General features: G+C 61.4%; 56 protein-coding genes (2 of these 56 only partly in view). 24 read left to right on the top strand and 32 right to left on the bottom strand.

From position 1 onward, the window contains the following. Positions 1-697: the 5' portion of a nickel pincer cofactor biosynthesis protein LarC gene (gene larC / locus ACMGFM_RS06470; RefSeq protein WP_436901624.1), read on the bottom strand. 608 nt of this gene lie to the left of the window's left edge; only the first 697 of its 1,305 coding nucleotides appear in the window; the start codon lies at positions 695-697; its stop codon lies off the left edge, out of view. 42 nt (positions 698-739) lie between these two features. Next, a complete protein-coding gene (locus tag ACMGFM_RS06465) occupies positions 740-1,162 on the bottom strand; it encodes a universal stress protein (protein ID WP_436901623.1) in 423 nt (140 codons plus the stop codon). 141 nt (positions 1,163-1,303) lie between these two features. Between ACMGFM_RS06465 and ACMGFM_RS06460 the strand changes: the two genes are divergently transcribed. Next, positions 1,304-3,526 carry a CDC48 family AAA ATPase gene (locus ACMGFM_RS06460; RefSeq protein ID WP_436901622.1) on the top strand — a complete coding sequence of 741 codons (2,223 nt, stop codon included), beginning with the start codon at positions 1,304-1,306 and terminating at the stop codon, positions 3,524-3,526. Between the two features lie 181 nt (positions 3,527-3,707). On the opposite strand, the gene ACMGFM_RS06455 is transcribed toward ACMGFM_RS06460, so the two are convergent. Continuing rightward, positions 3,708-4,466: a TrmB family transcriptional regulator gene (locus ACMGFM_RS06455; protein WP_436901621.1), complete on the bottom strand. Its 759-nt coding sequence runs from the start codon at positions 4,464-4,466 to the stop codon at positions 3,708-3,710. 201 nt (positions 4,467-4,667) lie between these two features. Here ACMGFM_RS06455 and ACMGFM_RS06450 point away from each other — a divergent pair, with 201 nt between their 5' ends. From ACMGFM_RS06450 to ACMGFM_RS06440, 3 genes are all read left to right on the top strand, one after another. Continuing rightward, positions 4,668-7,280 carry an efflux RND transporter permease subunit gene (locus ACMGFM_RS06450; protein WP_436901620.1) on the top strand — a complete coding sequence of 871 codons (2,613 nt, stop codon included), beginning with the start codon at positions 4,668-4,670 and terminating at the stop codon, positions 7,278-7,280. A gap of 358 nt (positions 7,281-7,638) precedes the next feature. Next, positions 7,639-9,252: a bifunctional phosphoribosylaminoimidazolecarboxamide formyltransferase/IMP cyclohydrolase gene (gene purH, locus ACMGFM_RS06445; RefSeq protein ID WP_436901619.1), complete on the top strand. Its 1,614-nt coding sequence runs from the start codon at positions 7,639-7,641 to the stop codon at positions 9,250-9,252. A gap of 41 nt (positions 9,253-9,293) precedes the next feature. Beyond that, the gene (locus ACMGFM_RS06440) at positions 9,294-10,142 is read left to right on the top strand and encodes a phosphatase PAP2 family protein (protein ID WP_436901618.1); all 849 of its coding nucleotides are present in this window, start codon (positions 9,294-9,296) and stop codon (positions 10,140-10,142) included. Here ACMGFM_RS06440 and ACMGFM_RS06435 read toward each other — a convergent pair. The 3 genes from ACMGFM_RS06435 to thiC form a co-directional block, all read right to left on the bottom strand. After that, positions 10,139-11,068, bottom strand: coding sequence for a ferritin family protein (locus ACMGFM_RS06435; RefSeq protein ID WP_436901617.1), 930 nt, complete (start codon positions 11,066-11,068; stop codon positions 10,139-10,141). The two genes, ACMGFM_RS06440 and ACMGFM_RS06435, sit on opposite strands and share 4 nt — an antisense overlap. A gap of 58 nt (positions 11,069-11,126) precedes the next feature. Continuing rightward, on the bottom strand, positions 11,127-12,167 hold the full coding sequence (locus tag ACMGFM_RS06430) for an NAD(P)/FAD-dependent oxidoreductase (protein WP_436901616.1): 1,041 nt from the start codon (positions 12,165-12,167) through the stop codon (positions 11,127-11,129). Positions 12,168-12,249: 82 nt separating this feature from the next. Then, on the bottom strand, positions 12,250-13,689 hold the full coding sequence (gene thiC / locus ACMGFM_RS06425) for a phosphomethylpyrimidine synthase ThiC (RefSeq protein WP_436901615.1): 1,440 nt from the start codon (positions 13,687-13,689) through the stop codon (positions 12,250-12,252). Positions 13,690-13,784: 95 nt separating this feature from the next. Between thiC and lipP1 the strand changes: the two genes are divergently transcribed. Beyond that, a complete protein-coding gene (lipP1, locus tag ACMGFM_RS06420; protein ID WP_436901614.1) occupies positions 13,785-14,720 on the top strand; it encodes a LipP1 family hormone-sensitive lipase in 936 nt (311 codons plus the stop codon). Between the two features lies 1 nt (position 14,721). On the opposite strand, the gene ACMGFM_RS06415 is transcribed toward lipP1, so the two are convergent. The 7 genes from ACMGFM_RS06415 to ACMGFM_RS06385 are packed head-to-tail and all read right to left on the bottom strand — an operon-like array spanning position 14,722 to position 20,257. After that, a complete protein-coding gene (locus ACMGFM_RS06415; RefSeq protein ID WP_436901613.1) occupies positions 14,722-15,450 on the bottom strand; it encodes an SDR family NAD(P)-dependent oxidoreductase in 729 nt (242 codons plus the stop codon). A gap of 45 nt (positions 15,451-15,495) precedes the next feature. Continuing rightward, complete coding sequence (thiM, locus tag ACMGFM_RS06410; RefSeq protein ID WP_436901612.1) at positions 15,496-16,320, bottom strand: hydroxyethylthiazole kinase; 825 nt, start codon at positions 16,318-16,320, stop codon at positions 15,496-15,498. Then, on the bottom strand, positions 16,317-16,982 hold the full coding sequence (thiE, locus tag ACMGFM_RS06405; RefSeq protein WP_436901611.1) for a thiamine phosphate synthase: 666 nt from the start codon (positions 16,980-16,982) through the stop codon (positions 16,317-16,319). The genes thiM and thiE overlap by 4 nt, the downstream gene beginning before the upstream one ends. Before the next feature lie 59 nt (positions 16,983-17,041). Continuing rightward, complete coding sequence (locus tag ACMGFM_RS06400; RefSeq protein WP_436901610.1) at positions 17,042-17,632, bottom strand: riboflavin synthase; 591 nt, start codon at positions 17,630-17,632, stop codon at positions 17,042-17,044. Positions 17,633-17,669: 37 nt separating this feature from the next. Continuing rightward, entirely contained in the window at positions 17,670-19,514 is a 1,845-nt protein-coding gene (locus tag ACMGFM_RS06395; protein WP_436901609.1) for a UvrD-helicase domain-containing protein, read from the bottom strand. Between the two features lie 50 nt (positions 19,515-19,564). Further along, positions 19,565-19,861: a DUF7521 family protein gene (locus tag ACMGFM_RS06390; RefSeq protein WP_436901608.1), complete on the bottom strand. Its 297-nt coding sequence runs from the start codon at positions 19,859-19,861 to the stop codon at positions 19,565-19,567. A gap of 48 nt (positions 19,862-19,909) precedes the next feature. Next, on the bottom strand, positions 19,910-20,257 hold the full coding sequence (locus ACMGFM_RS06385; RefSeq protein WP_436901607.1) for an ArsR/SmtB family transcription factor: 348 nt from the start codon (positions 20,255-20,257) through the stop codon (positions 19,910-19,912). Positions 20,258-20,351: 94 nt separating this feature from the next. Between ACMGFM_RS06385 and ACMGFM_RS06380 the strand changes: the two genes are divergently transcribed. Next, positions 20,352-20,795 carry a hypothetical protein gene (locus ACMGFM_RS06380; RefSeq protein ID WP_436901606.1) on the top strand — a complete coding sequence of 148 codons (444 nt, stop codon included), beginning with the start codon at positions 20,352-20,354 and terminating at the stop codon, positions 20,793-20,795. A gap of 39 nt (positions 20,796-20,834) precedes the next feature. On the opposite strand, the gene ACMGFM_RS06375 is transcribed toward ACMGFM_RS06380, so the two are convergent. The 3 genes from ACMGFM_RS06375 to ACMGFM_RS06365 form a co-directional block, all read right to left on the bottom strand. Then, positions 20,835-21,011 (bottom strand): HVO_0416 family zinc finger protein, encoded by a 177-nt coding sequence (locus tag ACMGFM_RS06375; RefSeq protein ID WP_436901605.1) that lies wholly within the window; start codon positions 21,009-21,011, stop codon positions 20,835-20,837. 116 nt (positions 21,012-21,127) lie between these two features. Then, positions 21,128-22,111: an archaellin/type IV pilin N-terminal domain-containing protein gene (locus tag ACMGFM_RS06370; protein WP_436901604.1), complete on the bottom strand. Its 984-nt coding sequence runs from the start codon at positions 22,109-22,111 to the stop codon at positions 21,128-21,130. A 91-nt stretch (positions 22,112-22,202) separates the two neighbouring features. Next, positions 22,203-22,724, bottom strand: coding sequence for a hypothetical protein (locus tag ACMGFM_RS06365; RefSeq protein ID WP_436901603.1), 522 nt, complete (start codon positions 22,722-22,724; stop codon positions 22,203-22,205). Positions 22,725-22,813: 89 nt separating this feature from the next. Here ACMGFM_RS06365 and ACMGFM_RS06360 point away from each other — a divergent pair, with 89 nt between their 5' ends. The 4 genes from ACMGFM_RS06360 to ACMGFM_RS06345 are packed head-to-tail and all read left to right on the top strand — an operon-like array spanning position 22,814 to position 26,073. Next, positions 22,814-23,557: a hypothetical protein gene (locus tag ACMGFM_RS06360; RefSeq protein WP_436901602.1), complete on the top strand. Its 744-nt coding sequence runs from the start codon at positions 22,814-22,816 to the stop codon at positions 23,555-23,557. Continuing rightward, positions 23,554-24,081 carry a gluconate 2-dehydrogenase subunit 3 family protein gene (locus tag ACMGFM_RS06355; protein WP_436901601.1) on the top strand — a complete coding sequence of 176 codons (528 nt, stop codon included), beginning with the start codon at positions 23,554-23,556 and terminating at the stop codon, positions 24,079-24,081. Before ACMGFM_RS06360 ends, ACMGFM_RS06355 begins: the two co-directional genes overlap by 4 nt. Next, a complete protein-coding gene (locus ACMGFM_RS06350; RefSeq protein WP_436901600.1) occupies positions 24,078-25,709 on the top strand; it encodes a GMC family oxidoreductase in 1,632 nt (543 codons plus the stop codon). Before ACMGFM_RS06355 ends, ACMGFM_RS06350 begins: the two co-directional genes overlap by 4 nt. Before the next feature lie 46 nt (positions 25,710-25,755). Beyond that, positions 25,756-26,073, top strand: coding sequence for a transcription factor S (locus ACMGFM_RS06345; RefSeq protein WP_436901599.1), 318 nt, complete (start codon positions 25,756-25,758; stop codon positions 26,071-26,073). Positions 26,074-26,118: 45 nt separating this feature from the next. Here ACMGFM_RS06345 and ACMGFM_RS06340 read toward each other — a convergent pair whose 3' ends face one another. From ACMGFM_RS06340 to ACMGFM_RS06330, 3 genes are all read right to left on the bottom strand, one after another. Beyond that, positions 26,119-26,763, bottom strand: a complete 645-nt coding sequence (locus ACMGFM_RS06340) for a DUF8135 domain-containing protein (RefSeq protein WP_436901598.1) — start codon at positions 26,761-26,763, stop codon at positions 26,119-26,121. Next, on the bottom strand, positions 26,760-27,641 hold the full coding sequence (locus ACMGFM_RS06335; protein ID WP_436901597.1) for a hypothetical protein: 882 nt from the start codon (positions 27,639-27,641) through the stop codon (positions 26,760-26,762). The genes ACMGFM_RS06340 and ACMGFM_RS06335 overlap by 4 nt, the downstream gene beginning before the upstream one ends. A gap of 62 nt (positions 27,642-27,703) precedes the next feature. Beyond that, positions 27,704-28,549, bottom strand: a complete 846-nt coding sequence (locus tag ACMGFM_RS06330) for an RAD55 family ATPase (protein WP_436901596.1) — start codon at positions 28,547-28,549, stop codon at positions 27,704-27,706. Between the two features lie 91 nt (positions 28,550-28,640). Between ACMGFM_RS06330 and ACMGFM_RS06325 the strand changes: the two genes are divergently transcribed. Then, positions 28,641-30,251: a uracil-xanthine permease family protein gene (locus ACMGFM_RS06325; protein ID WP_436901595.1), complete on the top strand. Its 1,611-nt coding sequence runs from the start codon at positions 28,641-28,643 to the stop codon at positions 30,249-30,251. A gap of 1 nt (position 30,252) precedes the next feature. Here the strand turns inward: ACMGFM_RS06325 and ACMGFM_RS06320 are convergent, their stop codons facing one another. Next, on the bottom strand, positions 30,253-31,224 hold the full coding sequence (locus ACMGFM_RS06320) for a beta-ribofuranosylaminobenzene 5'-phosphate synthase family protein (protein WP_436901594.1): 972 nt from the start codon (positions 31,222-31,224) through the stop codon (positions 30,253-30,255). Positions 31,225-31,334: 110 nt separating this feature from the next. On the opposite strand from ACMGFM_RS06320, the gene ACMGFM_RS06315 reads away from it, so the two are divergent. The 4 genes from ACMGFM_RS06315 to ACMGFM_RS06300 are packed head-to-tail and all read left to right on the top strand — an operon-like array spanning position 31,335 to position 35,224. Continuing rightward, a complete protein-coding gene (locus tag ACMGFM_RS06315) occupies positions 31,335-32,582 on the top strand; it encodes an aminotransferase class V-fold PLP-dependent enzyme (RefSeq protein ID WP_436901593.1) in 1,248 nt (415 codons plus the stop codon). Between the two features lie 38 nt (positions 32,583-32,620). Beyond that, the gene (locus tag ACMGFM_RS06310) at positions 32,621-33,148 is read left to right on the top strand and encodes a hypothetical protein (protein WP_436901592.1); all 528 of its coding nucleotides are present in this window, start codon (positions 32,621-32,623) and stop codon (positions 33,146-33,148) included. A 40-nt stretch (positions 33,149-33,188) separates the two neighbouring features. Next, positions 33,189-34,190 carry an aldo/keto reductase gene (locus tag ACMGFM_RS06305; protein ID WP_436901591.1) on the top strand — a complete coding sequence of 334 codons (1,002 nt, stop codon included), beginning with the start codon at positions 33,189-33,191 and terminating at the stop codon, positions 34,188-34,190. Further along, positions 34,187-35,224, top strand: a complete 1,038-nt coding sequence (locus tag ACMGFM_RS06300) for a dipeptide epimerase (protein WP_436901590.1) — start codon at positions 34,187-34,189, stop codon at positions 35,222-35,224. The genes ACMGFM_RS06305 and ACMGFM_RS06300 overlap by 4 nt, the downstream gene beginning before the upstream one ends. Position 35,225: 1 nt before the next feature. On the opposite strand, the gene ACMGFM_RS06295 is transcribed toward ACMGFM_RS06300, so the two are convergent. Next, a complete protein-coding gene (locus ACMGFM_RS06295) occupies positions 35,226-36,335 on the bottom strand; it encodes a glutamate-cysteine ligase family protein (RefSeq protein WP_436901589.1) in 1,110 nt (369 codons plus the stop codon). Positions 36,336-36,643: 308 nt separating this feature from the next. Between ACMGFM_RS06295 and ACMGFM_RS06290 the strand changes: the two genes are divergently transcribed. Then, positions 36,644-37,351 (top strand): type 1 glutamine amidotransferase, encoded by a 708-nt coding sequence (locus ACMGFM_RS06290; protein WP_436901588.1) that lies wholly within the window; start codon positions 36,644-36,646, stop codon positions 37,349-37,351. Here the strand turns inward: ACMGFM_RS06290 and ACMGFM_RS06285 are convergent. Then, positions 37,343-38,029, bottom strand: a complete 687-nt coding sequence (locus ACMGFM_RS06285) for a DUF7504 family protein (protein ID WP_436901587.1) — start codon at positions 38,027-38,029, stop codon at positions 37,343-37,345. The two genes, ACMGFM_RS06290 and ACMGFM_RS06285, sit on opposite strands and share 9 nt — an antisense overlap. Then, positions 38,026-38,934 carry a GAF domain-containing protein gene (locus ACMGFM_RS06280; protein WP_436901586.1) on the bottom strand — a complete coding sequence of 303 codons (909 nt, stop codon included), beginning with the start codon at positions 38,932-38,934 and terminating at the stop codon, positions 38,026-38,028. The genes ACMGFM_RS06285 and ACMGFM_RS06280 overlap by 4 nt, the downstream gene beginning before the upstream one ends. A 123-nt stretch (positions 38,935-39,057) precedes the next feature. Between ACMGFM_RS06280 and ACMGFM_RS06275 the strand changes: the two genes are divergently transcribed. Beyond that, positions 39,058-39,513 (top strand): DUF7992 family protein, encoded by a 456-nt coding sequence (locus ACMGFM_RS06275; RefSeq protein ID WP_436901585.1) that lies wholly within the window; start codon positions 39,058-39,060, stop codon positions 39,511-39,513. An 18-nt stretch (positions 39,514-39,531) separates the two neighbouring features. Here the strand turns inward: ACMGFM_RS06275 and ACMGFM_RS06270 are convergent, their stop codons facing one another. Together ACMGFM_RS06270 and ACMGFM_RS06265 are read right to left on the bottom strand one after the other, a co-directional pair. Further along, positions 39,532-40,722 carry an acyl-CoA dehydrogenase family protein gene (locus ACMGFM_RS06270; protein WP_436901584.1) on the bottom strand — a complete coding sequence of 397 codons (1,191 nt, stop codon included), beginning with the start codon at positions 40,720-40,722 and terminating at the stop codon, positions 39,532-39,534. Continuing rightward, positions 40,722-42,230, bottom strand: a complete 1,509-nt coding sequence (locus tag ACMGFM_RS06265; RefSeq protein ID WP_436901583.1) for a class I adenylate-forming enzyme family protein — start codon at positions 42,228-42,230, stop codon at positions 40,722-40,724. Before ACMGFM_RS06265 ends, ACMGFM_RS06270 begins: the two co-directional genes overlap by 1 nt. Positions 42,231-42,378: 148 nt before the next feature. On the opposite strand from ACMGFM_RS06265, the gene infB reads away from it, so the two are divergent. Further along, positions 42,379-44,187 (top strand): translation initiation factor IF-2, encoded by a 1,809-nt coding sequence (infB, locus tag ACMGFM_RS06260; protein ID WP_436901582.1) that lies wholly within the window; start codon positions 42,379-42,381, stop codon positions 44,185-44,187. A gap of 116 nt (positions 44,188-44,303) precedes the next feature. Here the strand turns inward: infB and ACMGFM_RS06255 are convergent, their stop codons facing one another. Then, entirely contained in the window at positions 44,304-44,510 is a 207-nt protein-coding gene (locus tag ACMGFM_RS06255; RefSeq protein ID WP_011323528.1) for a cold-shock protein, read from the bottom strand. Between the two features lie 179 nt (positions 44,511-44,689). Between ACMGFM_RS06255 and ACMGFM_RS06250 the strand changes: the two genes are divergently transcribed. Beyond that, positions 44,690-44,959 (top strand): DUF7571 family protein, encoded by a 270-nt coding sequence (locus ACMGFM_RS06250; protein ID WP_436901581.1) that lies wholly within the window; start codon positions 44,690-44,692, stop codon positions 44,957-44,959. A 129-nt stretch (positions 44,960-45,088) separates the two neighbouring features. On the opposite strand, the gene ACMGFM_RS06245 is transcribed toward ACMGFM_RS06250, so the two are convergent. Then, complete coding sequence (locus ACMGFM_RS06245) at positions 45,089-45,646, bottom strand: diadenylate cyclase (protein ID WP_436901580.1); 558 nt, start codon at positions 45,644-45,646, stop codon at positions 45,089-45,091. A gap of 135 nt (positions 45,647-45,781) precedes the next feature. Then, positions 45,782-46,651, bottom strand: coding sequence for a ZIP family metal transporter (locus ACMGFM_RS06240; protein WP_436901579.1), 870 nt, complete (start codon positions 46,649-46,651; stop codon positions 45,782-45,784). Positions 46,652-46,802: 151 nt separating this feature from the next. On the opposite strand from ACMGFM_RS06240, the gene ACMGFM_RS06235 reads away from it, so the two are divergent. Beyond that, entirely contained in the window at positions 46,803-47,507 is a 705-nt protein-coding gene (locus tag ACMGFM_RS06235; protein WP_436901578.1) for an HAD family hydrolase, read from the top strand. Between the two features lie 63 nt (positions 47,508-47,570). Here ACMGFM_RS06235 and ACMGFM_RS06230 read toward each other — a convergent pair whose 3' ends face one another. Next, positions 47,571-47,807: an HVO_2901 family zinc finger protein gene (locus ACMGFM_RS06230; RefSeq protein WP_436901577.1), complete on the bottom strand. Its 237-nt coding sequence runs from the start codon at positions 47,805-47,807 to the stop codon at positions 47,571-47,573. A 558-nt stretch (positions 47,808-48,365) separates the two neighbouring features. On the opposite strand from ACMGFM_RS06230, the gene ACMGFM_RS06225 reads away from it, so the two are divergent. The 3 genes from ACMGFM_RS06225 to ACMGFM_RS06215 are packed head-to-tail and all read left to right on the top strand — an operon-like array spanning position 48,366 to position 52,227. Next, positions 48,366-50,072: a nitrite/sulfite reductase gene (locus ACMGFM_RS06225; protein WP_436901576.1), complete on the top strand. Its 1,707-nt coding sequence runs from the start codon at positions 48,366-48,368 to the stop codon at positions 50,070-50,072. Next, positions 50,062-51,756, top strand: a complete 1,695-nt coding sequence (locus ACMGFM_RS06220) for a Coenzyme F420 hydrogenase/dehydrogenase, beta subunit C-terminal domain (RefSeq protein ID WP_436901575.1) — start codon at positions 50,062-50,064, stop codon at positions 51,754-51,756. Before ACMGFM_RS06225 ends, ACMGFM_RS06220 begins: the two co-directional genes overlap by 11 nt. A 42-nt stretch (positions 51,757-51,798) precedes the next feature. Then, entirely contained in the window at positions 51,799-52,227 is a 429-nt protein-coding gene (locus ACMGFM_RS06215; protein WP_436901574.1) for a JAB/MPN domain protein-containing protein, read from the top strand. Here ACMGFM_RS06215 and ACMGFM_RS06210 read toward each other — a convergent pair. After that, positions 52,215-52,424, bottom strand: a complete 210-nt coding sequence (locus ACMGFM_RS06210; RefSeq protein WP_436901573.1) for a ribbon-helix-helix domain-containing protein — start codon at positions 52,422-52,424, stop codon at positions 52,215-52,217. The genes ACMGFM_RS06215 and ACMGFM_RS06210 overlap by 13 nt on opposite strands. Positions 52,425-52,510: 86 nt before the next feature. Here ACMGFM_RS06210 and ACMGFM_RS06205 point away from each other — a divergent pair, with 86 nt between their 5' ends. Further along, positions 52,511-53,689, top strand: a complete 1,179-nt coding sequence (locus ACMGFM_RS06205; RefSeq protein WP_436901572.1) for an inorganic phosphate transporter — start codon at positions 52,511-52,513, stop codon at positions 53,687-53,689. Here ACMGFM_RS06205 and cheB read toward each other — a convergent pair. Together cheB and ACMGFM_RS06195 are read right to left on the bottom strand one after the other, a co-directional pair. Continuing rightward, positions 53,684-54,769: a chemotaxis-specific protein-glutamate methyltransferase CheB gene (cheB, locus tag ACMGFM_RS06200; RefSeq protein WP_436901571.1), complete on the bottom strand. Its 1,086-nt coding sequence runs from the start codon at positions 54,767-54,769 to the stop codon at positions 53,684-53,686. The genes ACMGFM_RS06205 and cheB overlap by 6 nt on opposite strands. 38 nt (positions 54,770-54,807) lie before the next feature. Then, positions 54,808-54,909, bottom strand: the end of a protein-coding gene (locus ACMGFM_RS06195; protein ID WP_436901570.1) for a sensor histidine kinase. 1,017 nt of this gene lie beyond the right edge of the window; only the last 102 of its 1,119 coding nucleotides appear in the window; the start codon falls outside the window, past its right edge; it ends in the stop codon at positions 54,808-54,810.

Raw genomic sequence — 54,909 nt, 5'->3', positions numbered from 1 at the left:
GCGTGAGCAGTTCGGCCTCGACTGGGCCGCTCCGCAGCGACCAGTCGGCCCGTTCGGCGAGTTCGAGCACCGCCGGGACGGGAACCGGATATGTGCCGTGGCTCATCGACACCTCGCCGCCGCCGGTCCCAACGGGCGTCGTCACAACCGCCTCTGGCGCGAGGTCATCGAACAATAGCGCCGCGCCGACGATGTCGGCAATAGCGTCGTCAGCGCCGACTTCGTGGAAATGCGTGTCCGCCAAGTCGGTGCCGTGGACGCTCGCCTCAGCCTCGCCGAGCAACCGGACAATCTCCAGCGCCTTCGACTCCACAGCAGAGGGGAGGTCCATCGCTTCGACAAAATTGACAACTTCGGTGTACGAGCGTGTCGGTCCGGCACCTTCGGCGTGCTCGTGGCTATGGGAGTTCTCGGTGTCGTGGTCGTGGCTATGGGAGTTCTCGGTGTCGTGGTCGTGGGTGTGTGACTCGCCGTGGTCGTGACTATGTGAGTGGTTGTCGAAATGGTCCGCAGTGAGGGCAACAGTGACGCTGGTGCCAGCGATACCGTTTCGCGTCGCCTGCTTGGCCTCGTACGTAAGGTCAAGCGCGGCTTCGACAGGGTCGAGGACGGCGGGGTCGGCCCCAGCGTCAAGCAACGCGGCGAGTATCATGTCGCCGCTGGCCCCCATCCGGGCGTCGAAAGCGAGTGTGTCCATACCGACAAGTGGGGCTGGACACGCCAATAGCCTGACGACTGGTTAGTACGCCCGGACGAGATGTACGTCGTACGTTCCGTCTGGAGCAATCGAACCGAACGGCGTTGTTAGTTCGTCTTCGTCGTCTTCAGTCCCGACAAACAGCACCGTTGCACCGACATCGCTGGCGACCTGCCGGACACTCTCGGCGACGCCCTCGTGAACGCCAGACGCGGTTGTTTCCTCGAAGGTCCGCTCGGCACTGTCGGTTGTCTCTTCGATTTTCTTGGCGAGGCGCTGGTGGACGCCGTCGGTCGCCAGATCCTCGCTGGGGTCGATCCACATCCGACGCTGTGCATACTCCGCACCTGTCGGAACAAAACTGACTGCGACAACCCGTTCGTCGAGCGCTTCCCCGTGTTCGACTGCGCGGTCCAAGGCCGCTCGGGCAACACGTGATCCATCGTACGGGACGAAAAACACCATGTGCCCCAGTACCAAGGACAACCATATGAATCCACGGGGAAATTTCGGATTTTTGAGAGGGGTTACGATCCCACGGAGGCCCGCCGGTAGCAAAAAACATATCTCCGGTGGTACCTGAGTGTGACCAAGGCACAGTCTACTATGAATGAAGTGCAACTCGAGGTCGCAAAAGCGTACCCGAACGACTCGGGCCGCGGTATCGCCCGGTTAGACCCGGATACGCTGTTGCATCTCAAACTCTCGCCGGGGGATATCATCGAAATCGAAGGCGCGGACACGACGGCCGCGAAAGTCTGGCGGGCAGACCGTCAGGACTGGAACACCGACACAGTCCGCATCGACGGCTTCACACGTCAAAATGCCGACGTAGGTATTGGCGAACGCGTCGAGATTCGCAAGGCCGACGCTGAGAAGGCCGAAAAGCTCGTCCTCGCGCCGCCGGAGGAGGCGAGCGTCCAGTTCGGCAGCGACGCAGCCGGGATGGTCAAACGGCAGATTTTGAAACGGCCGGTCGTCGAGCGCGACATCGTGCCGGTGATGAGTTCGACGAACCACCCGTTCATGCGCTCACCGGGCCAGGCAATTCCGCTGATTGCCGTCGAAACCGAGCCTGACGGCGTCTGTCTCATCACAGAGGATACAGAGGTCGAACTCCGCGAGGAGCCGATCTCTGGGTTCGAGAAGACTGGCGGCGGGATTACCTACGAGGATATCGGTGGTCTCCAGAAGGAAATCCAGCGCGTCCGCGAGATGGTCGAGCTGCCGATGAAACACCCCCAGATTTTCAAGAAACTCGGCATCGAGCCGCCACAGGGGGTGTTGCTGCACGGTCCACCCGGTACAGGAAAGACGCTGCTTGCGAAGGCAGTGGCCAACGAAACCTCTGCGAGTTTCTTCTCTATCGCCGGTCCGGAAATCATATCGAAGTACTACGGCGAGTCCGAACAGCAGTTACGCGAGATATTCGAGGACGCGAGCGAGGAAGCGCCCAGCATCATCTTCATCGACGAACTCGACTCGATTGCGCCGAAGCGTGAGGACGTAACGGGTGAAGTCGAGCGTCGTGTCGTTGCCCAACTGCTGACGATGATGGACGGCCTCGAATCGCGAGGACAGGTCATCGTCATCGCCGCCACGAACCGCGTCGACAGCGTCGACCCTGCACTGCGCCGCCCCGGCCGGTTCGACCGTGAAATCGAGATCGGTGTGCCGGACGAGAGCGGTCGTCGCGAGGTTCTGCAGATTCACACCCGCGGGATGCCGCTGTCGGACGATGTCGACCTTGGCAAACTCGCCGAGGAGACCCACGGATTCGTCGGCGCCGACATCGAGAGTCTCACCAAAGAGGCGGCAATGAAGGCGCTCAGGCGGTATTTGCCCGAAATCGACCTCGACGAGGAAGATATCCCGCCGAGCCTGATCGACCGGATGATAATCAAGCGCGATGACTTCCGCGGCGCGCTCAACGAGGTGAGTCCATCGGCGATGCGGGAAGTTCTCGTCGAGTTACCGAAGATTAGCTGGGACGACGTGGGTGGCTTACCCGGACCAAAAAAGGAGGTCAAAGAGAGCGTCGAGTGGCCGATCAACTCACCGGAGAAATTCGAGCGGATGGGGATTAGCGCACCCTCTGGCGTACTCCTCTACGGCCCGCCGGGAACAGGAAAGACGCTGATGGCCAAAGCCGTCGCCAACGAGACGGACGCGAACTTCATCTCGGTGCGTGGCCCGCAACTGCTCAGCAAGTGGGTCGGTGAGTCGGAGAAGGCCATCCGCCAGACGTTCCGGAAAGCGAAGCAAGTGGCCCCGACGGTCATCTTCTTCGACGAACTCGACTCGCTGGCACCGGGCCGTGGCGGTGAAGTCGGCTCGAACGTCTCAGAGCGGGTTGTCAACCAACTCCTGACCGAACTGGACGGCCTCGAAGAGATGGAAGAAGTGATGGTCATCGGCGCGACGAACCGCCCGGACATGATCGACCCGGCGTTGATTCGCTCGGGCCGATTCGACCGACTCGTAATGATTGGCGAACCCGACGTTGAGGGTCGCGAGCAGATCCTGAAGATCCACACCGACGATATGCCGCTCAGCCCGGACGTCAGCCTGCGCGAACTTGCCGAGGTGGCCAACGGCTACGTCGGCTCCGACCTGGAGTCGATTGCCCGCGAATCTGCCATCGAAGCACTGCGACAGGACGAAGAGGCCGACACTGTCGAGATGCGGCACTTCCGACAGGCGATGGACAACGTCCGACCGACGATTACCGAGGATCTGCGGGAGTACTACGAGGAGATGGAAGAGGAGTTCCGCGGCAGCGGTCCGGACCGCGACCAGCGTCCCGGTGGTCGCATCGGCTTCCAGTAAACCACGCGTCCGCTTTTCGCTTGGCGTCCAAACACCAGTAGTGTTAACGCGCCCCAAGAAGATACCGGAGAGTGCAGTTGCTCGCCCGGTGGGCCGTCAATGGTGTTCGCCGAACAGACGCGAGTTCGCTGCCGGCGCAGTCTCGGCGGGAGTGACGAAGAGTGAGACACGTCGTAGCGTCTCACTCTCGGTGTCGGTCTCGGCCGGATTCCATGCCCGAACGCATGAACGCCGCCAGGATGCGGCCGATGCTGGTGTCGCCAGTCCAGAGGGCTTCCTCGTCGACGGGTGCGTCTTCCGTCTCGGCGGCCAGCAGTACCGTGCGGTCGTCAATCATCAGTGCTCGACCGGCGAAGTCTGCCGGGTTGTCTTCTGACATCACGAACACGGTCACGGGGTCCTCGGCAAACGTCTCGGTCAGCGACCGGTCAGCAGTGACGACGGTCACGTCAGCCACCTCGGACACACCCCGGAGCGCGTCAGCTATCTCCGACGTCATCGCTGCAGCCGCTGGAGAGACGAAAACGACGGTGTGTGTGGCTGACTCGACGAGCGTCGTGATGCGGTCGTCAATCGGCTGGCGTCCCCTGAGTGTCGCGACGCCCGCGCCATCTCCGAGGTCGGCCTCGTCAGTACGTATCGATTCGAGGCGGTCGAAGGCTCTGTCGGCCTCGGATTCAAGTCGTTCGGTCAGCAGTTCGCGGGCCGTCGACAGCGCGACCGGACGGTACGCCTTTGGCGAGGTTTCGACCACCTCCACGAGGCCACGCGCAGCGAGGTCGTCGGCCGCCCCGTACACCTGCGACCGGGGGACGCCCGACACGTCGTTCACCTCCTGTGCGGTGCCGCTCCCGAGTTGCTGAAGCGCGACGAACACCTGTGCCTCGTAGTTCGATAACCCGAGCGTCCGCAACGACTCGACGGCCTCGCGCTCACTCATCGTCTGTCACTGGTCGCTGGCCGGTTGTTCTACGTTCCGCCTCCCGACCGAGTTCCCCCGTCATATAGATATTGTAGATATCTACAAACAGTTAAGTAGTCCGCCGAGAGAGCTACGATTAACAAGGATGTACGGTAACGAGTGCAGCGGCCCGTGTACGGTGCGAGAGTCGTCGTGTGACAGCGTCGGGATAGTTTAGGTATGGCTGGGCGACTCTCACAGCGGTACGCAAAGCTACTCACGACACACAGCAAACTGGTCATTCTCGCCGTTGTCGTCGTCACAGCCCTCGTCATCGCGGGGACAGCAGTGGGCGGCGCGGGCGAACAGGATATCGGTGGCTTCGAGGTCGACTCCGAAGAGACGGCCGCGAGCGAGTTTGTGCGGAGTAACTACGGCGGAGACGACGGTGTGGTTGCACAGCTGGTAGTCCGTAACGAGAGCGGGGACGTGTTGACTCGTGACTCGCTGTTGGCGGGCCTGTACCTCCAGCAGACGGTACGAGAAGAGAGAAAGCTGAACGCGACGCTCTCGGGACAGGGTTTCGTCGGTATCGAGAATGTCGTCGCAACAGCAGCCGTCTACGAGGACCGACAGCTGGCGAGCGCGGGCAGACAGCAGTCAGCGGATACTGACACCGCAACTGGCAGCAGTCCGCCGACCAGCGCACCACCGCTGTCCGCACAAATCGACGCGCTCGAATCGCGTGACAGCAAGGCAGTCGAACAGCTCTTGGCCGACGTACTCGACCCCGACAGCGACACGCTCGGCGGACAAGACCCCTACCAGTTCCTCCCGCGGAGCTACGACCCCGGTTCGACGGACGCCACGGCCCGATTGACCCTCATTACGCAAGTCGACGACAGCGGCGAGAACGCGGACCCAACAGCCGCGTATAACGCACAGGTGAGGATTGACGGACTCGCCGACCAGCAATTCGACGACGCGTTCGTCTTCGGCCAGGGGGTCTCGGACGACGCCTCGTCGCGGGCGACTGGTGATAGTTTCGCCATTATCACGCCGTTCGCGCTGGTTCTTATCCTGTTCGTGCTGGGAATTACCTACCGGGACGTGCTTGACATTCTGCTGGCCTTTCTCGGTATCGCGCTCGTGATGGCGTGGCTCGTCGGAATCATGGGCTGGCTTGCGATTCCGATGAACGTCATCCTCATCGCCGTCCCCTTCTTGCTTATCGGGCTGAGTATCGACTACGCGCTCCACGTCGTGATGCGCTATCGTGAGGCCCGCGAGGGGACGCTCGAAGCAGACGACACCGACACGACCACCCGCGGAATCCGGCCTGCGATGGCACTCGGCTTCGGCAGCGTTGTGCTGGCACTGGCCGCCGCCACCGTTTCGACGGCTGTCGGGTTCCTCTCGAACGTTGTCAGCCCACTGCCGGCGATTCAGGACTTCGCCGTCCTGAGCGCGGGCGGCATCTTCGCCGTCTTCGTCGCGTTCGGGGTGTTGCTCCCAGCACTGAAAATAGAGCTCGACGGGGCTATCGAAAATCGGCTCGGGTGGAATCGTCGCAAGCCTGCGTTCGGCGTCGATAGCGGCCTGGCGAACTCCGCACTCGAACGATTAGCCGTCGTAACGACTCGTGCGCCGGTCGCCATCGTCGTCATCGCGCTGTTGTTGTCCACGACCGGAGCCTACGGCGCGACGACCATCGATACCGAGTTCAATCAGGCTGACTTTCTCCCGGAGGACGCTCCCGACTGGGCACAGTACCTCCCGGGTGGCCTCGCTCCCGGTGAGTACACTATCTCCCAGGACTTCCAGTATCTGAGCGACAACTTCCAAGTCGGGGGTGATGCTGGACAGTCACAGGTTCTCATACGCGGGGCAGTCACCGACCCCGCGCTTCTGGAGACGCTCGATACTGCGGACGACAGCGTCGCCGATAGCAGTTCGATTCAACTTCGGCCCGACGGACGAGCCGCTGTCGCGGGCCCGCATACGGCCATTCGTGACGTGGCCGCCGACAACGAGAGCTTCGCCCAGTTCGTCGAGCGCAACGACCCCGACAACGACGGCCTCCCCGACGAGAACGTCGCGGCGGTCTACGCGGCCCTGTACGATGCCGACCGAGAGACTGGGAGTCAGTACATCAGCCGCGCGGACAACGGGACCGTCACGTCGATCCGGCTGCTGCTCTCAGTCAGGAGCAGCGAGTCGGCCCAGACCATCGCTGGGGACACCCGCGCGTACGCCGACGACATCAAACGCAATGCCGCCGGGGTCAGCGCCGTCGCGACTGGCGGGACGGTGACGACTGCAGTCATCCAGGACGCGCTGCTGGAAACCCTCATCGAGGGGTTCACCGTGACGCTAGTGGTCATCCTGCTCTTCCTGACAGGGCTGTTCTGGGCGCGATACCGGTCGCTGTCGCTGGGGGCATTGGTGCTGGTCCCGGTCGTCGTCTCGCTGTCGTGGCTGTTGGGGGCGATGTCGCTGCTCGGAATCGCGTTCAACAGCGAAACGGCGGTCATCACCAGTCTCGCAATCGGACTCGGTGTCGACTACAGTATCCACGCTGGCGAGCGGTTTGTCGACGAACGCGAGAAATCAGACACGCTGCAGGCGGCACTCCGGAGTACGATTACTGGGACTGGCGGGACACTGCTCGCCAGCGCGGCCACGACAGCCGCTGCCTTCGGTGTCCTCGCCGTTGCGCTCTCGCCGCCGCTGCAACGGTTCGGTATCGTCACTGGCTTGGCAATTATCTTCGCGTTCGTCGCCGTCGTCACGATGCTCCCCGGTCTACTGGTGCTCCGTGAGCGAGCGCTCGACCGCTGGAACCTGCGCTGACGGAATCTCGGGCGACGAATCTGACAGGTTCCGTGTCCAACCTCACACGAGTATCCGAACACCCGCTGGGCTGGTGGACCTCTGGACTCTCACTGTTCCGCTCTCTTTGGCGGCGTGTCCGTGACGCCCACGCCTGCTGGCAGGGGCGCGAGAGAGAGAGGTGTGTCGCCCCCACTCACGACAGTAAACGCTCCGATTGTCGCCGAATCACCGATTCGCCTCGACCGAAGAAGTCGGGGACATCTGCAGACGGCGTTCGCTGGAGGAGTCCCGCAGTGCTCCAAAGGGCCGTCCCCAGCCCACCCACGAAAAAGGCGGTATCGCAACGGTTTAGGAAGCGCCGACCCCCCACTCAGATATGAAACTCGCCGGGATGGCAAGCAACCGCGGACGCAATCTGATGAACATCGCCGACCGGTCGCCGGGCGGCGCAACTGTCGAGGTAATCCTGACGAACTCTGCAGACGCACCAGTCGTCGAACAGGCCGAGAAACGGGGGATTCCGACCGAGACGGTGGTGCAGAAAGACGGCGAATCGCGCAAGGAGCACGAGCGACGAGTCGTCGACGCACTCTCCGGGTACGATGTCGAGTTAGTCTGTCTCGACGGCTACATGCGGATTCTCTCAGACACATTCCTCGACGAGATGCCGACGACGCTGAACGTCCACCCAGCGTTGCTGCCGTCGTTCCCCGGCATGGACGCCTGGGGTGACGCACTGGAGGCTGGCGTCTCGGTGACGGGCTGTACCGTCCACGTCGTCACCGACGCCACCGACGAGGATGGCAACGTCGTCGAGTCAGAGGTCGACGGTGGTCCCATCGTTACGCAGGAACCCGTGCCAGTCTACGAGGGTGACGACAGCGACGACGTGGCAGAGCGAGTCCTCTACCAGGGTGAGTTTGCAGCCTACCCGCGGGCAGTGGAGTTTTTCGCCGAGAACCGCGTCGAGGTGGACTACGAGGCCGAGAGAGTCACTGTCGACGGCGACGACGGTGGACAGTTCCCGAAGCGTCGACTGCTCAGCAACGACCGAGCGACCGAACTTCGGTACGGAGAGAACCCACACCAGGACGCGGCACTGTACGCCGACAACACGGCCGACGAGGCGAGTGTCGTTCACGCCGACCAGCTCAACGAGGGCGCGAAGGCGCTGTCGTACAACAACTACAACGACGCCGACGGCGCGCTGAACCTCATCAAGGAGTTCGACGAGCCAGCGGCAGCGGTCATCAAACACACTAACCCCGCGGGCTGTGCGACCGCAGACTCACTTGCGGCGGCCTACGACGACGCGCTCTCGACGGACCCACAGAGTGCCTTCGGCGGTATCGTCGCGCTCAACCGCACGTGTGACGCGGCGACGGCCGAACAGATTATCGACTCGTTCAAAGAGATTGTCGTCGCGCCGGGCTACACCGACGACGCGATGGATGTGCTCTTCGAGAAAAGCAACCTGCGAGTGCTCGAAGTCGGTGACCTGGGCGAACGAACTGAGGAACTAACCGAGAAACCACTGGTCGGCGGACGACTCGTGCAGCAACGAGACCTGCAGTCGCTCGACGAATCCGATTTGGAGGTCGTCACTGAGCGAGAACCAACCGACGACCAGATTGAGTCGATGCTGTTCGGATGGCACACGCTGAAACACGTCAAATCGAACGGCATCCTCTTCGCAAAAGGGACGGAAACCGTCGGTATCGGGATGGGACAGGTCTCCCGGGTCGACGCCGTTCGGCTGGCAGCGATGAAAGCCGACGAGCACGCTGAAGGCAAGGACGCCGAGGGTGCCGTGATGGCCTCGGACGCCTTCTTCCCGTTCCCAGACGGCATCGAACACGCTGCCGAGGCGGGCATCGAAGCCGTCATCCAGCCCGGTGGGTCGAAAAACGACGACATGGTCATCGAGGCTGCCAACGAGCACGATATGGCGATGGTCTTCACCGGCACGCGGTCGTTCCGTCACGACTGAACCGGCCAGTTTTAAGCCATCGCCCGGCGACGTGAGAATCGATGCGTCTCGAAGAACAGAGCCGGTGGCTCTGGGAGCAGTACCCCGAGCAGTATCTCGAGTTCGCGCTCTTTGTCACCGACCTCGGGGGCGTGACCACAGTGATGGTGCTGTTGTCCGTGCTGTACTGGGTACTGGACCGCGAGCAAAGCGCGCTCGTGGTCAGCTACATCGTCGCCGGCGCGTCGGTCGTCTTGCTGTTGAAACTCGGGTTCGCTCTGCCGCGGCCGGAGGTCGAACTTGTCGCCCGGGAGTACGACCAGTACGGCTTTCCCAGCGGCCACGCCTTCACCGCGACAGTCGTCTACGGTGGACTCGTCCAAGTCTTCGACCGGTACCGCAACTCTGTGACGACGGCCGCTGCTGTTGTGCTTATCGTGGCCATCGCACTCTCACGGGTCGTGATTGGCGTCCACTACCTCGCGGATGTCATCGCAGGAGTTGCCATCGGGGTTGGGTTTCTACTCGTGATGAACCGCGTCACCGACGGCGACCCGGTGCGTGGATTCGCTGTCGGCGTCGCGCTCGGAGTGCCAGCAGTAGTCGCAGCAGCGATCGCCGGCGCAGAACTCTCACTCGCAGTCGTGAGTCTCGGGTCGGCGCTGGGCGGCCTCGCCGGAGCGAGTGCACTGGACTCGATGCCGTCGCTGCGCTCCCGTCGCGAGGGCGTCGCGCTGGTCGCCGTCGGCCTCGCCTATCTGGTGGTTGTGAGTTCGCTCGAAGAGACACTGCTCGGGATTCACCCCGGACTGGGTGTCGTGCTCTTTGCCGTGCTCGTGGCAGGAATCATGACCGCGCCGTGGGCGGTCGGATGGGCCGTGCCCGACCGGTTCGCTGTTGGGAGTAGTTAGTCCGCGCCGGCCCCGTCCAGTTGCGTGAGTGTCTCCACGTCGGGAATCTCCTCGCTGGCGTCGGTGATCTGCTCCATCCGGTCAGTGTGTTTGCCGCTTGCGTACGCGCGGAGTTCGTCCGGCGTCGGCCCGATGTCTTCGTTCTGTTCGTTCTCCTCTGCGGTGATGCCGTTGACCAGCGGCATCAACTCCATCACTGTCTCGCTCAGCAGCGTCGGGTCGACATCATCCTCGGTGATTAGCTCCTTGAGTTTGGTCATCCCAAAGCCGATGTGGCGGCCCTCGTCCTGCCTGATTTTCGTAAAGCCACGGTGCAGGCCGGGCAGCGATGGCAGTTCGGGGTGGCTATCCTCGGCGAACGATTGCTGCATCCCGTAGTAGCCAGTCTGTGCGAGAATCCCCTCGATTGTCAGGTGGTAGTGACAGTATGCGACGGCGAAGGTGTCTGGCGTCGGGTCGTCCAGCAACGCGCCCATCGCGCGCTCGTTGCGCTCGAACAGTTCGTCGTAGGCGTCGTTGTACCAGACCGGGTCCGTCGGCGAAGAGCGCTCGTAGCCCAGTTCATCCTCGACAGCGTGGATCACCTCCCGCCAGTACCGGTCGAAAAAGTCGGTGTGTTTGGCTTCTTCGTAGATCTGTGTCGTGATGAACATCTGGTCGTCGAGGTTGTCAAGCGCCGTCGCCAGCGGCGCGAGGTCCTCGGTGACAGCCTGCTCGCCGGCCCCGAATCGTGCGATATTCTGGCGCAAGACGTCGAATACCTCCTCGCTGTCCTCGCTGGTCTGGAGATACTCTATCAAGCGCTCGCTGTCCTCGATCAGGTCGATCTCTCCCGGGTCCCAGTGTCGTTCGACTGCGTTCCGGTAGTACCGTGTCCCCTTACTCCCCCTGTCGAGTTGGAGCTCCCGATTGCTATCGAGTTCCATACCGTACCCTACGGAGAGAGCTACTACAATCTTTCTGCCCAAATACCGTCGAAGGAACTTATCTCTCGGCCGCAATCCGGTGGGCCACTCGCTCGCCCGTATCGAGTCCGTTCCGCAACGCGGCGTGGAGACGGGCCTCGCCGGCAACCCAGTCACCGAGACAGTACAACCCTGCGTCCGCGGCAGAATCCAGCGGGCCACTCGCGACAGCGTTCTCGGGCAGCGCGTATCGCCAGCCCTGGTGGTCGGTCCAGACCGGGTCGCCCAGCCGCTGGTCGCCCACAATGTCGGCTGTCATCCTCGCCAGCTCGGTGACGTTGTCCTCTGGCGGGTCGTCGTAGTGCTCGACCGACCAGTCTGGGCTGGCTTGCACGATGAGGAGCGATTCGCCCTCGGGAACGTGGCCGCCCTTGCACTCCTCGCGTGAAATCCAGCCAATCTTGTGATTCTTGTCGGTGTTGACCAAGCCGTAATAGGGCACGTCCAGCTCGAACTCGTAGCCCAGCACCGCCGTCCAGATGGTCCGATACTCGACGTCGCCGACAGCGTCGGCGAGCGTGTCGCGAATATCGGCGTCCCACTCGGCGTGTTCCAGCAGCGTCTCGGTCTGTGGCGCGGGTGCGTTACACAGCAGCAGGTCGAAGGGGCCGTACGTCTCGCCGTCGGTGTCGGTCAGTCGCCACCGCTCGCCGTCGCGATGGATTGTCTCAACTTTCGTCCGGCGGTGGATTGTCGCCCCTGTGGGGTCGAACAGTCGCTTGGCGATCTGTGTCAGTCCGTCGTCGTAACTCCACTTGCGGTCGGTATCCCGGCCCTCCGAGACGTCCCCTGACTCGTCGAAGACGTAGATTGGGTCGTCGATGGCGACCAGTCCTTCGTCGTCCAGTGTCTCGGTCAACAACTCGACGACGCGCTCGTCGTCGTCTTTGACGTAGTTCGCCCCGTAGTCGTAGTACCGCCCGTCACGGCGACGGGTCGCGGCGCGCCCACAGAGGCCGCCGGACTTCTCGAAAACGGTAATTTCCGCGTCAGTCGTCTCCGAGAGGACGTGGGTCGCTGCCGCGCTCGCCGCACCGGCACCGATTACTCCAATTTCCATATCTACTGGTTGGACTCTGTCCGTAAAAACGCATAGCGCGCGGCAATCGAGGCGAGTGTCTAGAGAAGGTGATCGGACGTGGTTAGTCGTCAGCCTCAGAGGAGTCTGTTTCAGGTTTAGCGTCTTCGCGCTCTGGCACTGCGCTCGTGTCGTGGTCGCCGACGGGCGGGCGGTTCACCTCAGCGGCAGCCGAGTTCGAGAGGTCAGTCTCGCTATCGAGGCCGTCCATCTCGCCGTCAGCCTCGCGTGCATCTTGGTCGATGCGCATCGAACAGAACTCGACGCCACACATCGAACAGAATCGGGCTTCTTTGTAGTTGTCGCCGGGCAGCGTCTGGTCGTGATAGGACTGGGCGCGCTCGGGGTCGAGCGCGAGGTCGAACTGCTGGCGCCAGTCGAAGTTGTACCGCGCTTCCGAGAGCGCGTCGTCCCAGTCGCGTGCTCCTTCGCGGCCGTTCGCAACGTCGCCAGCGTGGGCGGCGATGCGGTAGGCAGCGAGGCCATCTCGGACGTCCTCTTTCTCGGGGAGGCCGAGGTGTTCTTTCGGGGTGACGTAACAGAGCATCGCTGCACCGGCGCGGGCGGCTTCAGTCGCGCCGATGGCGCTGGTAATGTGGTCGTACCCCGGCGCCACGTCGGTAACCAGCGGGCCGAGGACGTAGAACGGCGCGCCGTTGCAGACCTCCTGCTGGCGTTCGACGTTATCGCGAATCTCGTCCATCGGGACGTGGCCTGGCCCTTCGACCATGACCTGGACGCCGTGGTCCTGCGCAATGGCAGTCAGTTCGCCCAGCGTCTCCAGTTCGGCGAACTGTGCCTCGTCGCTGGCGTCGGCAATCGACCCCGGCCGCAGTCCGTCGCCCAGCGAGAACGTCACGTCGTGGTCGGCGAAAATCTCACAGATCTCCTCAAACTTGGTGTACAGTGGGTTTTCCATCCCGTTTTCTTCGATCCACTGTGCGAGAATCGAGCCACCGCGGGAAACGATTCCAGTCGTTCGGCCATCTGTCAGCGGCAGGTGCTCCATCAGCACGCCGGCGTGGATCGTCATATAATCGACACCCTGCTCGGCCTGTTTCCCGATTACCGAAAGCAAGAGGTCGTGCGTGAGGTCAGCAGGACCATCGACGTGTTTGATCGCTTCGTAAATCGGGACTGTTCCAACTGGCACCGGGGAGTGCTCGATGACCGCTTCGCGAATCTCGTCGAGATTCCCACCAGTCGACAGGTCCATCACGGTGTCCGCACCGTAGTGGACAGCGGTATGCAGTTTCTCAAGTTCACCCTCCAGGTCGCTCGTCTCGTCTGAGTTACCGATGTTGGCGTTGACCTTCGTCGAAAACTCCCGGCCAATAATCATCGGGTCCAGCGCGGTGTGCGCGTGGTTGCTTGGAATAACTGCGTCCCCGGCAGCAACCTGTTCACGGACGAACTCGGGGTCGCAGTTCTCGCGGTCGGCAATCCGCTCCATCGCAGGCGTGACCGTTCCATCGGTGGCAGCCTGTAGCTGTGTCTGTGGCATAATTAGTTAGTTATACTACTCAGTAATATACTCTTGGGGGCCGGGGTGGCTCCAGAAAGGAGAGGTGTTTATTTCAGGCCCACAAAGCCGGAGCTATGGAGGCAGACGAAATCGACCCGCAGGCAGCGTCGGCGATGGCGGCCCAGCAACGGATTCCGCTGCCCCACAGTCGCTGGGGCGTCAAGCTACTCCGTGGACTCAGCCGTGTTGCGATGCCGATACAGAACCGGAACCTCCCGACGATTGGAGGAACACGAGACCTGGCAATTCCCGGCCCGGATGGTGAGTTAGACGCTCGCCTCTACTTGCCCGAGGAGTCTGGCCCGTTCCCGACTGTTGTCTTCTTCCACGGCGGCGGTTACGTCCTCGGAAGTATCGCAACCCACGAACGACTCTGTCGCCGCCTCGTCGAGGAGAGTGGCTGTGCCTTCCTCTCGGTCGAGTACCGACTCGCGCCCGAACATCCCTTCCCGGCAGCCGTCGAAGACGCGTTCGCTGCTGTCGAGTGGGCGGCCGACAACCCCGACGCAGTCGACGGTGACGGTCGGGTTGCAGTCGCGGGTGATTCTGCCGGCGGCAACCTCGCCGCCGTCGCTGCACTGATGGCTGCCGAGCGCGGTGGTCCCGAACTCGACTATCAACTGCTACTGTACCCGAGCGTCGGCGTCGAACCGGACCACGCCTCCGTGCAGGACCACACCGGCCTCGTGCTCTCTGACGCCGATATGGCGTGGTTCCGGAACTGCTATTTCGACAGTGAGGTCCACCAGCGCAATCCCTACGCCGACCCAATCGAAGCCTGTGACCTCTCGGGACTCCCGCCGGCAACTGTCCTGACCGCTGGCTTCGACCCGCTTCGAGACGGCGGCAAGGCCTACGCCGAGGGACTCGTCGGCGACGGCGTCGAGACTCGGTACAAGAACTACGAGGATATGGTCCACGGCTTTCTGACTTTTCGCGACGTTGAACGGACAGAAGAAGCTATCGCCGACGTAGGAAACGATCTCGCGGGAACGTTCGGAACCCGCTGAGTTACAGTTGCATCCCGCCGTTGACCCGGAGAATTTCGCCCTGCACGTAGTCGTTGTCGAGCAGATACTCGATCGTATGAGCAACCGTTTCGGGCGAGCAGGCGTATTCGGGGAGGTGCGTATCGATATTCTCGTGGCCGCGGAACTCGACAGCCTCCAGATATTCGAGGATGTCGTCGTTCATATCTGTCTCGGCGGGACCGGGAGCAACAGCGTTCACCTGCACGCCGTCCTCGCCGTACTCACGAGCGAGTGCTCTTGTCAACCCGTGAAGGCCGGCTTTGCTCGCCGCGTAACTCGCGTCGACAGTGCCCGCGGTGCCGCCGATGGAAGAGACAAACACAACGTCGCCATCTGGCTGGAGATACTCCATCGCGGCCCGAGTGACGTAGAACGCACTCGAGAGGTTTGTGTCGAGCACACGGTGCCACTGCTCGTCGTCGAGGTCAGTGAGTCGTGCGGGGTCGGCGATGCCAGCGTTGTTGACAACCGCGTCGAGTCCCCCGAGTTTGTCGGCGGTCGTTTCGACCAGTTGGGTTGCTTCCTCGGAGTCGCTCACGTCGGCCTGGACGGCAACTGCTGTCCCGCCCTGCGCTTCGATTGCATCGACAACCTCGTTCGCGGCAGCCTCGCTCTCGTTGTACCCGACCGCAACGTCGTGGTCAGAAGCGAGTGTCTCGGCTGTTGCCCGCCCGATACCGCGACTTGCGCCAGTAATGAGTACGGTCATATTTTCTATTAATACAACTGGCTAATGGGACTTCTACCTGCCGATTCACTCGGCTTGCAGGACCTGTGCGACGCGCTCGGTGGCGTCGTCGTGGTCGGTCTCGCTGAGGCCGGCCACGCTGTCTTTGAACGCAACGTTGTAGCTCCCCGGTCCGTGGACCTCACCGAACTCTCCTGCTGCGGCAGCTTCGCCTGCCAGTCCGTACGCCACGGTGCCAGCCAGCGCTGCCTGTTCGGTGTCATCGATGGCGCCAGCAAAGGTTGCGACGGTCGCACCGAGCATACAGCCAGTACCAACGACAGTCCCCATCTGTGGATGGCCAGCCGTAATTTCGTAGGCCTGCTCACTCGTAGCGACAATATCCGTCTCGCCGGACGCAACGACGACTGTGTCGTATTCCTGTGCACAGGCGACTGCAGTGGCCGTGATATCGCTGTACTCGCCGACAGACTCGACGCCACGGATTTCTGCGTCGTCGCCAGCTAGCGCGGAAATCTCGCCGTAGTTGCCCTTCAGGACAGCAACGTCGAGTTCCGAAGCCAGCCGCTCTGCCACGCGGTCACGGGTGGGTGTCGACCCGACGCCGACAGGGTCGACGACAACCGGAACACCGGCCTCGTTGGCTGACTCGCCTGCAGTCATCATTGTCGCCTCGCCTTCCTCGCTAACTGTCCCCATGTTAAGCAGGCAGGCCTGTGCCGCAGCGACCATATCTCCAACTTCGCGTTCGTCGTCGGACATCACTGGCAGCCCGCCCCAGTGGAGGATAATCTGGGCAACATCGTTGACGGTGACGTTGTTCGTCACGGCGTTGACAAGCGGCGATTCGTCTGCGACAGTTGCGAGGTCGTCCGAGAGGTCAAGTGTCATGCTTCACCCTCCAGTTTGTTTCGTCGGTCTTTGCCAGACTGGACCGCTTCACCCAGCTTTCGGGTCGCCTGTTCCGGGTCCTCGGCCTCTGTAAGTGCGGTGATAACCGCAACGCCGTCAGCGCCTGCTTCGGCGACGTTGGGCGCTCGCTCTGGCGTCACGCCGCCGATACCCACGAAGGGAATATCTACGGCGTCGGCGATTGCTTCGACGATATCAAGTCCGATGTTGTTCTCGTCGTCGTCGACATCTTTCGAGCCAGTGTGGTAGAGTGCACCGACGCCGAGGTAGTCGGCACCAGCGTCCTCGGCAGCGCGGGCACCTTCGACGGTCGAAACTGAGCGACCGATGAGTGCGTCCTCGCCGAGTTGTTCTCGGGCAACAGCGACCGGCAGGTCCTCGTCACCGAGGTGAACGCCGTCAGCGTCGGCAGCACGTGCGATATCGACGCGGTCGTTGATAATGAGCGGGACACCGGCCTCGGCTGTCGGTTCCCGGAGTCGCTTGGCAATCTCCAATTGTGTGCGTGCGCTCCGGTGTTTCTCTCGAACCTGTACGACATCAACGCCGCCGGCAAGTGCGGCGTCGACAATCTCGGCGGTACTCCGACCGGCCGAGAGGTCTTCCTGTGTGACTAGGTAGGTATCCAGTGTGAGATCCATACACGAGGGTATGTACCACTGCGATATACCAGTGGCGAATTTTCGAGACGAACTTCGAGTTACTGCCTGTAGCCTTCGGTGAGACTCTCGACGTATTTCGCAATCACGTCGACTTCGAGATGCACTGGGTCGCCGACTGACTTCTCCGACAGCGTCGTGATATTGTACGTCTCAGGGATAATGGCAACGGCGAACTCCTCGCCGTCCTGCGCGGCGACGGTAAGACTAATTCCGTCGACGGTAATCGAGCCTTTGTCGACGACATATGGTGCGAGGTCAGCAGGCAACTCGAAAGTGAACTCCCAGTCGTCTCCCAGTCGCTCGATATCGGTGACGGTGGCTGTCGCGTCGACGTGGCCCTGCACGAAATGACCGTCAAAGCGGCCGTCTGCCGGCAGCGCGCGTTCGAGGTTCACTACATCACCAACTGCGAGTTCGCCAAGATACGTCTTTTCGAGCGTTTCCGTCGCGGTGAACACCTCGAAGGAGTCCTCGTCGAACTCTTCGACGGTGAGACACGCGCCGCTGACGCTGATACTCTGGCCGACGCTCAATCCGTCAAACGTGGTCGAGAGAGTGAGTCGTTTCCCCTCGGCGGTCTCTGTGATATCGGTGACCTCGGCGGTCTCCTCGACAATTCCAGTAAACATACAAGAAAATTGGCGCGAGGTGGCGAAAAGCTATCGACTACTGTGTCGGCGCTGGCGCGTCCTGTACGTCCTCGATGAGTTCTTCGATGCTCTGCTCGTTCAGTTCGTTGTGCAAGAGCACATCCACGGGGAGTGTCGGTGCGCCGTCGACCAGATTTTCGAGGATAACGAGTCGCTCTCGCGCCCGGGACATTCCGACGTAGAACACACGTCGCTCGTTGTCGGTCAGCATTGGCACCGGACTGGTGTGTTTGGTGAACTCCTGGTCACCAGGGACCTCCACGCCAGACTGTTCGATTGTGGCGGCCATCTGTTCGACCACCTTCTCGGTGAGGTCGGTGGCGACGAAGACGTGGTCAGCCTCACGACCTTTCGCAGAGTGGATGGTGCCGAGTCGAACGCGGTCCTGTTGCATCCCCTGATACTTGCCGTTGAAGTAGGCGTCGACACTTCGTTCCTGGAAGCTCGTGACTTTGCGGAGCATATCTGCGGCGGCCGGCGGGTCTGGTGCGAACGGGGCGTGGTCACGGACAACGTCGGGGTCGACATCGAGGTCGGTGAGGTCGTCAACGTCGGCCTCTTCCTCCATCGTGTCGAGTTCGTCGAAGAAGTCGTCACGCTCACCGGTGCCAAATGCGGAGTCGGCCAGCATATCAGCAAGACGGCGAGCCTCCAGTCCGGTCAGTGCTTCGTCCTCGGCCATGTGCTCGATACCGCCGACGTACTGTGTCAGGCGGTCGGTCCACATCCGCTGGTCGGTCAGGCAACTGAACGGAATACCTTCGTCGATGAACTCGTCGATAAACTGGAACATCTGGTAGCGAGCACGGAACAGCACCATCACCGTCTCGTCTGTCTCCTCGACAGTGCGCTGGACCTCTCGCGAGAGGTCGAGCATCGATCGGTTGCGAATGGCTTCGACTGTCCCGCCCTCTTTGCGGGGTTCGAGGTCTTTCTCCTGGCGTTTCTCGATATGTCTGACCTCCTGATTGACAGCGTTGAGAATCCGCGAGGGCAGGCGATAGGAGTTCGGAAGCACCACATCGTCGTCGACATCTTCTTCCAGCAGCAGGTCAGGGTCAGCGCCCTGCCACGCGTAGACAACCTGGTCGTCGTCGCCGGCAATCAGCACACGCTTCATGTGTGAGCGCCACTCAGAGTAGACCTCGTATTGCAGCGTAGTGATATCCTGAAATTCGTCGATGACGAGATAGTCGACGCTGGGCAGTAGCGAGCGCTGGTGGACGCGTTCGAGCATATCTGCGAAGCCAACGATGTCGTGCGAGCCTTTCCAGTTGCGCCAGGCACGAATCGCCTCAGGGATGTCGATACGGTCGTCGTCGCTGGGCCAGGTCGGGGTGTACTTGTTGCCAGTCTGGGCGTTGTCGTCGATTTCCGGCGGGAGACGAACCTCCTCTTCGTTCCACTGGAACGGCACGTCGTACCAGTCACCAACGTCACGGGAGGTCCGCTGGAGCCACTGGCTGGTGGCAATAATCTTGTTTCCGAGGGTCGTCGAGCGAGCAGAGCGTCGGCGTGAGCCTTCGTACTCGTCCTCGAAGTCGATGCCGTAGTCGTCACAGAACTCTTCTTTGTCAGATTCGCCGACGACGTCGCTACGAGAGAGATTGAGCAGGTCGTAGGCCTTGGCGTGCATCGTGCTGACGTTGCCCCGGAGTGCCCGGGGAGTCGTGTCGAGGCGTTCCGCGAGGCGTTCGCGGATCTCTGCGGCGGCCGCACGAGTGTATGAAACGACGAGAATATCACGAACTTCGAGGTCGTCGTTAGACTCGATTAGTTCTTCGACCCGGTCAAGTAACGCGGTCGTTTTCCCGCTCCCAGGCCCGCCGAACAGGCGGACGACTTCCGTATCGTTAGTCATTAGACACTAGGTGACGCCCAGGGGTGATAAACAACGCGACTCTATTCTCGCTACCGATAGAGGGAGAGATACAGCATACTGAAGCCGATAATGAAGGGAATCGTCTCGACCATCTGGAAGAACAGCAGGATGAGTTCGTTCGCGTTGGCTCCGAGTTGCGTAATGACGCTGCTGATGGCAACGCCCATGCTAATGAACGCGAACCCAACAAATGCGTACTGCAGTCGTTCGGTTTGTTTCTGCTGGTAGGCCTGAAAACTGATCAGGGTGATGCCGAGGGTTAACCCGAACACCGCAAACCGCATCAGTGTCAGCACAATCCGCACGATAGGCACGACATCGACCATCGATTCAGCAGTACTACAGCAACAGTTGTGATAAATGTGACTGCTTCGTTATTCCGCGCCGAGGTCGTCCCACAGCTGGCTGAATCTGTCGGGAAGGTTCTCCTCACGGTAGATTCGGACCTTGTACTCGTCGTCTTCCAGTGTGATGACGGTGCTCTCGAAGTTCGACTCGTAGATTTTGTAGTGGTTGCCGTCGTCGGCTACCAGCGTCTCGTCGGTCACGAGGTCGTACTCTTCGAGCATCTCGATGCGGCGATAGACCGTCGGCAACGAGAGGTCACACTCTTCGGCCAGGTCTTTGGCCGACTGTGGCTCGCGGCTGATGGCAGCCAACAATCGGCGGGCATGTTGGTCACCGATCGTGTCCAAGATATCCTCGATGCTGCGGTCGTCCACGTTCCTGATACTCAACCTGGATTGCTATAAGCGTTATCACAGCGAACACGGCCGACACGCAAGGTTCATTCACAGCCCGCGGCTAGGTTCGATAATGGTTGGCGTCGACGATCTTGAAACGTACAGACGGCACAACGATATCGGGGCTGACGACCCCGCGCCACGAGAACCGAAAGGTGAACCCCACCGACAGACCGACGACCTGAACATCTGGCTGTTCGACGCAGAAGCGTCGGATACTATCCCGGACACCTACGTCGTCGCCCGCGACCCCGAGCCACTCGACTTCCGGATGTGGGTGTTCGCCGGCAAGGACACCGACTGCTATTTCATCATGCGCGCCTCCCACAAGTACAGCGAAGACGAAATTGTCGAGGGCTCCCGTGAGGACTGCTGTGAGGTGCTGATGGACGGACAGTCGCTCCGTGGCCGCCACTGCCCGAGCGAAGTCGAAGAAGTCGTCTCGGAGCTCGTCGGGACGAAGATTATCATGCCCCGGTCACGCTCTGACGACCAAGACGGGCCGATTAGCTACTGAGCCAACAAAAAGCCGCGAGACAGAGCGCTGTCTACCTCGCTATACCGGGGACCAGCCACAGACTGTACAGGTTGTCGCATCGACGTCGTGAAGGCCGCCACAATCGGGGCACTGCTTTTTATTATAGTTCTCCTCCCATCCCGCATCGCTCGTTTCGTAGCCACGCTGCGCGAGGAATTCGTCGAACACGTCGTTGTCAGCCTGAGACTGCGCCATACATGCTATGGTATGGCACACCAGTATATATGTTTAGTGGTTCTGGTCCATGTTGCCAGTTAGCACAATATAGTCCTACGTCTCCCTCAGTACCGGCCAGAATGACGCCAATGCGTTCAGTCGGCGTCGTACAGTTCGACGTTTCTGAAGAAGGAGGTTGCCGTCGGGTCGCCGTCGGCGTTCTGACTCTTACAGCGATCGTCGTCAGTTCCGGAAGCGACGTCGTCGCTTGGGTCACAATCCATGACAAACACCAGCGAGTCCGCCTGTCCGAGTCTGTTGTTCGTTTCGTACAACTCCCCAAGTGGGATTGTGTACCGACGCCAGCCGTCTGATTGCTGGTAGTACGGTTCTGTTGTCTCCTTAGACACGCTTATTCCCCAGTTCTGCGTGCCGTAGAGACGGACGATACGGTTCTCGTCCTGACCCGAATCGTAATCGTCCTCTAATCCGATGCCGTGAATATCGCCTTCAGCTGTGCTCTTGAACTCGAAGGTGAGCACCGTTTCCGGAGTCACGTCGTAAGAGTAAACGAGGTACTTCCACTGACTCCCGGTGAGTTTGACTGTCCGGCCGCCATCTGTGACTGTCGTCGACGACGCATCGGGATAGTTGTTCTGTCCGCCGGTGTAATCGTTCGTTGGAACCTTATCGTCGAACGCCGCCAGCGAGATTATCCCGTCCACTATTCGCCGTTGCCCCCGGCTGATGATCGACTCCGTTGGCTCGTGCACGACCCGAACGTCGACCTTTCCCGAAGAGACGCCGTGAGGGAGCGAGAAGGTAGTGCCCGCAGTGAAAGCACTGGTCGGGTCGCCCTTGAAATTCTCCATCGGGTATCGGACCGTTGCGTTCGGTCCGACGACCACAATTTCGACGTTTGTCGGGTCGAGGGACTTCCCCGCCTTGTGGAGAAGGGTAATGTCACCGGTGCCGATCTCTGTCTCGATGCTAGCCGCTGGGGGGCTATCGTTGAGGCTTTCGGAGAACCCGAGCACAGCAACCCCGATTACGGAAGCGAGGATAACAACAATCGCAACGGTGAGAATGTTGCCAATGACTGGTGATTGGCCTCTGTTTCGGCGCGAACCGTCGCACATAGTTTTCACGTTGATACGCACGTAATTCAATCTTCCGTGCCGCAAGTTTGGGAGACGGTTCACTGATTCGGGCAACCACACTCCGTCTGCCTCACAATTCACGCCTCGTCGCCGGGTCGTCGAGTTCCCACAGTACTTCGGGAAGGAAGGCGTCGAGATGGTCGATAACGCGACGTTCGCTGACGTGTAGCCCCTCACAGTGCTCGCGGGCTTTCTCACGGACGGAGACGTGAATATCGCCGTCCTCGACGGCAACCGAGAGCGGAAAGACAGAACACCGCGCCGGCTTCCAGTCTTCCTCGGCATGCAGCGAACAGAGGCCATCATCACGAAGGAAAAAGCAGGCCTGCCCGTCCTCGCCGACGTGCTCGTCGCGGTCTTTGTCCTCCTTGCGGACGAAATCCTGGCCACGAACCTGCGTGGTCGCCTCAGAGAGCGACGCGCAGTTCGCGAGTTCGAGAAAGTCCGGTTCGTACAGCAACACGCCGTGCTGACAGCACCACGTACACTCGTCGATGCACTCGAAGGTCAGTGCCGGGTCAAATTCGACGACAACCTCTTTGCCCGGGTGGACCTCGACGCGCTGGGGTGGCTCGGCGGCTGGCTGGCTCACAGCCATACTCGGTGGCTGAGAACAAAGAATCCCGTGGTCCCGGGGTGACAACCATAACGTATATTCACAGCGACACAGAATCGAAGCGCGTGTCTGGGATTTCCCGCGACGCCGTCCTCCACGCGCTTGGTATCTGTGCCGCTGTCGCTGTCGGGTCCGGCGCAGTCGGGACGCTACCCACTCCGCTCGGCCCCCTCGATGTCATCGCTGGCCTCGCCGCTCCGCTGGGCGTCCTGGTTGGATTGCCAGCTGTCGTCGGCGTCGGTTCTGGAGTTGCGCTCGGCGGTGCGCTCCGAGCGCCGTCGTGGTGGATTCTTCTGGATGTCGTCGCGTACGGCGGTGCAGCCCTGATCGGTGCACAACTCTTGGGCGTGTTGGCAGCGGAAACCAGCGATGAATTTCGCTCAGGACAGGGCTTGCTCACCAGTGGTATCGTTGCTCTCGTCGCCGCGACAGGTGCAGCGTCGATACTCGCCTGGGGCGCGGTCATCGGCTGGGGGAGTCCGTTCTATGCAGTGGCGATACCCGAGTTTGGGGTGTTTATCCGGTCGACAGTCGTTGTCGGCGGTCCGCTGTTCGCCGCAGCAGCAGTGGCTGACTGGTCCCGAGAGACAGAGCCACAGGGAAGCCGTCGCTCTACTGAGTCTCTCCTCGCTGTTGCCCTGCCAGGAGTGTGGTTCGTGGTAGCGACGGCAGTGAGTTTGCTCGATGGCGGGCCGCGAGTCCAGATACTCGGCGGCGGGCTGGCTATCGCGGTACTCGCGGTCACGTACGTCCCGCAGAGACTACGGCGGTCTCGCTCGCTCTCTACGGAGGTGCCAGCGGAACCGTGACGCGACAACTCACGCGTCGTGACGCGCTCGTAGCGCTGGGGTCCGGAGCTGCAATCGGTACAGCTGGACTGCTTGCGAGCCAGTCCCAGGAGGCAGGTGAAGTCGTCGATGGCGACGTGATTGGGACAGTCCATACGGTGGCAGAAACAGTCTATCCCGACGAGGTGACGGCAACGAGGGAGTTCATCAGGACCTACGTTGACGCCCAGAGCCAGCAGCGTCGTGAAGACATCGCAGAAGCGACTGCACGACTGAACGAAGGCGCAAAGCGACATACTGGCCAGCAATTTACAGCGCTGTCCGAGGGAGACCGCACGGCCACGCTCACGCGACTCGGTGTCGGGCGCGTCGAGTCAGATCCAGACGGGTCAGTGCCGGAGCGGATTCGGTACCAGTTGGTCAACAGCACGCTCTACGCGCTGTTCAGCACACCACTCGGGAGCGAACTGGTCGGTATCGAGAATCCGACGGGCCACCCCGGCGGCTACGAATCGCTGTTTCGACCGCCGGAGGGCGAGCGATGAGCGGCGTCGACAGAACCCCGGTTTCGGGGGCTGATGTCTGTATCGTCGGTGCCGGAGTGGCTGGTGGAATCGTCGCCGCGAAACTGGCTGCAGCGGGGGCTGACGTGGTCGTCCTCGAAAGCGGCGAGCGGTTCGACCCCGACGACCGACTCGCACAGATGGAGCAGGCCATCAGGCCGGAACACACAGACAGCGAAATCTGGAACATGGGCGGGCCGCGGGACAGATTCAGCAGTTCCGGCGATGTCGAGTACGCACTCAACGAACGCCGCGTGAAGGGTGTCGGCGGGACGACGCTGCACTGGCTTGGGACGACGCCGCGACTGCATCCGCGAGATTTCGAGCTGGACTCGCGGTACGGCGTCGCGATCGATTGGCCAATCAGCTACGACGACCTCCGGCCGTACTACGCTCAAGCCGAGCGCGAACTCGGGATTGTCGGTAACGACGAGGGCAACGGGCCACCGCGGGCGGAGCCGTACCCGATGGACCCGTTCCCGGCGACGCACGCCGACGGCATCTACGCCGACGCCTGCGAGGAACTCGGTATCTCGATGCGGCCGTGTCCGCAGGCTCGCAACACCGAACCCTACGACGGCCGAAGTCAGTGTGTCGGCTACGGCACCTGTATCCCGGTCTGTCCCTCCGGCGCGAAATATAGCGGTGATGTCCACATCAGAACCGCCGAGGAACGAGGCGCACAGGTTATTTCTCAAGTCACCGTCGAGTACCTCGAACACGGGCCGGAGAGCGTCGAGGCGGCCAGATACGTCACGCCAGATGGAACACGGCACCGCCAGACCGCCGAACAGTTCGTCGTCGCTGCGGGCGGTGTCGAGACGCCACGACTGCTGTTGCTCTCGGAATCCAGCGACTATCCCGACGGACTGGCGAACACCAGCGGCCTCGTCGGACGGTATTTCATGGAACACCCAGGGGTGCGGACGACGGCCCGCATCGACGGCGAAACGAACCCCGAACCGGTCCGGTTTCTCACCCGCATCAGCGAGCAGTTCTACGAGGGCGCAGACGGCCCACCGGGGAGTATCCTCCTGAAGTTCGGCAACCCACAGCCAGCGTCTCCGGTCGAACACGCGCTGTCGGGGCCGGATACGTCCTCGCTCGACGGACTCGGGGCGGCACTCGGTGGAACGGAGTGGGGCGAGGATTTGCTCGGCGAAATCGAAACCGAGACGCACACACTCTGGATCGGCGGCAACGTCGAGATGCTGCCCGACAAGACCAACCGTGTCACACTCGACGACAGCCAGACAGATGCGTTCGACAACTCAGTACCAGATGTCTCCTTCGGCGTCGGGTCGTATGCCGCAGAGACTGCCGAGGAAGCGCTGGCTATCCAGCGAGAGATTCTCGAAACTGCCGGCGCGGAGGTGACACGCCAGACTGACCCCACGGACCCGAACTACCTCTCACACCACATGGGCACAACGCGGATGGGGACAGACCCGAGCGAGAGCGTCGTCAACCCACAACTGCGCGCCCACGATGTCGAGAACCTCTGGTGTGTGAGCAGCAGCGTCTTTCCGACAGTCGGGTCGGCCAACCCGACGTTGACCATCGCGGCGCTGGCGTTGCGCACCAGCGAGTTCCTCGCCGCCGACCTGTAATCCGGAGCAAAACAGTATTAGTTCGTGACGGACCCTACACAGAAACATGCAATTCTGTGACGACTGCGGGTCGATGATGAAAAAAGAAGACGGCGTCATGGTCTGTACCAGTTGTGGGACCAGCGCAGAGCAGGACGCCGACGAATCGTTCGTCAGCACCACCGAGCAGTCCGGCGACGAGTTGATCGAGACGGAGGAAGGGGCAGACTTCGAGGGGAAACCGACCGACGACAGCGTACACTGTGACGAGTGCGACCACGGGGTCGCCTGGTACACGATCAAACAAACTGGCTCCGCCGACGAGCCACCAACGAGATTTTTCAAATGTAAGGAGTGTGGCTATCGCTGGCGGGAGTACAACTGAGTACTATCTCCGAGAGCGTTCAGAAATGCAAAACGCTACGACGGATTACTTGTCTGCGAACCCGTCGCTGGCTTCCAGTTCCTCACGCTCAGTAACAATCGGACAGTCGACGACGCGGACAGTCTCCATATCCAGAAATTCGACGATATCGGTGCCTTCGTGGCCACATGAGACATCTGGCGGTGGCGAGAAATACTCACACTGCTCGCAGTAGCTGTGTTTCGACACCTCCGCGTAGGTCCGCTGGCGTGCGCTGCCGACCGACCCACGGGACTCAGCACTGGCCAGGTCCTGCCAGACTTCGTCCGGGTCGAGTTTGTCGACATCCATCTCCTCGAACGTGTCCTCGAAGGAATCGAACGGGTCGCCTTCGCGGTCACCAACGTCCGAGAATGGGTCTTCTCCCGGCCCCGAGTCGTCGCGGCGGCCAACGTCGAGCCCCATCTCCGAGGTGTCGGCGCCGCCATCGGAGTCAGAACTGGAGGTCGGGGCAGCGCTGGTGTCTGATGCGCCCGGCGTCCCTGTCGATGGGTCGTGGTCAGGGACGAACTGGTCTTTCTCAGCGGAGCCGTCCTCACCAGACTGTGTCTCGTCGTCAACACTGTCGTCAGCATCAAGAGATTCGAAGGGGTCGCCCTCGCGGTCACCGACGGCGTCGTCGAGTTCCTCGAAGGGGTCGTCGTCGCTCATGACTGCTCACCAGATTCGAGCTGGGCAGCAGTCAGTAGCTTCGGGTTCCCGAACCAGCCACTGGACGGTTCGACGTTGGTGACCGTCGCCGAGCAGTGTGGACACTCGGGGTCGGTCAGCAACGACAGCGCCACCTCTTCGCCGCAGTTCTCGCAGTTCGCCCGCTCGATGTTTGCCTTCGCGGCGGCACGTTTGATCCGCTCGACGGCCTGGAGGCCGCCGCCAGACTCCTGTGCATCCCGCAGGTCGCTAACCACCCACGCAATCGTCTGCAGGCGGTCTTGCATCTCGTCCAGCCGCTGCTCGGCGTCTGTCAGTGCGTCTTCGTTGTCGGGAACGTGCTCGTCGAACTCCGAGCGAAGCGCGTCGAGCTCTGTCCGAAGGTCTGCAACGCTCGCTTCGAGCTCTGAGACTGCGTCGAGTTCGTCGTGAGAGTGCGCTGCAGGAGCCTTCTTGTCCGCTTCTTTCTTGACCTGAATGACTCGCTCACGAACGTCGGTGATCTTCTCGTCGAACTCCGACTCGACGGTGTCGATGCGGTTCGAGAGCTGTCGCTGGACAGAGTTCGTTGCTTCCGAGAGCTGTTCAGTCACCAGTTCGTTGACGGCCTGTTCGATACGGGATTCGAGTTCGCCGTCGAGTCGGGCTGCAAGCTGGTCGTCGAGTTGTGAGCGAACCGCTTGCTCAATCTCGCGGCTGTCGACTTCGAGCCCCTCCTGAATGGACTCTTCGGCGGCCATCTGATAGGTCGCCAACAACTGGACGAGAAGCTCTTCTCTGTCGACCTCGGCCGCGGTGGCCTGTTCGTCCAGCCACTCGTCGAGGTCGGACGGCAACGTAATCGACAGAGTCCGCTCGCTACTCGACTCACTCGCCATATCTCTCATTTCTGTACCGGATAGTTAAGCGTTTGCCGCCGATTTCAGTTTCCGAAAGGCCGCTAGCGGATTTTGCGGACGTCGCTGATATCGAAGCCAGCGTCCCCGAAGTCAGTCTCGAACTTGACGATGTTCTCGGCCTCGATCTGTGAGAGCACGCCCTGGAAATTCTTGACAACCAGCGTCCGTGCGCGGTTCGAGCCGCCAGTTTCCCACTCGAAAGAGAGCGTGCCGCTGCAGGCGTCGATCAGCTGGCCGTGCTGGGTATCAGTCAGTGTCTCGTGGTTGACGTGGACGAGAATAAGCCCTCCCCAGTTGTAGCTGGCTTTCGCCAGTCCCTTGACGAGATAACTCACATCCGACCAGCTCATCGAGCCGTCGTCACCGACTGTCGCGACGAGGTCGGACAGCGAATCGAGGACAACGAGGTTCCCCGGTGCGCGGGCGTTGAGCGTCTCACCGAGCGCGGTCAGCAGCCCTTCGCGGTCCTCGTGACGCTTGCGCAGGCTGGTGATATCTGTCGTCTCCTCGGCGTACCAGTCCCGCGGGACCGGACTGACGTGAAAGAAGTTTTTCGACAGCGACTCGAATTCGACGTTCGCAAGGCCTGCTTCAGCAATCTCGTCATCCATCGTCATCGAAATTTCGTTGCGCAACTGGTCTTTTTCTGCAGTAAAGGACACGTAGTGAATTTCGTCGGCCAGCGTCGCATTCGAGTGAAGATCCCCGTAGTGCAGGTCAAACAGGTCGTTACCGCTACGGGCGAGGCCGTTCATCACTGCGGTCGTGAACATGAACTCCCGGGCACCGGCGCCGGCTTCGCCGGACAGTAACACGACACTCCCCCGCGGCACACCCCCACCGAAGGTGTTGTCGAGACGATTGATCCCAAATGGTAGCCGCTCCATACACGCCCCTCAGGACAGCAGTGCGTAAAAATGGCCGGCCTGCGGGAGAACTCAAACGTTTATTCGTCCGTGCCCGGATACCACAGGCAAGATGGACGAGTCAAGCGCCAGTGACGGGAACAGCGCGGCGCCGGCACCGGGTGTCGGCGCGGAGTCAGGCGGCGTAACCTACGGGATGGACGACCGGCCCCCGGTTGGACGGTCGATACTGCTGGGCTTCCAGCACTATCTGACAATGATTGGCTCGAACATTGCCGTCCCGCTGGTGTTGGCGGGCGCGATGGGGATGCCACCGGGACCGACGGCCCGCCTCGTCGGCACCTTCTTCGTCGTCTCGGGGGTCGCGACACTGGCACAGACGACGATCGGGAACCGGTACCCGCTCGTGCAAGGCGCGAGTTTCGCAATCCTGGCGCCGGCGCTTGCGATTATCGGCGTCTTGCAGGCCAGCGGGGCGGGCTGGGAGACGATAATCGTCGAGTTACAGGGAGCGATGATTATCGCCGGGCTCGCACAGGTCTGTATCGGCTATCTCGGGCTGTTCGGACGGCTCAAACAGTACCTGAGTCCCGTCGTCATCGCGCCCGTCATCGCACTTGTCGGGCTCGCACTGTTCGATGTCCCACAGATTACCAACCCGGCGACACAGAGCGTCTGGCTGTTCGTGCTGACGCTGGTGTTGATTGTGGGCTGCTCACAGTATCTCGGCCACCGGAACGGACTGTTCCAGTTGTACCCAGTGTTGATTGGGCTGGCGGCGGCGTGGCTGCTGGCCGCGGGGCTGTCCGTCGGCGGTATCATCGAGAGTAGTTCCAACGCCTACGTCGACCTTTCGGGCGTGAGCGAGGCGGCGGTCATCCAGCCAATCGTCCCGTTCCAGTGGGGCACACCGCAGTTCACCTCGTCGTTCGTCATCGGCATCTTTGCGGGCGTGCTGGCGTCAATGGTCGAGAGTTTCGGCGACTACTACGCCGTTGCGCGCATCTCCGAGGAGAAGGCACCGAACAGCCAGCGAATCAACCACGGACTCGCGATGGAAGGTGTCGGCAACGTCTTCGCCGGCATCATGGGTACCGGTAACGGCTCGACCTCCTACTCCGAGAACATCGGTGCCATCGGGATTACCGGCGTCGCCTCCCGGTTCGTCGTCCAACTCGGCGCAATCGTGATGCTCGTCGCTGGTTTCATCGGGTTCGTCGGTGCGCTCGTGACGACGATTCCCAGCCCGATTGTCGGCGGTCTCTTTCTCGTGATGTTCGCACAGATTATCGGAATTGGCCTCTCACAGCTCCAGTACGTCGACCTCAACGAGAACCGCAACGTCTTCATCATCGGGGCAACGCTGCTCAGCGGCCTCTCGATTCCGACACTGGTCGAGAACTTCGCCGGGAGTGCGGGCTCAGCAGCCATCGAGACGGCACTGGCAGGCCTCCCCCTGCTCGGGACGGCACTCGAAGCCCTCGGGGAGATTGCGTACGTCGGTGCCGTCTTCGGACTGGAACCGGTCGCACAGATTCTGTTCGTCGTTGGCACGACTGGCATCGCCGTCGGCGGGATTATCGGTTTCCTCCTCGACATCACGATTCCCGGGTCTCGAACCGGTCGCGGGCTAACCGCGTGGGAAGATATCACAGAAGACGACGACGAGTTCGAGGCCGCCCACGAACGGTTCCGCTCCGGGCCCAATCCGGGCGACGACTGAATCACTCTTCTCGAACGGTCGCGCCCGAGTTGCCCGGCGCAACGAGTCGAACGCTCCCATCGAGACCCGCGTCGTCGAGCGCGTCCTGGCCCGCCGCCCGTGCCGTTTCCGCTCGGTCTGCGCTGGTGACGCCGTAGACCGTTGGCCCCCACGACGACTGTCCGGTGCCGACGATTGCTGGACTCGAGTCCAGTTGGTCGATCAACCGTCCCGCTGGTGGGCGATAGACACCACCCTGTTCGTCGGCGAACCACGCGCCGTTGAGTCGACCGAGTCGAGAGACCGCCGCGCCAAAGGCCGCCAGGTCACCCTCGGCGACCGCCGGGAGCAGTCGCCGGGTCAGCAGCGTTGCGATGTCGTCAGCGATGGAGCCGTCGGCGCGCTCGACAATCGTCCGAATACTCTGGTCTTCTTCGTCGCCGCTACGTCCTTTGGATTCCTCGGGCGTGAGTAGCACAAACCGCCAGTCATCGGGGAGTGTCCACCGGCAGAGGGGTTTCGGAACGGCCCACGACCCCTGGCCCGGCGGCGCGGTCGTGAATCGTTCTGTCGGGTGGCCTACGTCGGCGACGAATCCACCGGACTCGAAGGTTGCAACCCCGACGCCGCTGCGCCCGCCACGACCCAGTTGCGGCGCGAGTGCACGCGGGTCGACCGAGCGGTCGTGTGCGCTGGCGATGGCAACTACCGACGCGAGCGCAATCTGTGTCCCACTGCCGAGGCCGACGTGACGGTCGTAGCCTTCGACGAGCGCAACATCAGCGCCGTCGACACCGAGCGCGTCGACGGCCTGCTCGACGTAGGAGCGACACGACTGCGGGCACTCGATGGTTGTCGCCGGCTCTACTCGGACCGTCAGCCGTGGCTCCGCGAGTCCGACCCCGACGCCACCGTAGAGTCGCTCGTGAGCCAGCGAGAGATTCTGAAAGCCGAAGTGCAGTCGCGCGCCAGTCTCGACCGTCACGGTCGTCATGTCAGCCCGTTACGAGTCGTCGGGTATGAAGCTACCGAGAATGCTACGGGGCAAAGATTCGTTTCGGTCAACCGAAATAATGTTGTCTGTTCGGCCCTTTTCTAGTTGTAATGGCAACAACTGAGCCCGATGTCCTCGATGTCGAGGCGATACGCAGCGATTTCCCAATTCTCGAGCGCGAGTTTGGGGACCAGCAACTCGTCTACCTCGACAACGCGGCAACGACACAGACGCCCGACCAGGTAATCGACGCCATCAGTAGCTACTACCGCGAGACAAACGCCAACGTCCACCGCGGTCTGCACCAGCTCTCACAGGAGGCCTCCATTGCCTACGAGGAGGCCCACGACCGCGTCGCCGAGTTCATCGGCGCAAGCGGCGGCCGCGAAGAGGTCATCTTCACCAAAAACACCACCGAGAGCATGAACACCGTCGCCTACGCGTGGGGGCTGAACGAACTCGGCCCCGGCGACGAAGTGGTGCTGTCGGAGATGGAGCACCACGCCTCGCTCGTGACGTGGCAACAGATCGCAAAACGGACCGGCGCAGAGGTCAAGTACATCCAGATTGACGAGGATGGCCGGCTGGATATGGACCACGCCGAGGAACTGATTGGGCCTGATACAGCGATGGTCTCTGTCGTCCACGTCTCGAACGTGCTCGGCGTCATCAACCCAATCGAAGAACTGGCAGAGCTGGCCCACGACAACGACGCCTACATCTTCGCCGACGGCGCGCAAGCAGTGCCGAACCGTCCGGTCGATGTCGAGGAGATGGACGTGGATTTCTACGCCTTCTCGGGGCACAAGATGTGTGGCCCGACGGGCATTGGCGTCCTCTACGGGAAGAAACACATCCTCGAAGAGATGGAGCCGTATCTCTACGGCGGCGACATGATTACGAAGGTCACCTTCGAGGATTCGACCTGGAACGAACTCCCCTGGAAGTTCGAGGCCGGCACACCGATTATCGCCGGCGGAATCGCACTTGCAGAGGCTGTCGACTATCTCGAAGACATCGGCATGGAGAAGGTCGAACGCCACGAGAACGAACTCGCCCAGTACGCGCTGGAGCGGTTCGAGGAGTTCGACGATATCGAGACGTTCGGACCGCCAGCGGGCGAACACCGCGGCGGCCTCGTCTCGTTCAACGTCGAAGGCGTCCACGCACACGACCTCTCGGAGATTCTCAACGACTACGCCGTCGCCGTCCGGGCGGGTGACCACTGTACCCAGCCGCTACACGACAAACTCGGCGTCGCCGCGACGGCGCGAGCGTCGTTCTACATCTACAACACGAAGGCTGAAATCGATACGATGGTTGAGGCACTGGACGACGCGCGACAGTTGTTCGCCTAACCAGCAGGGTTATTTTCCGGCGGCCGGTGTGCACTCGTATGTCGGAATCGTTGGCAGACGTCGATATCGAGGAGGCCGACCCCTTCAGAGCGGCTGCTGTCCTGAGCAGTCTCGTGATTTTTGCGAGCTACCTCCTCCCGTGGGCGCGCATCGACGGTCCCGCAGAGCCAATCGACGGCGGTGGTGCGGTCGTGAACCTCTCGGAGACGCTACAGGCGTCGGTCGCTGCCGGAGAGATTTCGATATTCCCGGAAGTCGTCCTCGGCGTCGCGCTCGCGGCGCTGGTCATCGCCGCCTTCCGCTGGACGATTTTCCTCCAGTTTCTTGTCGGCATATTGGGCCTTGCGGCGGCCTTCGTCGCACTCCTCATGTGGGCGGTCATCAGCACCGACAGCCAGAGCGAACTCGTCCGGGTCGGCAACTACGCCGGACTTCCCTCCTCGTTCTCGGCGGGAATCGGGCTATGGCTGGCAATTTTCGGCTCACTCGGCCTCGTCCTCGCCGGCTTTGCAGCCGCAACCCGAACCTACGTCCAGGTGAAACGTCTGGAAGCCCAACAAGAGTGAATCCGCACGTTTCTACACTGTGGAGCCCGAGAGCCCAGTTATGGACGAAATTATCGACACGGTTCGGATGGGACAGACAGGACTGCAGGTCAGCGAGATTGCCTTCGGGACCTGGCGCTTCGGCCGCGAGACCAGCGAGGGCAACCTCGAAACCAGCCGCGAGCAGGCCCACGAACTGCTCGACGCCTACGAGGCTGCAGGGGGACGGTTCATCGACACCGCCGACGTGTACGGCGGCGGCGTCAGCGAAGAGTGGATTGGCGAGTGGCTCGAAGACCGGGACCGCGAAGACTTCGTCATCGCCTCGAAAATCTACTGGCCGACCCGCGAGGACGACCCGAATGGCAACGGCCTAAGCCGCAAGCACATGCGCCGACAGATCGACCTGATGCTCGACCGCCTCGGTACCGACTACCTCGACGTGCTCTACATCCACCGCTGGGACGACGATACCCCGGCCCGAGAGTTGATGCGCACGCTCGACGGGTTCGTACAGGACGGGAAGGTCAACTACCTCGGCGCGTCGACGTTCCTCCCGAACACCTGGAAAATAGCCGAAGCGAACGAACTCGCCGAGCGCTACGGCTGGGCAAAATTCAGCGTCACCCAGCCCCGATACAATCTCGTCGACCGGGAAATCGAAGGCGAGTACATGGAGTTCTGCCGCAAGCGCGGCCTCGGTATCTGCCCGTGGAGCCCGCTCGGACAGGGCTTTCTCACCGGCAAGTACGAGCGCGGTGAGGGGACACCCGAGAATTCGACCGCCTCGGACAGCGAGGGCTGGGAAGACCGCTACCTGACCGAAGAGAACTTCCAGACGCTCGATGTTGTGCGTGAAGTTGCCGACGAAGTCGGGGCGTCCGAGGCACAGGTCGCCGTCGCCTACCAGATTGCACATCCGGCGTTGACCGCGCCAATCATCGGTGCCCGAACCGTCGACCAGCTTGAAGAGAACCTGAAGGCGGCGTCGGTCGACCTCTCCGACGAGCAGTTCGAGCGCCTGGAGGAAGCGGGAGACGGGCCGTTTGCCGACATGGTATGATTGTCGGGAGCGACACTGAGCGATACGAACTCGCCATCGACGGCGGCTTCGAGATTGCACGCGGGACCAGCCAGACGACCGAAACAATCGTTGTTCGCCTCGACGGCGAGGACGGCGAGACGGGAATCGGCGCGGCCGCGCCGTCGGCGTACTACGGCGAGAGCGTCGAGAGCGTCGAGTCCGTCCTGCCGGAGTTGCTCGACGCCGTCACCGATATCGGTGACCCGACGCGCCAGCAGACCATCGAGGGAGTGTTGCAGGAGCGAGCGCCCGACGAGGCTGCAGCGCGAGCGGCGGTGTCGGTCGCTGTCCACGATTTGGCGGCCAGACAGGCACACGAGCCACTGTACCGTCGGCTCGGACTCGACCCCACGCTGTCGCCGACGAGTTCCTACACGGTGAGTATCGACTCGCCAGCGGGGATGGCCAGCGCGGCACAGAAGGCGCTGGGTGCGGGCTATCGAGTCCTGAAGGTGAAACTCGGAACCGACGACGACCGGGCACGGATGGACGCAATTCGGAAGACGGTGCCACAGGCACGGATTCGCGTCGACGCCAACGGTGCGTGGACTGCAGAAGAAACTATCGAGAAAATGGAGTGGCTCGCAAACGCCGGCGTCGAGTTCGTCGAGCAACCTGTCCCGGCCGACGACCCAGACGGGCTTGCACGGGTCGCCGAGGAGGGATTTTTGCCAGTCGCTGCCGACGAGTCCTGCGTGACCGCGACGGACGTGCTGGCAGTCTCGGCTGTCGATATCGTGGTCGTGAAACTCGCGAAGTGTGGTGGGATTCGGCCAGCCATACGACAGATCGAGACTGCACACGCCCACGGCCTCGATGTCATGCTCGGCTGTATGGTCGAGAGCATGGCGTCGCTCGCGGGGTCGTGTCACCTCGCGCCGCTCGTGGAGTATGCCGACCTCGACGGCTCGCTGTTACTCTCAGCGGACCCCTACGAAGGAATCCCGATGCCGAACGGGAACGTCGACCTCTCGGCCGTCGAAGAAGGGACGGGCGTGACGCGGGCGGAGTGAGTCAGTCTCCGGCCGCCGATATTCTGTGGTTGAGGTCGTCTTCGAGTCGGTTCGCGTGTTCGAGACGAATCTCTCTGGCCTCCTCTCTGGAGATGTGACCGCTACCGGCTAACTCCGACGTTGTCGGCTCGTAGGCGTCGACATCGAACCCAAATTCGTCGAGATACTCCCGCAGGTCGTCGGTGAGGCCATCAGTGATGGCTGTCTCGACGTGGTCGAGAACGTGGGAGAACTCGGGGAGCACGACCGCCGCTGCTGAGAACTCCGGCGTCGACCCGTCGATGCGGACGTCGGCGCTTTGCAGCGACTCGGTGATTGTCGCAAGTTGGTCGGCCAACTGGATAACCTGACCCGGGAGAGCAGTGTCGGGCGAGCGCCACTCGACAGTATCGAAAGTGTCCCGGAACTGTACGGGCGTCCACACCGAACTCTCGGGGTCGAAGTTCGCCTCGATACTCTGGCGGTCGACACCCGCCCCAACAGCCGCGGTTGTGAATTCTTCGTGGCGGCGTTCGAGTCGGCGGTTCCACTCCGCTTTGCTGTCGACGTAGGGCCACAATCGGCCCTGGTGTGGCAGATTATCGTAGGCCAGCCAGCGGTATAGTTTCGAGCGCGCTCCGGTCGCTACCTCCTCGCCGCGGTAGTACGGCGCAGAGTTGACGAGCGCAAGGGCAGGGTCGATTGCGATGAACGTGTTCAACTGCTCGACCGCTCGCCCGGACTGTTGTTCGACGTGGATGTGCGTCCCAGCGCAGTGGCGGACGTACTCGAACTCCTCGCCAATCAGTTCGGCCTGCACGTCGGTCCGGTCGCTGGGCAGGTCCCGAAGCGAATCGGCGGTAATTGGGGTTGCCAGCGGAACGAGATGCTGACCACGCTCGTCAGCCAGTTCAAGTACCGCCTCGATTCGGCCGTAGAGTTCCCGGCGAAGTTCGGTATGTGACGCACACGGTGTCGTTTTGATTTCCAGCATGGGTGCGACGAACTCACGTTCGACGCCGACCGCAGCGTCTGTCAGCCCGTCAGGTTCGACGAGTCGTCCGTGGTCGTCGATGACCCAGTACTCGACTTCGATGCTCCGACGAATAGGTTCCGATTCGTGTGCTGACACAGTCCTGATCTGATGACTCCGGAAGGCGTTGCAGCCAACCGCTTGGCGTTCTGTTCGTCTCAACGAATATTTTACTACAGCATAAACAGCAGGAATTGCGCAATATTTGAACTGTTCTTTCACAAATCTGCGCAATTAGCAACCAATATTGTAACCTTATTCGACAAAGCTAGTAGAATAGTGTAATTTGAGTTCTCAAAAATTAATTATAGCAATTCATGCGCAGTTTGAGTGAGTATACAATCAGGAAAATCTAATAAAATTCAATACTACAACGTTTATGTAGTCAGAAGACACAGATATCAGCAGTGTCAAATGCCCGAATTGCGCTGTTGAACGCCGCGCACGCTGGCGAGGAGACCTGCAAGAATTTCGAGCGGGAAGTGCCCGCAGAACTCGTCAACTTCGACGTGACGGCGTGTGAGTTTCCGGAGACGCTGTCGTTCGACGGCTGTCTCATTACGGGGTCGCGGGCGTCGGTCTACTGGGACCGGGAGTGGATTGGCCAACTCAAAACGTGGGTTGGCTCCGCAATCCGGCAGGGGATGCCACATCTCGGCGTCTGCTTTGGCCATCAGTTGCTGGCGGATGTACTCGGCGGGTCGGTCGAGAACATGGGTGAGTACGAAATCGGCTACCGGACGGTCGAACACGAGGGGACCTCAGTGTTGTTCGAGGGTATCGACCGCGATTTCACGGTCTTTACGACGCACTCAGACCGGGTGACACGGCTGCCGCCCGGCGCAGAGTTGCTCGCCAGAAACGACTACGGAATCCACGGCTTCCGGCAGGGACAGGTCTTCGCCGTCCAGTTTCACCCGGAGTACGACCGGGCGATGGCCGAGCGAGTCACGCGCGGCAAGGACGAACTCCCCGAGGAGAAGGTCCAGCGCGTCTTCGATGGGATTACCGAGGAGAACATCGACGCAGCAGCGGAGGCAACGACAGTCTTCGAGAACTTTCTGTCGTTCGTCAGAGACCGCCAGCCAGTCGAGGAAACGGCCGAGTCAGCCTGACAGCCTAAAGGGCTGCCAGTCGTCGGGCTGGTCAGTCAATCCGCGAATTCTGAGTTCGCCGTCAGCATCACTTTCCTCGGCGTCACGGACTTCAATGCGACCGTCGGCAGCCTGACTGAGCGTGTTCACTGTCTTTGTATCGTGTGTCGTCGGGTCGATTGCGAACACGCCGAGGCCGTCTGCGCTGTCGATGCGTCCCGCAAGTGTCTGGGAAAACTGGAACAGCGTCCGCAGGTCGACGTACATCGACAGCGACGAGAGGCTGATGAGTCCGGTCCTGACCCGCCCCTCGGCAACCGCGGGGTAGAGCGACTCGTACAGCGCCGAGAACTTCATTCCAATACCCGTCAGATCGCTCTGTGTCGAGACGTACTTGACCTCGGCACTCAGTTCTGCCTTGCCGATATCCTGCCCGCTGCAGTCGATAATTCCCATCTGTGTCGGGTCAATAGCCGGGTCGTTACGCTGACAGGACTGCAACAACTTCTTGCAGGTCATGTTCGTCGAGATGAACAGTGACCCCTCGCCGAACCCGGTCCCGTGGGCGACCATCGCCCGCGCGAGGTCTTCAGATGGGCTGAGCGCCGGCCCGGCGACGAACACCGTCGTTCCCGCCTCGATTGGCTCGACTGGAATGTTGTCACCGAACTCGTAGCCCGCGGGGCCAGCGTCACTCATTGTTCACCCTCCATCGCGGCGTCGAATTGCGTGTGCAGTTCGATGAGGTCCATCGCCGTTGCAGCGAGTTTCTGGAGATACGCCTCATCGGCGAGTGAGAACTCCCGCGGTTCCGTGTCGTAGACACAGAGCGGACCGATGACGAGGCCAGACGGCGCAACCAGATTTGCCCCCATATACGACTGGATTCCCATGTCGATGAGCGTCTCGCTGCGAGACTCGAATCGCGGGTCCTCGGTCACGTCGGAGACAGTCATCACGTTGTCGTCTTCGAGGATGGTGAACGTGCAAATGGAGTCTTCGCGGTCCATCGAGTCCCACTCCTCGGCCGTCCCGTAGCAGGCCAGAAACTCCTGACTGTGCTCGTTGATGATGTTGATCGAAGATTGCTCGACCTCGAAGTGCTCAGCAGCGAGGTCCGTAATTCGGTCCAGCGCGTCGAGCAGGCCCGGGTCGTCGAGGTCGTACGACTGCAGCGCGACCAGTCGCTGTTGTTCGGTCTGTGGCACCGGGTAGGAGCTCTGGGTGTTGTTCTCGATAGTCGTCCGGAGCAGTTCTCCGAGGCGTTCGGTTCCGAAGACTGAACCTTTGCCGACGTACTCGGTCAGCGCGCCCCGCAACGCTGTGGTGTCGAGCGTGTCGGGGTCGGTGTCCGTGTACAGGACAACGCCAGCGTCGGGACAGTGCTGGTCGGCCTGCGTAATCACATCGAATCCGGTGCCGTCTGCGAGTTCGTATTCCGTGATGACTGCGGCGACGTCCTGTCCAAGCGCGTCAGTTGCCCCGTCCACTCCATCGACGGTGGTAAACGAGAGGTCTAGGTCGGAGAGTTCGGTCCGGAGGCGTTCGACCGTCTCCGCTCGCTCGGCCTCGTCCGGGTGGACACAGAGAATCCGGTGTGACATACAATTACAAAAGTGGTCGATTCCCGTCGGTATGTACGTACCGGCCCGACTATCAACCACGAAAACGGCTGCCAGGGAGCGGCAAGTCACGGCTTTATGTTTGCGCCGGCCCAACCGTGGCGTATGAGTCTCGACGTGGCTGTCCCCGACCCACCCGAACTGGAGGGAATGGACCCCAACGAGTACGAGGACGCAGAGGTGGTTGGCGACACCGATTACAAGCGCGACGAACTGGAGGCGTTCCTGCGGGAAGGCGCGTGGGAGGAATCCTTCGAGCAGTGGGCCGCCGAGACAGAGATGGACGAACACGACTTCGAGATTATGCTCGACCTGGAGATGATCGGGCGGTTCGACTTCTTCTGGGATTCCTTCGCCGAGCGCGTCGGCTATCACGCTCCCGGAATCCCCGAGGACTGGAAAGAACGAGACTACCACCCAGATATCGAGTCGTGGGGTACAGTGTCGAGTATCAACGCCTCGCTGACGGAACTGGGCCAGATTGTCTGTGACGTCCTGAAAGACGAGTATATCGACTGGGAGACGGAGTACGAGGCCCCCGACGACCTGCCGGATTTCTGAGGGGCGGGCGAACGACGGTTACCGCTCGGCGAGCAGTTCCTCGGCGATGATCGAGCGCTGTATCTCGCTGGTTCCCTCGCCAATCTGGTAGATTTTGGCGTGGCGGTACTGCCGTTCGACCGGGTAGTCGCGGGTGTAGCCGTTGCCGCCGTGAATCTGGACCGCGTCGCTCGCCACCTCCTCGGCGACTTCGCTCGCGGACAGTTTCGCCATGCTCGCCAGTTTGCGCGGACTGTCGCCGTCGTCGATGCGGGCGGCGGCGTCGTAGACCAGTCGGCGGGCGTGCTCCGTCTTGACGGCCATATCCGCGAGTTTGTGCTGGATGGCCTGGAACTGCTTGATTGGCCGGCCGAACTGCTCGCGGTCGTGGGCGTAGCCGACCGCCTCGTCCAGACAGCCCGCGGCGATACCGAGCGCTCCGGCGGCAACACCGACGCGTTCGACCTCGAAGAAATCCATGAGCTGGTAGAACCCGAGGTCCTCCTGTCCGACGAGGTTCGCTTCGGGCACCCGGACGCCGTCGAACCGCAGTTGGGTGGTCTCGGTGGCGTTCCAGCCCATCTTGTGAATCTCTGATTCGACCTCGAGTCCGTCCCGGTCGGTCTCGACGAGGATGGCCGAGATACCGTCGTGGCCACCCGCCGACGTGCGACACATCGTCAGGATGACGTCGGCGATGGAGCCGTGCGTTGTGAACGTCTTCACGCCGTCGATGACGTACTCGTCGCCGTCCTGCGTCGCCTCGGTCGACGCAGGGCTCGCCGAGCTTCGCTCGGAGGTGTCTCGTTCGGCGCTGGTCTCGATACTCGCGGCGTCGCTGCCGTGGCTGGGTTCGGTGTTCGCCATCGCGGTGATGACCTCTCCCGAGGCGACGCCGCCCAGAATCCACTCTTTCTGGGCCTCGGTGCCGTACTCCTCTATCATTCCCGTCCCGAAGTCTGTGCCGAGTGCCGCCGCGACGCCCGCGTCGACCCTGGACAGTTCTTCGACGACGAGGACACTCTCGAGTGTGCCCATCCCCGCGCCGCCGTACTCCTCGGGGATGTCCGCGCCGACCAGCCCCGCGTCGACGGCGGCCTCCCAGACATCTTCGGGCCATGTCTCCGTCTCCTCGGCCTCGCGGGCAATCGGCGCAATCTCGTTTTCGGCGAACTCACGTGCGGTCTTTCTGACGGCCTGTTGTTCGGCCGTGAGCGAGAAATCGACCATTAGAATCGCTCTCGAAGGCTCACCTTGTCTATCTTTCGCGTGGAGGTCTTCGGGAGTTCGTCGACGAACTCGACACGGCGGGGAATCTTGTAGTCCGCCAGCTGTCCACGGACGACGGTTTCGATATCCTCGACGGTCACGGCGTCGTCGGCGACGACGATTGCGGTCACCTGCTCGCCGAGGCGGTCGTGTGGGCTGCCGATGACCGCCGCCTCGGCCACGCCGTCGAGTTCGTAGATGACGTCTTCGATCTCTCGTGGATAGACGTTCTCGCCGCCGCTGATTATCATATCGTCGATGCGGTCCTCGACGAAGAGGTGGCCGTGCTCATCCATCCGGCCGATATCGCCCGAGCGAAGCCAGCGTTTGCCCGCACGCTCGACGAAGGCCTGCTCGTTCTTCTCCGGGAGGTTGTAGTAGCCCGGCGTGATGGTGTCGCCGTGCCACAACAACTCGCCTTTCTCGCCGGTCTCGACCGCCTCCCCGGAGTTCGGGTCCTCGATGCGCACGTCGACCACCTCCTCGGCGACGGGACCGATACTGCCGGCCTGGTAGACGTCCTGGTCCGGGCGGTTGATCGCTGCCAGCGGCGTCGTCTCGGTCATGCCGTAGCCCTCGAGCAGCGTCACGTCGAACGTCTCCTCGACAGCCTCGATTCGCTCTTTGGGCATCGGTGAGCCACCGACGCCGATGGTCTCGAGCGCAGAGAGGTCGTACTCCTCGAGTCCGTCGAACCGCAACAGGTCGATGGCCATCGTCGGAATCAGGAAGACGTAGGTCACTGACTGTTCGTCCATGACCGACAGCGCCGTCTCCGGGTCCCACTGTGGGAGGAAGTGGTTCTCTGCGCCCGCGACGACGAACGGCGTCGAGGTGACGTTCAGTCCCGAGACGTGGAAACACGGACAGACGGTGAGTGTCGTCTCCCGGTGTGTCCAGTCCATGTACGTGATCAGCCCGTGGGCGTTCGCCGAGAGGTTGCCGTGGGTGTGTTTGACCCCCTTCGGTCGGCCCGTCGTCCCCGAGGTATAGACCAGTTCTGCGAGTTCGTCCTGCTTGCGCGGGTAGACTTGCTCGATAGGGTCGGACGTCTGTACCAAGTCCGTATAGCTGTGGCCGCGCTCGCCGTCTGCGACAATCATCTGTTCGAGCGAGTTCACGTCGAGGCTATCGATGACGTCCTCGAACTGGCCGTGAGTGACGACGGTACTCGCGCCGGCGTCGTCGAGGACGTACTCGATTTCCTCCCCCTCGAAGCGCATGTTTATCGGGAACGGAATGGCCCCCCGCTTCATCGCGCCGAAGTACGCGGCGAGAAAGACCGTGCTGTTTGGCAGGTACAGCGCCACCCGGTCGCCCGGGTCGACCCCCAGTTCGGCCAGCGCGCCGGCGAAGCGGTCGGTCTCCGCCGAGAGCGCCGCGAAACTCAGCTCTCGTTGTGGGTCTGTCAGCGCTGTCGCCTCTGGTCGGTCCCCCGCAGCCCTGTCGACGAAGTTTGCAAAGTTCATATACCCGTGTGTATTCATGTAAGAAGTCCTATTCAAAGTTTGGCAGTGAATACCAGTCACGGCTGTGCCAGTCGTCCCGGTGACGGCGTCGAACGATGTTCTTAAATGGCAACGACGGCTGGTATCTATCAGTTCTAGGTGAGACGGGATGTCTGAACACCACCAGACCGAGCACGGCGAGGGGTCGTCGTTGCGGACCCCCATCGTCGCAGTACTCGGCCACGTCGACCACGGGAAGACGAGCCTGCTAGACCAGATTCGCGGCTCCGCAGTGAGCGAAGGCGAAGCAGGGGCAATTACCCAGCACATTGGCTCGACCGCGGTGCCACTCGATGTCATCTCCGGCATCGCTGGCGACCTCGTCAACCCCGACGATTTCGACCTTCCCGGACTACTCTTTATCGATACTCCGGGCCACCACTCGTTCTCGACGCTTCGCTCTCGTGGCGGCGCACTCGCTGATATTGCGATTCTTGTCGTCGACGTCAACGACGGCTTCCAGCCACAGACCCACGAGGCCGTCGGCATCCTCAAGCGCACCTCCACCCCATTCGTCGTGGCAGCGAACAAAATCGACACCGTTCCGGGCTGGAATCCCGAAGAAGGCCGCCCGTCGAAACTCGCCATCGAAGCCCAGAGCGAACGTGTACAGGGCGACCTCAACGAAAACCTCTACGAGATCATCGGCCAACTTTCGGACGAAGAGTTCTCCGCGGATATGTACTGGCGCGTCCAGAACTTCCAGTCGAACATCGGTGTTGTCCCTGTCTCTGCGGAAACTGGCGAGGGAATTCCTGACCTCCTCACTGTCTTGATGGGACTCTCCCAGCGGTACATGAAAGAGGAGATGGCCATCGATGTCGACGGTCCTGCGGCGGGTACCGTACTGGAGGTGACCGATACACAGGGCTTCGGCGCGACCATCGACGCGGTCATCTACGACGGGACAATCCGCGAGAACGACCAGATTGTGGTCGGCGGCCAGAGTGGCCCGATTGTGACCGAGGTGCGTGCGCTGTTGCAACCCCGCCCGCTCTCGGAGATTCGCTCGGACGAGGAGTTCGAGAATGTCGAGGAAGTCGTCGCCGCACAGGGTGTCAAAATCGCCGCCCCGGACCTCGACGACGCGATGGCTGGCGCGCCGGTCCGCGTCGTCAGAAATCAGGATGTCGACGAGGTCGTCGCCGAGGTGAAAGCCGAACTCGCAGATATTCAAGTGTCGACCGAGGAAGAAGGCGTGACCATCAAAGCCGACACGCTCGGGAGTCTCGAAGCGCTCGCGAGCACGCTCGAAGAGGCCGAGATTCCGATTATGTCTGCGGAGGTCGGCGACGTTGCGCCGCGGGACGTCCGCATGGCCGAGACGGCAGACACCGACCACCATCAGGCGATTCTCGGGTTCAACGTCGACGTACTCGAGGACGCCCGACAACTGGCCGAGCAGGAGGACGTTCGGCTGTTCGAGCACGACGTCATCTACCGACTGATCGAGCGCTACGAGGACCACGTCGAGGAAATCGAGCAGGCCCAGCAGGAGCAGGTACTGGACAACATCACCCGGCCAGCGCGCTTCGAGATTCTCGACGACCACACCTTCCGCCAGTCTGACCCGGCAGTCGTCGGTGTCGAGATTCGCGGCGGCCTGCTGCGCCGCAACAGCCGCATCGTCAACTTCGACGGTAACGAACCAGAGCGCGTCGGCCAGTTGAAATCGATTCAGGACGAGGGCGAAGATGTCGACGAGGCCCGCACCGGCGAGCGCGTCGCGGTCTCAATTGATGGTCCGACCGTTGGCCGACAGATCAAGGAGGGTGACGAACTGTGGGTCGAAATTCCTGAGAAACACGCGAAGATTCTCGAACAGGAACTGAACGAGGATATTACCGCCGACGAGCGAGAGGTGCTGTCGATGTATCTCGACAACCACCGCAACCGTGACCCCTTCTGGGGCAAGTAGCTGGTCGTATTATTTCTTACGCTCGATGGTCTACAACGGTGCAGAGCGCTCTCGCTGGGGAGTGTAGTTCTCTAAAAAGTGAAAGTTGGAAAGTTCTGGAACGCGGTGTTCCAGTATTACAGTCGAACGACGTTCGCTGCGCGCGGGCCTTTTGGTGAGGACTCGATGTCGAACTCAACCTCAGTACCTTCTGTCAGGTCCTCTCCGCCGACATCTTCCATGTGGAAGAAGACGTCTTCGTCGTCGTCGAGGTCGCCGTCGTCAGTCGAAATGAAACCGTAACCGCCTGTGTCGTTGAAGAAATCAACTTTACCGTTTGCCATTACAAACAGACATTGAACCGGGGAAGGGATAACCCTTCCGAGAGTCGCGGTACCACGGACCCCGTGACCATGGGCACACGGATTGGGGTGGTCGTGTGCAGTGCAGCAAACGTCAGCGGTCGGCTCAATTACGGAGGTAGATATTTACCGGACAATCACGAGGTACAACATGCACCGACATGAAACCGTGCCAGAACTGCCAGACGGTCATCGACGAGTATATTCTCGATAAACAGCTCGAACCGTTGCGCGAGCTCACGGCCGATAACTTCAGCGTCTGTGCGGACTGCACAACAATCGTCGCGGATGCGTGCGTGAAGTGTGGCGGCGCGGTGTACGTTCCCCGAAGCAAATCCATCACTCCGGACTACTGCCCGGCGTGTCGGGCCGACGTTATCGACAGCACGGGTCAGGACCCTGGCTGGACGCGCAGTGACGCCTCCACCTGAGCGGTCGTCGCTCTCAACACGGTTTTTTATAGTACCGATAGCGCCAGACCCTTCGACTGAGAGATTCGCGTTCGATAGTGGTACAACTCGAAGCCCTGCGTTCGGCTGTCCAGCGCTATGAGACCTGGTCTAGCCGTCAGGTCGCCACCGACCACCAATCTCTGCGCGAGGGTAGTCCTGATATGTCCCATCGAGATACGTTGTGACACGGCCGTTTTCTTCACTGAGTGTAATTGCCCACAGGACGTTCTCCCGGAGTGACGTTTCCAGTGCGCTCATATGTTTCGTCCCCATCCAATCCGGAAAGCTGAGCTCTCCAGCTGCTGGGAATTCGGCAGGGGTTGGGCTTCGAACCCGGACCAGTTGTCTTTGAATCGTCCCATCCCCAGTCACGACAATTGCTCCGTCGCGGGTGAATGCAACATCTTCAGCGACCCGGCGAAATGCGTCGGGCGAATCGAAGACGACTTTACACCGGTCAGTTGGCCACACGTTCTCCCCCAGCGGGTCAGTATATTCCTCAAAATCGGTCTCGGCAACGACCAGAAAATACAGGCTGGGACCGCTCACGTACTGCTCGTCCCACTGGTCGAACTCCATGCTCAGAGATTCGGCAACGTACCGAATCTGGTCCATGAGGTCTTGACTGGTGGCGTACTTTTGCAGCACTGTCTCAAGCTCGTTCATTAGGCTCTAATGACAGTAGAACGTGATACGTATTAAGCTCTGGTTGGACAGCTGTCTCGCAGCAATTTCTCAGCCGCTGGTGAGTCCAGCGCAGTCGGGTATCGAGATCTACAGAAAAGTAAGCCGGAACGGCCGTCAGAATCCAGACTCGACAACGAGCCAGAGCGCAAAAACGACGACACCGCCCAGGGAGGTACTGAGCACAGCGTGGATTCGGAGTCGGTCGAGGAGGTGATGCGCGTTGTCCGAGAGTTCCGCAACCTCGCCGACTTCGCCGCCGACCTCACACTCGGGCAGGAAGTCCATCGCGATGTGCAAAAAGATACCGGCAGCGAAGCCAAAGATTGCGGCCCGGCCGAGCGCGCCGATTGGTAACTGGACGAGTGCGGACGGAATCCCGGCGATACCGACGCCGGTCGCAGGCAACAGAATAACCGAGGCAGAACGGTCGTCGCTGGCCAGTCGCCGGGCAGCAGCGTAGCCAGCGGGACCCTTGTGCGAGACGATTGCGAGTCCAAGCAGGAGTCCGAGTTCCGGCATCGACCCGTACACCAGCCCGATGATGACACCCGCCGAGAGGGCGTGTGCAGTCAGTTGGACGGCCGTGTTGTCGAACGTCTCGCTGACGTGAGCCAGGCGGTGGCCAACGACGTGTGAGCCAAAGCCGACGAGAATCCCGGCAGCGACGCCGAACCCACCGACGCGAGGGTTGAAGCCGATAGCCTGTGGCAACAGAAAGACAGCAGCGCTGGTGATCATCGCGCCGCTTGCCAGCCCGTAGCCCCAGACCAGTCGCGTCGCGTTGGCTGCCTGCGCCGCGCGAATCCCGAGCGGAATTGCCCCGGCCATCGCCCCGAAGGCCACCCACGAGATGGCGAGCATCTTCCAGAGACCCTGCAGCACCGCTACAGCAGACAACAGTACCAGCAGCGCTACCGCCGCAAAACCGAGTGCCGACGAGCGACCGCGGTAGTTAATAACTTTGGAGGCCGTGTTATTACTCATCTAGAGTATCAACGACTAGTCTGAATTATAAGCGTGTCGATGGACCACGAACTGAGGGGAAATTGGGGCCCATTGTGACATTTGCAGCGAGTTCGATGCGCCTTCGGAATGTAAGAAGCCATTACTCGGGGGAGCTAACTGTCGATGAGAGATGCACTGGGACCGAATCGAGGCAGTCACCTTCGATCTCGATGGCACCCTGTTGCAGTATGAACGCTCCCCGGGCGAGGTGCTCCAGCGGGCCTACGAGCGCTGTGGGATTGAGCCGATTTTTCCCGTCGAAGAGTATTACGCACGGTACGACGAATTTGCAGAACAATACGAGTCACAGGAGCGCCTCCGAGCGGAGTGTTTCGCCGCGCTGGCGGCAGAACACGGCGCTGACCCCGAACAGGGGCGGGCAGTCGCGGCGGCGTTCACCGACGAACGAGACCAGTCGCGTGTCGAGTTTCTTCCGGGGGCTGAGCGCGTATTGACAGCAGCCAGCGACCAGTATCAGACAGCGGTTATCACCAACGGCGCGGCCGACGCACAGCGACAGAAAATCGAGGCAGCTGGAATTGACGACCACGTCGAAACGGTGGTCGTCGCAGGGGCAGAGTGTCCACCAAAGCCCGCGACAGAGTCGTTCGAGCAGGTATTGACGCGTCTTGGCGTCGACCCTGCGCGAGCGGTCCACGTTGGCGATACCCCCGAGACAGACGTTGCAGGGGCTAACGCAGTTGGGATGGCGTCACTGCTTATCGGAGCAGCCGCATCAGTCGACGCCGAGCCAACAGCACAGTATGCCTCGATAGCCGACTGCTCGGTGTTCGAGAGTTCCGAGCCACAGGCTACGGAGTCGGAAGAGACGTGATAGCTAGCCACACACTGCACCGAGAAAGAAAAGAGAAGAAAATCCCCCGGAGAGCGACCGGTTCTACGGTGTCTGGAGTCGGACGTCAGTTACCTGATGGATGTCGTCGCCAATACCTTCACCATCGCAGTCGGCTTCGGGACAGTGGTAGTGCCAGCCGTCCTCGGTGGCGGTTCGCTCCGCAAACCGGTTTCCACACCGGTCACAGAAGAGGTCCCCATCCTCACAGTTGTCCTGATGCAGGTCGAGTTCGAGTTCGGAACTGAATGTCCGTTTGCAGTTACGGCACGTATGTGGCATACTCGAAGATACCGCGTTCTCTCATAAAATTGTACCGGAACGTTCACTCCTGGCGATTCCGCTCTGTCACATCCCAGATTCGCAAGACAACAACCGAATATTTCGGCGGATTATCTCGCTGCACGCGAGCAATTACCATAGACTATAAATCCAAACGTACCACTCCTGAGAGCGGTGCAGTCCGTCTACAAAAACCGAATTCCAACGGGGTTGGCTGGGCGGTGTGACTACACAACTCTGACGGTCGGAACTGGACGCTGTGGGAAGCCACTGTGGCCCCATATACCGGAAACAAAGTCCGGTAAGAGTGACGGCCGACGCGTGGGTTAGTCACGATTGCTAGCAGAACCGCGTGAAGAGAGCTAAATTACGGCACTCTACCAGTTGACTACCCCGAAAGAACTGGCAATTTACGCCGGTACATCAGAAGGGTGGCGGTATTCACCGAGAGAACGTAGATAAAGTGTGCCGCGATATAGAGGGTAGGTAACGCGGCAGTACCACACTGTCGACGAGCCAATCTATGAGTACGGACAACTGCCGACGAGGTGTGCACGCATGAATACGGTCGAAGAGTGGAAAGAGAAAAAACACCCGCTGGATGTCATCGAGGACGTCAAGCGGTACGCCGAGGAAGGGATGTCCTTCGAGGAAATCGCCGATTCAGAAGGCGATGGCGAGTTCGAGCGCCTGAAGTGGGCCGGAATGTACACTCACGGCGTTCACGACGATTACTACATGATGCGGACGAAAGCCCCCGGTGGCTATCTCACGCCCGAACAGGCGGAAGTCATCGGCGAGATGGCAACCAAACACTCCACTGCCCCCGAGGAACACGGCGGCGAAGAACAGAACGACATCTGGGGCGACGCCTACCTCGACATCACGACCCGACAGGATATCCAGAAACACTGGATCGAAATCGAGGACGTTCCCGAGATTTGGGCCAAGTACGACGAGGTCGGCCTCACCACGATTCAGGGCTGTGGTGACTCGGCCCGGAACGTACTCGGGTGCCCGGTTGCTGGCGTCTCTGATCACGAAGTCTTCAACGCACAGCCGGTCATCGAAGCGGTCTCTGAGTTCTTCACGGAGAACCGGGAGTTCGCCAATCTCCCCCGGAAGTTCAAGATGACGATCACCGGCTGTAAACACGACTGTGCGCAGTCACAGATCAACGACGTGGGGATGACCCCGGCGAAAAAGGAGATTGATGGGGAATGGAAGTACGGCTTCCACGTCAAGGTCGGCGGCGGCCTCTCCGACGGCCCCCGGATGGCCTCGCCGCTGGACGTGTTCGTCCTGCCGGAGGACGCCGTCGAGTTCACCCGAGCGGTCGCCCAGACGTTCAAGGAACTGGGCGACCGGAACAACCGCGGTGTCTGCCGGATGCGCTATCTTGTCCAGCAGATGGGGCCCGAGAACTTCGAGCAGGCGATTCGAGACCGCAGCGAGGTCGATTTCCACGAGCGTGGCATCGACCTCACCGAGGGCTACACCGGCGACCACGTCGGCGTCCACGACCAGAAACAGGACGGCCTGAAGTTCGTCGGCTTCAACGTCATCACGGGCCGGATGGGCGGCGACGAGTTCGCCGAGGCCGCTCGCGCGGCCGAGAAGTACGGCACCGACGAGGCCTCGGTCCGACTCGCGACCGACCAGAACTTCGTGCTGACCCACATCAAAGAAGAGAACATCGGCAAACTGATGAACGAGCCGTTTGCCCGCAAGTACAAGCCAGATCCGGGGCCGTTCTCCCGCGGCGCGGTCGGCTGTACCGGCTCGGAGTTCTGTAACTACGGTATCATCGAGACGAAAAATCGCGTCCGGCGCTGGGCGAAAGCACTCGACAAGCGCATCGACACGCCGGACGACCTCGATGTCGTCCGGATGCATATGTCTGGCTGTTCAGCCTCCTGTGCACAGCCACAGATTGCCGATATCGGCTTCCGCGGCGAGACAGTCCAACTCGACGACCCCGAAGGCACGACCAACGAAGAGGGCGACAATATCGTCGAAGGAATGGACTTCGGCCTCGGCGGCGCGCTGGGGACAGACAACGAGTTCCTCGACTGGGTCGAGCACGCAGTTCCGGCGAGTGCGGTGATTCCCGCACTGGAACAGTTGTTCGACGCCTACGCCGACGAACGCCACGAGGGCGAACGCTTCTACGACTGGTGTCGTCGGACCGACAACGACCGACTGCGAACGATTATGCAGGGTGCAGACGCCAACGTCTCCGGAGGTGTCGCACATGGCGACTGACGAAGAGCCCGAACTCGTCGAAGACAGCCCTGCGCTCGGCGGCAACGACCCTGGTGTCGGCGAAGCAGGCGGCCCTATCGAAGACGAGCAGACGTTACCTGGCGTTCCAGCCACCGACTCGGAGGGAACGAGTGTCCCGCCGCTGTCCGACAACGAGGACCGAACCCGAGGGCAGACAGAGACGATTCCCGCCGAGAAGACAGCCCAGTCTGGCGGCAGTTGTGGCTCGGGCTGTGGCTGTTCGACCGACGAGCCAGCCGAGTCCAACGGCGCAGGCAACAAGCGTGCGATGGCCGACGGCGCTGGTGCGGAAAGTGCCGGCGGCACACCAACGAACGTCGACGAGAACGGCGAACTCGGCGACATCGAGTTCACCGAACCCGCAAGCGGCACGAGCCAAGCACTGCCTGGGGAGGGCCGCGAGGACCCGGACCGACCCGACGAGCGAGTCAACCTTCCGGGCGACGCGGAACTCGACACGCCCGGCTACGGCATTCGCTCGGAGATGAACGACATCGAGACGCCGGAGGACAAGACCTGGTTCATGGAACTGGACGAGGGCGTCATCGACGAGGGTCGGTGTATCCAGTGTGGCACCTGTGTCGCGGCCTGTCCGTCCGACTCTATCGGTATCGGCGACGACGGCCTGCCCGAACTCGTCAAGATGTGTACGGGCTGTTCGCTCTGTTGGGACTTCTGTCCCCGCGGCGGCCTGCGCTACGAGCGCCAGTGGAAGATTACCGGCGGCGAGGACAACGTCAAGGGTGCCGGCGACCCGATTACGGAGTTCTCCGCCCGCGTCGAGGAGGACTGGCGACACAACTCCCAGGACGGCGGCGTCGTCACCGGGGTCCTCAGCCAGTTGCTCGAAGAGGGCGAAATCGACGGCGCACTCATCGCCAGCGAGAGCGACGAAGACTCCTGGAAGGCAGAGGGATTCATGGCCACCACTCCGCAGGAACTCAAGGCCAACACCGGCACCATCTACAACCAGACGATGGCGCTGGGCCACCTCGACTTCTCGCAGTGGGAAGACAAGTTCGAGAAAGACTGGGAGGACATCTCCCTGGCACTGGTCGGGACGCCCTGTGAAATCGAGGGTATCCGCGCGCTGCAGGACTTCGAGTGGGACTACGGCTCTCAGGAGGAAGGCGTCCGTGCAATCGACTACACGATTGCGCTGATGTGTACGAAGAACTTCAACTACCAGCAGCTCATCGGCGAGGAGATTCAGGAGCAGCGCGGCATCGACATCGACAACGTCGGCAAGATGGACGTGCTCCACGGCAAACTGATGGTCGACGACCTGGAGGGCAACCGCATCCTCGAAGAGGACATCGAGAACTTCCACGACGCAGCGCTGAAAGGCTGTGACGAGTGTGCGGACTTCACGGGCTTCTGTGCGGACCTGACCGTCGGCTCCGTCGGGTCGAGCGACGAGTACTCCTCGGTCATCGTCCGGACCGAGACGGGACTCGACGCCTGGAACCGCACCAAAGAGCACCTCGATTACCACGACCTCGAAGACAAGTCCGCCGTCGGGAAGCTGCAGGGCTGGGACAAGAAGAAAGCCTTCGAGGCACTCGAGCGGCCGTTCGACCCCGACGCCCCGCGATTCATCGAGTACAGCGACCACGTCGAGAACTACGGCGGCGAACTCAACCCGCACGAAGCGAACCACTGAGCACCACGGGACGCTAAGTAGCTCGGCACCGTATTCACAATCGTGATCTATCTCACGGAAGGGCTGGTCGAGACGCTGTTGGGGTTCGCCAGCGAGAAAGACCCCGACTCGACGACGGTTCCCCTTGCGGTGACCGACGCTGACGAGTTGGACGTTGACCTCGAGCAAGACGGACCGGTCTTTACGCACTTTTACATGCAGAACGACGACGACGCCGTCAACGCAGTTTTTGGCGTGAATCTCGGGATTCCCGCGGGCCAGACTCCCGGCGTGTTCGTCTCACACCCACGGGGCAGGTTGAGCGTCTCGAAGCGCGACGACCTCAGGGAAGTCGTGTTCGTTGCCATCCCACCGTGGGACAGAGACTCGTTTCAGGCGTTCGACCGCGCCGGCGACCGCGTCGAGTACGAGATTCTCGATATCGAACCGCCAGAGGAAACCGCGGCCGTCGACGGCGATCACTCCAGATAGCCCAGGTCCTGGAGTTGGTCGGTGATTTCGTCGAAATCTGCCTCGGTCAGTTCGCCGCGTTGCTGGTGCTGGATAACGATACTGCGGAGGAGAAACCGGACCAGGTCGCTGGTGCTCTGGAAACTGGTGCCGTCGATAGTCTCGTCGACACGGTCTGCGAGGTCTTTTGGAATCGAAACCGTCGTGTACTCTGTCATACCTCCCGAGAGGTGAGACGGCCTCAAAGGCATTGTGCTCTTCCAGACAGACACAATTAACCGCTCTCGCCCAGTTGAAGACTGTAGTGATTGGACCGCTATTCGTAGTTGGAATTCTCGTTGCAGTGTTCGTCGGATACAACATCGGGGGGTCGACAACTGGCCCCGCGTTCGGCCCCGCCGTCGGTGCTGATGTCATCTCGAAGGCTGGTGCTGCGGCGCTGTTCTCGGTGTCCTTTGCCATCGGTGCCGTGACGCTCGGGCCAGAAGTTATCGACACCCTCTCTGACGGTATCATCGACGGAGCAGGAGTCTTTACCCTCCGAACCGGCGTGGCGGTCCTGTTTTTCATCGGACTTGCGCTGTTCGTCGGCAACCTCTTTGGTGTGCCTGCCTCGACGTCGATGACGACAGTCGGCGCAATCGCAGCACTGGCCCAGGCCGCCGGCGCGCTCGACTGGGCAGTGCTCGGTGAGATCGTCGTCTGGTGGATCGTCGCGCCGATTATCGGCTTCTGGGTCTCGGGAGTCATCGGGCGGTATCTCTACCCCAAACTCAACCAGATGGTCGCCATCGACGCCAGCGATGGACCGGTTGTCGAGCTTGACCAGTCGGGGACGGTTCCACGTCCCGTCCGCGGGCCGGGCACGACACGACGAGAACTCACCGGCGTGACTGTCGTCGTCGCTATCGGCTGTCTGATGGCCTTTGCCTCCGGAACTTCGAACGTCGCGAACGCAGTCGCCCCGCTGGTCGGCAGCGGGACGCTGGACGTTGGCACGGCGGTGTTGCTCGGGTCGGGCGCCGTTGCGCTCGGGTCGTTCACCATCGCCCGGCGGACGCTCGACACGATGGGCAGCGACATTACGGCACTGCCGCTAACAGCAGCAATCATCGTCGCCTCAGTTTCGTCGTTCCTGACGGTCGGTCTCTCGGCAATCGGCATCCCCGCGAGTTTCGTCATCATCGCAACGATGAGTATTATCGGACTTGGCTGGGGACGGGCAACGCGGACGACAACCGCTGTCGGCGGCGTGCGAGGGGAGGAGTCGACCACCGTCTCCGTTGGGTCGCTGGCCGGCGACGAGGAAGGAGAAGAGCTGCCGGAAATCGGTGAAGAGGAGCCAGAAGATATCCCCGCAGCGAGTGAACTGTTCAACCCCTCGACGACAGCACGAGTGGTCATCATGCAAAACGTCGTGCCGCTCATTTCGACGGCCGGCGCCTACCTCACCTTCAGGTTCGTACCGATTTTCGGCCTATAGCTTTGCCTCGAACGCTTCGATAATCGCCGCTGGCAGCGCTTCTGTTGGGTAAACACCGTCGACAGCGCCCGTCTCGATTGCATTCTCGGGCATCGACGCGATACTGGCAGCCTCTGGGTCCTGGACGAGCACCGTTGCACCAGCGTCGGCAAGTGCCTCCACGCCAACTGCACCATCGGAGCCCATCCCGGAGAGGACAACGCCGACAACTGGCCCAGAGACGGCCTCGGTCCCAGACTGAAGCGTGACGTCTGCCGCCGGGCGGACGCTGTGGACTGGGTCGTCGTCGGTGAGTGAAACGACGAGGTCGTCACCGAGTTCGCGGTCAATTTCGAGGTGGTGGTCGCCGCGAGCAATCACCGCCTCGTTGGGACCCACCTGGTCGCCGTCGCTCGCTTCCCGGACATCGAGTGCCGACACCTCGTCGAGTCGGTCAGCGAAGCGGCCGGTAAACTGCTCGGGCATGTGCTGGACGATAACGACTCTGAGGTCCGCCGTCGCCGGAAGCGCGCCAACGACAGTATGGATTTCCGAGGGACCACCCGTCGACGCTGCGATGAACAGCGTCGGCGGCGTGTCCAGTTCCTCGGCAGCAACGGCCGGCGCGGCCACCTGTTCAGGGACCGCCGGCGAAGCCTCGTCGTCGGGAACCGACGCAGCTGGCGTGGCGGCGTCGACCTGTTCGACATCGGCGTCGGCAACGACACCAACGAGTTCGATAAGGTCGTCTGCGTACTCGACGAGACTTGTCGTCACCTCACCGTCGGGTTTCCGCATAAAATCGACCGCTCCAGCGTCGAGTGCGTCCAGTGTGGTGTCGGCGCCTTCCTCGGTGTACCGACTCAGCATCAACACCGGCGTCGGGTCGGTGGCCATGAGTTCAGCGACCGTTTCGATGCCGTCCATCCCCGGCATCTTCACGTCCATCGTCACGACATCAGGACGGTGTTCCTGGACGGCTTCGATGGCCTGTGTCCCATTTTCGGCCACCCCAACTACGGTGTGGTCCCCTTCCTCCAGAATCTCGCGGATCTGGACCCGCATAAACTGCGAGTCGTCCACGACGACGACATCGGCCATTGGTCACGCTTGGCTGGCCAGGGTCATATGTTTCACCCTTACCACACCGCCGTAAGAATCTCGATTCGAGTGCCGTCGTTACTCTCGGTGATATCGACCGCCCAGCCCAGCGCGCCGGCTATCTCTTCGACCAGCGCGAG

This window comes from Halovenus halobia, from assembly GCF_051414135.1.
Taxonomy (GTDB): Archaea; Halobacteriota; Halobacteria; order Halobacteriales; family Haloarculaceae; genus Halovenus; species Halovenus halobia.
Note: the sequence above shows the minus strand (reverse complement) of the source record. Positions and strands in the feature narration are given on the sequence as shown.

Bases quoted from the DNA above. Each gene is read 5' to 3' on its own strand.
- purH (WP_436901619.1), top strand. From the start codon at position 7,639: ATGAAACTCGCCGGGATGGCAAGCAACCGCGGACGCAATCTGATGAAC.
- ACMGFM_RS06220 (WP_436901575.1), top strand. From the start codon at position 50,062: ATGGCGACTGACGAAGAGCCCGAACTCGTCGAAGACAGCCCTGCGCTC.
- ACMGFM_RS06415 (WP_436901613.1), bottom strand. From the start codon at position 15,450: ATGACCGTACTCATTACTGGCGCAAGTCGCGGTATCGGGCGGGCAACA.
- ACMGFM_RS06315 (WP_436901593.1), top strand. From the start codon at position 31,335: ATGGCAACAACTGAGCCCGATGTCCTCGATGTCGAGGCGATACGCAGC.
- ACMGFM_RS06400 (WP_436901610.1), bottom strand. From the start codon at position 17,632: ATGTTTACTGGAATTGTCGAGGAGACCGCCGAGGTCACCGATATCACA.
- ACMGFM_RS06280 (WP_436901586.1), bottom strand. From the start codon at position 38,934: ATGTCACACCGGATTCTCTGTGTCCACCCGGACGAGGCCGAGCGAGCG.
- ACMGFM_RS06340 (WP_436901598.1), bottom strand. From the start codon at position 26,763: ATGAGCGACGACGACCCCTTCGAGGAACTCGACGACGCCGTCGGTGAC.
- ACMGFM_RS06330 (WP_436901596.1), bottom strand. From the start codon at position 28,549: ATGGAGCGGCTACCATTTGGGATCAATCGTCTCGACAACACCTTCGGT.
- ACMGFM_RS06255 (WP_011323528.1), bottom strand. From the start codon at position 44,510: ATGGCAAACGGTAAAGTTGATTTCTTCAACGACACAGGCGGTTACGGT.
- ACMGFM_RS06210 (WP_436901573.1), bottom strand. From the start codon at position 52,424: ATGACAGAGTACACGACGGTTTCGATTCCAAAAGACCTCGCAGACCGT.
- ACMGFM_RS06375 (WP_436901605.1), bottom strand. From the start codon at position 21,011: ATGGCGCAGTCTCAGGCTGACAACGACGTGTTCGACGAATTCCTCGCG.
- thiM (WP_436901612.1), bottom strand. From the start codon at position 16,320: ATGACACTTGACCTCTCGGACGACCTCGCAACTGTCGCAGACGAATCG.
- ACMGFM_RS06235 (WP_436901578.1), top strand. From the start codon at position 46,803: ATGCACTGGGACCGAATCGAGGCAGTCACCTTCGATCTCGATGGCACC.
- ACMGFM_RS06455 (WP_436901621.1), bottom strand. From the start codon at position 4,466: ATGAGTGAGCGCGAGGCCGTCGAGTCGTTGCGGACGCTCGGGTTATCG.
- ACMGFM_RS06335 (WP_436901597.1), bottom strand. From the start codon at position 27,641: ATGGCGAGTGAGTCGAGTAGCGAGCGGACTCTGTCGATTACGTTGCCG.
- ACMGFM_RS06275 (WP_436901585.1), top strand. From the start codon at position 39,058: ATGAGTCTCGACGTGGCTGTCCCCGACCCACCCGAACTGGAGGGAATG.
- ACMGFM_RS06460 (WP_436901622.1), top strand. From the start codon at position 1,304: ATGAATGAAGTGCAACTCGAGGTCGCAAAAGCGTACCCGAACGACTCG.
- ACMGFM_RS06240 (WP_436901579.1), bottom strand. From the start codon at position 46,651: ATGAGTAATAACACGGCCTCCAAAGTTATTAACTACCGCGGTCGCTCG.
- ACMGFM_RS06225 (WP_436901576.1), top strand. From the start codon at position 48,366: ATGAATACGGTCGAAGAGTGGAAAGAGAAAAAACACCCGCTGGATGTC.
- thiE (WP_436901611.1), bottom strand. From the start codon at position 16,982: ATGGATCTCACACTGGATACCTACCTAGTCACACAGGAAGACCTCTCG.
- infB (WP_436901582.1), top strand. From the start codon at position 42,379: ATGTCTGAACACCACCAGACCGAGCACGGCGAGGGGTCGTCGTTGCGG.
- ACMGFM_RS06450 (WP_436901620.1), top strand. From the start codon at position 4,668: ATGGCTGGGCGACTCTCACAGCGGTACGCAAAGCTACTCACGACACAC.
- ACMGFM_RS06370 (WP_436901604.1), bottom strand. From the start codon at position 22,111: ATGTGCGACGGTTCGCGCCGAAACAGAGGCCAATCACCAGTCATTGGC.
- ACMGFM_RS06300 (WP_436901590.1), top strand. From the start codon at position 34,187: ATGATTGTCGGGAGCGACACTGAGCGATACGAACTCGCCATCGACGGC.
- ACMGFM_RS06230 (WP_436901577.1), bottom strand. From the start codon at position 47,807: ATGCCACATACGTGCCGTAACTGCAAACGGACATTCAGTTCCGAACTC.
- thiC (WP_436901615.1), bottom strand. From the start codon at position 13,689: ATGCCACAGACACAGCTACAGGCTGCCACCGATGGAACGGTCACGCCT.
- ACMGFM_RS06430 (WP_436901616.1), bottom strand. From the start codon at position 12,167: ATGGAAATTGGAGTAATCGGTGCCGGTGCGGCGAGCGCGGCAGCGACC.
- ACMGFM_RS06285 (WP_436901587.1), bottom strand. From the start codon at position 38,029: ATGAGTGACGCTGGCCCCGCGGGCTACGAGTTCGGTGACAACATTCCA.
- ACMGFM_RS06380 (WP_436901606.1), top strand. From the start codon at position 20,352: ATGGTTGGCGTCGACGATCTTGAAACGTACAGACGGCACAACGATATC.
- ACMGFM_RS06435 (WP_436901617.1), bottom strand. From the start codon at position 11,068: ATGGAACTCGATAGCAATCGGGAGCTCCAACTCGACAGGGGGAGTAAG.
- ACMGFM_RS06465 (WP_436901623.1), bottom strand. From the start codon at position 1,162: ATGGTGTTTTTCGTCCCGTACGATGGATCACGTGTTGCCCGAGCGGCC.
- ACMGFM_RS06305 (WP_436901591.1), top strand. From the start codon at position 33,189: ATGGACGAAATTATCGACACGGTTCGGATGGGACAGACAGGACTGCAG.
- ACMGFM_RS06310 (WP_436901592.1), top strand. From the start codon at position 32,621: ATGTCGGAATCGTTGGCAGACGTCGATATCGAGGAGGCCGACCCCTTC.
- ACMGFM_RS06245 (WP_436901580.1), bottom strand. From the start codon at position 45,646: ATGAACGAGCTTGAGACAGTGCTGCAAAAGTACGCCACCAGTCAAGAC.
- ACMGFM_RS06390 (WP_436901608.1), bottom strand. From the start codon at position 19,861: ATGGTCGATGTCGTGCCTATCGTGCGGATTGTGCTGACACTGATGCGG.
- ACMGFM_RS06350 (WP_436901600.1), top strand. From the start codon at position 24,078: ATGAGCGGCGTCGACAGAACCCCGGTTTCGGGGGCTGATGTCTGTATC.
- ACMGFM_RS06395 (WP_436901609.1), bottom strand. From the start codon at position 19,514: ATGACTAACGATACGGAAGTCGTCCGCCTGTTCGGCGGGCCTGGGAGC.
- ACMGFM_RS06325 (WP_436901595.1), top strand. From the start codon at position 28,641: ATGGACGAGTCAAGCGCCAGTGACGGGAACAGCGCGGCGCCGGCACCG.
- ACMGFM_RS06320 (WP_436901594.1), bottom strand. From the start codon at position 31,224: ATGACGACCGTGACGGTCGAGACTGGCGCGCGACTGCACTTCGGCTTT.
- ACMGFM_RS06265 (WP_436901583.1), bottom strand. From the start codon at position 42,230: ATGAACTTTGCAAACTTCGTCGACAGGGCTGCGGGGGACCGACCAGAG.
- ACMGFM_RS06440 (WP_436901618.1), top strand. From the start codon at position 9,294: ATGCGTCTCGAAGAACAGAGCCGGTGGCTCTGGGAGCAGTACCCCGAG.
- ACMGFM_RS06345 (WP_436901599.1), top strand. From the start codon at position 25,756: ATGCAATTCTGTGACGACTGCGGGTCGATGATGAAAAAAGAAGACGGC.
- cheB (WP_436901571.1), bottom strand. From the start codon at position 54,769: ATGGCCGATGTCGTCGTCGTGGACGACTCGCAGTTTATGCGGGTCCAG.
- ACMGFM_RS06270 (WP_436901584.1), bottom strand. From the start codon at position 40,722: ATGGTCGATTTCTCGCTCACGGCCGAACAACAGGCCGTCAGAAAGACC.
- lipP1 (WP_436901614.1), top strand. From the start codon at position 13,785: ATGGAGGCAGACGAAATCGACCCGCAGGCAGCGTCGGCGATGGCGGCC.
- ACMGFM_RS06250 (WP_436901581.1), top strand. From the start codon at position 44,690: ATGAAACCGTGCCAGAACTGCCAGACGGTCATCGACGAGTATATTCTC.